The organism is Catenibacillus scindens (assembly GCF_014202115.1).
GTDB lineage: Bacteria > Bacillota > Clostridia > Lachnospirales > Lachnospiraceae > Catenibacillus > Catenibacillus scindens.
In genome coordinates, this window is sequence record NZ_JACHFW010000011.1 from 1 (window position 1) to 57,671 (window position 57,671).

Here is a 57,671-nt window from a genome sequence, read left to right on the forward strand (position 1 = left end):
ACATAGTAATGAATCCTCTCTTTCGTATTGATTTTAGTATATCAGATTCATTAAAAATTGTCCGAAAAAGTGTCTTAATTTATGAGACCATTATAATTATAAGCCCTGAATACAGTAGCCTGTGTGATTGATTTTGACTTCCGGTTCACAAACATCTCGCCGCCATGGATCTTATAGGTAAACCTCAATCCCTTTGCCGTGAGGAACACACAGCCAGCTAACCGGCTCATCAGCTCCCACAGCGCTTCTTCCAGCTCACCTTTTGTCACCTCCATCTGCCCTATTCTGCTGCAGAACTCCATACAGGCAGCCCGCCTCTCCCGGTATAAACGTATCCGCTCCGCGTTGGCTGACAGCTCGGCAAGGTTGTATGGGATCTTCGTATAAGGCAGGTAAGAGTGAACGGACGCCCGGCCAAGGCCGGTCTCTTTCATTATCTGCTCTATTTTATATCCAGCCGCCGCCAGCTCCGCTATCCGGCGGGAAACTGCCGTGGAGTACACGCCTGCCGTGATCAGCAGCTTCCTGGCTTTTAGAGCCGTGATTCCAAACTCGGCGGCCGCAGCGTTCAGGCCGCCAGCTGTATCATTATCTCTGTCATCATAGGAACCGAACGCATCTGCCACAGCGAGCATGAAATCCCGCATGACTTGGTTTGGATTATAATTTGGTTTCTTCTTCGGTCTGGGCATTATAGCAGCACACTCATTTTCATTTCCAATCTAAACTTTCGTTCACAAAAAATCAGCTTTGTTCCACAAACGTAGGAATTATATTTATTAATCTATGAAGTTACGTCTATTTATAAATCAGCTTATTTAACCGGTATCACAATATGTTTAATAATATTATCAAACACAATGTTTTCTTCTTGCACACATATAATTTCATAATATTCAACTTTTTTATGATTTTGATAAAGTAATTCTCTAAAATTGCTTTTGGTAAAATTGTCAAAGACATGGGTCTTTTGTTCAAACTGCTCTAAATTAGTAAATGCTTGTGTACCCTCTTTTTTTGCTCTTTTTATTTGTCTATTAATTGATAAATCAATCTCATTTCCTTCTGTTTTCAAATAAATAAAAATTATTCGATTACTTGATTCTGTATCCGATAAATTCATAAAAAGCTTAAATGAATTAAGATCTCGTGGAGATCCATCTAAAATAATAACATCTTTTTTGTACATGAACCGCGCAACTGCACGATATAATAATTCATCTATAAAGGCATCGACCAAAACTCCTCTTTCCATGCTTTTGTTTGCATTATTTGCATTTTTATGAATTAAGTTAACTTCATCTTCTGTAAGAACGCTGATACTTTCAACATCATAAGCTAAGAGCTTTGGCACACTCAAAATCACTGCCTGATTTCCATAATAGCTTTTTATTTTTTTGCTTTGTGTTGTTTTCCCAAATCCTGGATAGCCACATAATGATAATATTATTGCCATAATATTACCTATCAGTAAATTATTCCATTCTCAAAAACATAAAAGAGAAAATCATACAAATTTTTTCTTGCCATATTTTGATGTTCATCTGTTTTGTCATATCCCCAATCAGAAATAGACTTAATCGCAATCCATTTGATTCCTTTGTCATGGCATGCGCTATAAATACCTGCTGCCTCCATATCTCCATTTATTGCTTCTGGAAAATTTTTCTTTAGTTCAGACACTATACGTCTAGAATTTACCAAAAGATTGCCTGTAAGCAACAAGCCAAAAGATATATTTATCTTTTTATCATATAAATGACTTGCTATTCTAAATGCATCCAATAGTTCAGTTGATACAGCAGCCTTATCACCTCTTGGTATATATTGAATCTCATTTCCAATATCTTTAACTTTTGCCGTTTCATACATCTGTAATTGGTTAGCAACAACAATATCTCCAATCTTATTACCGTCTTTTGTTTCCGTATCTTTGGGTTTTAAACCATAGCATATTCCGGTAGATATAATATAATGGGGGGTTAATAAGCGCGATATATCTCTGATTTTATCACGCGCTGAACCCATACGTTCTGTTCCCATTTCTGTTTGTGCAAGAAACAGATCCAAGGAACCCATAATGCCAAGATGATATAAATATGATTCTTCTAATTTTAGAACATTAATAGGGAGACTATATTCTTTAGCTTTCCGTAAAACCACATCTGTTTCTTTATCCGTAGCTGTACATATTAACAATGTTTTTATCATTTTCTCTTCCTCCATTCTGTTTTTTAAATATTCGGAATCATTCTCTTTTAAACAGTTGTCCAACATAATAATTCGGGATAAAAGATGTTGCCAGCTTATGTTTCCCTGTTTTTCAGGCATTTTTATTGATGCACGCTTGATACGGTTACAAATTGCATTTCGGATATTTGACTGATATTTCACATCATCTGATAAACACTTATATAGAGTCCCGATTATTTTCCTGACTTCCTCTATAAATAGAACTTTAACACTTTTTAATTTTCTTTCTTCTTCTATTAGTAGACTAATGCTTTTCAAATTAAGAACCCTTCGATCACACATCTCTATAATACAGCAATTTATTCCATAATCGTGTAGTGGGAAATTTTTTGATAAACGGTCAAAAAACTGTAAACTGTTAATGCCTGTAATAATATCGCCATTTACATGTTGCATATAAGTATAAATATGAACCAAGGAAAGATTTCTTGCTAATTGCTTTCGATTATAAATTGATAAATTAATTCCATCAAACAAAGATAATGTAATCGCTTTATTATCTCTTCGTTCCAAGGTTTTTTTTATCTTTTTTCCGCTTTGATGTAAAAGAATTCTGTCCTCCTCTTGGACAAATAAATCTGACATCCCCGTATTTATCCAGCTTTTCAAATCCGTTTCAAGCCTTATGGTAGTACTCTCAGTTTTTATGATCTCAGGATTGTATCTTTCAAGTTGATGTGGTATTTTATCAAAGTACATTGTATAACGGAGTGTTTCTTCTCTATATATACGCTGATTAAACGCAAGCAGCTCATCGACTGTGTAAAACGCCGAAACAGGATGTAATAAATTTGCTCGCAAAAGCTTCAGCAGCATATTCCTTGTTTTCGGAAAATCGTAGTATAACTCCCAAACAAAAGCAATTGAAATATATAAGGGCTCATAATTAAACAAATAAGCTATTTTTAAAGCATTACATAAGGACAAATCTAAATTATACGACTTTAATTTTGTTTCTCTATATAATTCCCTATTCAAAAAATGTAAATAAATTACTTCTGTCTCCATTCTATTGTTATCTTTATATATTCTTCTTTTTATTGCAATAATAATTACATGCCATATCAATCACTGTCATATCTTTGATATCTCCCTGATGAATTTTTTTGACTACAATATCAAAACTATCCATCAGTTCGCATAAATTCGCTACAATTACATCAGATATTATATTCATAAAAGGATGCATCCATTTTTCAATAATATTTCCATACATATTTAAATTTTTTCTGCAATAATGGCTATTCTCCGGAATTACAGAAACTACGCATTTTTTATAGTATTTTGCAACTATCATTTCTTGTGCTGTCCCTACTCCAAGCTTAGATTCAGCATTTACAATAATAAGATCACAATTTCTAATTAAGTTACAATCATGTCCAACAATTTCCATAGAATCAGACTCATCTAAATCTGGATCATCGGGATCCATAAAAAATAATTTTTCTTTTATATTTCCGTCTAATTCCTTTTTATATAGCGCACGCCAATCTTCAATTTTTCCAATTTCATCACCTTTTGCAACTTTTCCTGCTAAATAAATTTTAATCATGATCTACCTCCAATCTGCTAATTAATATCAATAGTTTCCCATGGAAAAACAGCCCAGGCACATCTTTTATCCGAATAATAATCCACAATAAAATTGGCAACAGGCAATGTTGTATCTAAAAATGTATCATAAATCATACAGGCTGTTCTAATGTTAAGATTAGTATTCAATTCTTTCATGTAATCATATACTGTTTTTAGAGTATAGCCTGTATTAAATACATCATCTACAATCAGAATTTTTTTCTTATTTAATGAATGAATATTGTTTTTGGTAAATAACGATTCGATCTGTGGATGTTGTCTTAAACTTCGTATATCATCATTTATATTAGTTGAGGCTTTTATAGAATATAGCTCCTGTATTTTGAATAAATGTGCTAATATTAAACCAGTAAAAAACCCGCCTCTGGATATAGAAATAATAACCTCTGGTATATACTCATCCTCTTTCATTTTTTTGTAAATATCAACACAATAATCGGTTAGTTCTAACCACGAATAGTTTTTTACATCTATTGTATTGATCTCATCCTGTTCATTATTCATGCACTTATCCTTCTTCCGAATATTGATCTCTTAACAATCCTATTTTTTTTAAAACAAACAAAATCGGCATTGTAAATAATGAAATAATCCCTTTATATAATGCACTAGATCCTGCTGCTATGATTAAAAATTTCCAATCTTTTTCAAAAGCAAAAGCAATTATATAAAATATAATTCCATCAATCATTGCAGCAAACAAATTGGAGATTATACTCCAAACATATATTGATGTATTGGTTTCATATTTTAATTTATGAAAGATTACTGCATTTGTGTTTCCACTTATATATCCAGCTATAATACTAGCGATAGTGATTCTAAAATAGTTCCCATAGACAAATTCAATCGCTTTAGCCTCAAATGAATCAGTTGACCATTCGCCGGTTGGTAACATTATATACATTTTTAACCAAAAAGCTATGACTATATTAGCGATAACCATCATCTTGATTACAACTTTTGTCTTTTCAAGACCTATATAATTATTGATAAGATCCATCCATGTAAAGGAAACGGCATATAGAATTGATCCTATAGGAATCGCAAGCCAAAAAATTTCCACTGTTTTTGCAACTGTTAAATTTGATAAAATTTGTAAAAGACAATATCCGATAACTAAGAATATTTCTTTATTCCAATTTAAAGTAAAGGCATCTTTCATTTTCTTTTATTTAAAATTAATGTATATATCTCTTCTATTTGTTCATTTAATTTATCTATGCCGTCTAATCCAGTATATTGCTGAATTATTCGATATTGCACTTCATTATAATCCAATATTTTTTTCATTACCGAACTTAGTTTTATGGCCTCTTCACATGATTGATATCTTCCCTGATTGGTATAATTTCCATTTCCACAAATCAAATAATTTATGTTGTCAAATTCCGAATGGCAATCCAAAGCCATTTTATAAAAGCTGTCTTTTATTTTAATATTACTTTGATAAAGCAATGATAAAAGTAACGGCGAATCCATTATCGCCAACTCTACTTTTCCATCAAGTTTTGTCAGTCCTACATATTGCTTAGAAAACAAGTACACTTGATTTGATAATATTGTATCATTTCCTTCCCATACTTTTTGCTTTGCATATTCAGTAACCAATTCGCAATTGATTCCCCGCATTTTGAGCATGGAATAAAAATAAGCGGAATATGTAGATTTTCCAACTCCTGGACCACCAAAAAAATTTAAAACCAACACATTAATCTATCTCCTTTAAAACTTTCTCCATACCATCTTATTCACAACCCCAGTATAGCTCTGGATGATCTTTACCACCTTTGTGCTTACATTCTCCTCCACATAATCCGGCACCGGAATTCCGTAATCGCCTTCCTGATTCATGGTCACTGCGGTGTCCACCGCCTGCAGCAGACTTACTTCATCGATACCGGCAAGGATAAAGCAGGCCTTGTCCAGGGCTTCCGGGCGCTCGGTGCTTGTCCGGATACATACCGCTGGGAAAGGATGCCCCACAGAAGTAAAGAAGCTGCTCTCCTCCGGCAGGGTGCCGGAATCGGACACTACCGCAAAGGCATTCATCTGCAGATGGTTATAATCGTGAAAGCCTACTGCATTTTTACCGAGTTTATTCCTTTAAGCAGCGCTAATACTCTCTTGAAGTTTAATAATAGGAGTGGTGTACCATAAATAACAAATGTTAAACCAAAAGTTATAAGTGATGAAAATCCGTCAAGAAATCTTATCTGAATCTGGTGAGCAATGATGCCACAAATAATAATTTCTACTAGGATGGTCAACATTTGCTTTACATTGATTAGTTCCGTGACCTTCGTTTTTAATAACTGTCCGCTTCGGAAAAGCATTATAACTGAGAGCACGCACGTTATAAGCACTGTAGAAATGGCAGGGCCTACTATGCCAAAAATATTAAAAAACCAAATATTCAAAACCAAATTTGACAGCACCGCGCTGCCAGAATATATAATCAACTCTTTAGTTCTTCCTTTTGCTGCAAATACAATGGTAGTATTTGCAAAACGGAACATATCAACGATAATATACAAAACAAAGATCGTGGTCGCTGAAAGATACTTTGGATCATATAAAATAACCATCAAATCTCTGGCTCCCACAATTGCTCCTCCTGCGATGAGCCATGTAATGGTATAGCTAATCTGTATATACTTTGAAAACGTATCCGCTGCCTTATCATACTTTTTTTCAGCAATATACCGTGTTATGTATGGGACAAGAACCGTGATAAATGAGGATGTCAACATATCAAAAGGCAGTTCCTTGGCAGCAATTGAGTAAAGCGCTATATCCTCTGTGGTACCAAACCATCCAATGACTAGTTTATCCAGATTACGCGACAGTGAATTGGTTATAATATACATTGCCATAGGTATGCTATACGCAAGTATCTCTTTGGTCTGTAAAAATCTGGCCTTTCGGATATCTATAACAAAAAAATGCTTTCTGCTGTACCATACCATATATGCAAGCATAATAATGTCTAATAGCAAAGAATTAATTAGTACAACTTCTATCGTCTTGAAAAGGTAGCTGGCCAAAAAAACTGCAAATACCTTAAGTACTGAAAAAAGCAGATTTCTGACTGCGATTATCTTGGCTCGACGATATGATATAAACAAAACCTGTAGCATATTTGTGGCATTTGTCAGTAAGGGAATAAATGCGACGTATATCATAAGTCCCGCAACCTTTGGTTCTCCAAAGTATGCCGCAATTTGATTTTTAAACACTAAAACAACAATTGCTCCGATTACACCGATGATAATCTGCAAAGCAAATATTGTTTCTACATAAGATTTCCCGACTTCTCCACCCTTATCCTTGTTATAAAAAAAGTTTATTGCGTCTGTCATTCCCATGATAGTAATGGACGTTACAGTTGTAGACACAAGAATAGCCTGTGAATATAACCCATATTCATCAAGGCTGAAATTCACAGCAAGTAATTTATAAATCAAAATAGAAATACAGGCTGTAACAACTCTTACAAATGTCAGCACCAAGGAGTCTGTTGCTGCTCCATTACGCAATTTCAACTCAAAATCACCATCCTTGTTATTAATCGGTAAGTAGCTTCACTACTTTTGCTGGATTACCTGCCACAATACAATTCGACGGTACGTCTTTAGTTACTACACTGTGACTGGCAACGATAGCCCCCCCCTCCGATGCTAACACCTTTAAGTATAGCTGAATATTCACCTAACCAAACATTATCACCTATCTCCACCGCTTTGTGAGCAGCATATTTCCAAGTCCATAATTCTCCATAAAAATCACTATGACTCATTTGTCTTCTTAAGTCTGGTTCCGTAGGATGGTTATTATTGTCAAATATCCTAACATCAGATGAAATAATGACGTCATTTCCAATTACAATGGAATCCATCGCCCCTATGAAGGAACGATACCCCATGTAAAAATTGTCTCCAATTATTATCCTCCCCCCCTGAAACGAACGTAAAGTTCCTTTTATCTCACATCTATTCCCTATTTGTATATTTTCCCTATGATCAGAAATACATCTAGAGGTAAAATCAAGTCCTAATTTTTCTCCGTGAATGCTGTTTCTATTAAATTCTTTATAATTTTTTTTATTCTTATTTTTTTTAAAATCTCCTTCATAAGTGGTTCCTCATTCAAAACATCAACGATTATATATACACAATCAATCTATAGATCATATCCTATGCTGCCATCAGATAGTATCTTTTTCATCTCATTCTTTTCTTCCTGAGTTTTGCTGGAATAGTGTGTGTTCCAAACATTTTCATTATTCATACGACCTTTATTTTCTTCTATATAGCCTGTAACAGTTTTTATTACTTTTGCCGGATTTCCTACCACAAGGGAGTCATTCGGAATATCTTTTGTCACAACAGCTCCCGCACCAACGATGACATTATCTCCAATTTCTATACCTGGAAGAATAATTGCTCCTGCTCCAATAAAAACATTACTACCAATTTTTATTCTCCCAACCCGACTATATCCCAAGAATTTTTTCGTGCTCCCATCATGTGTTAATAGCCGTGCATCCGAAATAGTAACATTGTTACCCATACTGATTAAAAATCCATGGTGTACATCAATCTTACTTGTTAATATGTGACAGTTTTCTCCCATCTCTATACCATATGTTCTTAATTCTTCATTGGAATATCCACTCCCACGGATTTTCCGCTTAAGCTTCATCAGCAACTGTTTCAATTTCATATTATTCACCTCAAATTTTTAGTTAGGTAGGATGCTAGTATTTCATCTCAACAACCATTTTCGTTTTAAAGTCTTATTCGATACCAATATTTAGCACGTTGTTTTTGCCGATATCCGTATTCATAAATACCCACACCAACATCATAAGAAAACCGAAATCATTAGAAAACAACATTCCTAAAGTAGCCGACATAACCATTAATATAAGTAATAAAGAATAATTCACAAATTTTCTTTTTGCTATACATTTACCCATATTTAAGATGCACCCATACATGCTAATATATATAACACTACCAATAATACCCAAAAAGTATACTAACTCGATATAGGTATTATGCGGACCTACTCCATTATAATAAGCAGCACCAATTCCATCTCCTAAAATCAATGTTTTAACAGACGAGTTAAAATAATCTACATATTGACTCCATATGTTTGTTCGGTTATTTGTAATATCTGTTGCAGAAAATCGATACATAATATTACTGAGAATTCCTGCTTTATTTGCAAAATAAATTCCTGCTATAAGTATTACTAAAAACAACACTATGCTCCCTATAATTTTGCCTGTTGATTTCATCCGTAAAATCAACACAAAAAATAGAGCAGTTAATAATGTAAGATAAAAAATTCTGCTATAAGTCAAAACCCCAAAGTACACTAAAGCTATTGATAATATTATCGCTGTTGCGCTCTTTATTTCCTTTTTAAAAGTAAAAGTTAAGAGCGAAATTAAGCAGATAATTACTAATATTGAGAAATAGTTTGGATCCATATACAAACCAGTAAAGCGATACGTCTCCACGCCATTGATATATTCCGATTTCAAATTTGTAAAAAAAGAGGCCAATGCTGGCCAAGATGCTTTCCTTAACCCTATAAGTGAAGAAGTAACAGTTCCTAAGCATACATATAACACAATATCAGAAAAATTTTTTCTATTTATTAGTGAAGTAAATAAACCCGCAATAACAGACATGCTAAGAAGTTTAATTAGATCTGTAAAATTATTTCCTACCCCTATGACCAGATATACTGAAAGGATGGCAAAACACAGCACAAAATTTCTGCTTATTCGAAAATTTTTTTTAAACAAAAAAACTATCATAAATACCAACGTCAAATATGTAAACAATGATGTTGAAGCGATACTATATTTATAAATCATTGTATACGGAAACAGGAAAAACAATTCACAATATAACTCTGTTGTATTTAAAACAAAGATACTTAAAATATTAAGCGAAAAAACCAGCAGAGAAACCGAGTGATTGTACACAGATAAATATAGCCCACCCATTGATGCTATGCAGAATAGAAGAACTCGTATGCGAACCTCTTCGCCCACTCCATAAGTTGAGCGATCTTCCTCAATATTGATCGCATTTTTCTCCATAAACACTTCCTATCACCTACTCTCTTACCCTAATTAGAATCTTATTGTATTCCAGATATCATTTTTTCATACTCTTTTGCAATTAATTTAATATCAAAACCTGCTTTTCTTATGGGATAATTATCAATCTCGCGCTTTTTATTATATAGATTCAAGGCTTTTTCCGCCCATTTATCTGGAGGCAGGTTCAAAGAAGCAAATCTTATATTTTCTTTCAATTGTACTTCTTTTGAAATTGTATCCGACAACAAGGCTGGCAAGCCCGTTGCTTGTACTTCGACTACTGACACTGGCAAACCTTCATATAACGATGGCATAATATAGATATCCATTGCCATCAAAAGCTCCGCTATATCACTACGCACTCCAAGAAACCGGATTTTATCATCAACCCCCATCTTTCTTGCTCTCTCCATAATTTGTTTTTTAAGCTCTCCATCTCCAACAAGAATACCTCGTATATTACTGTTCATCTTTATCATCGCACTTATAATATCCAACAAAAATGTATGATTTTTTACAGGGATAAATTTTCCAATATGGCCTACGACAATTTCACTTTCTGTAAATCCAAGATCCTGCCTAACTCTCTTTCTTATTGAAGCATCAAATGAAAGTAGCTCACAATTCACACCATTCTTAAGCAATTTGACTTTAAGGTTTTTAACCGACATTCCACCATATAGCCATTGAGCTGCCTCAGTTGAACACGCTAACAAATTCGTTGCCAAAACAGGTAATTTAGCTTGGTGATATTTATGTAACAAATTATTAATCCATTGCAATCTGCCTTTGTTTGCCCAGGTACTATGACTATGTACAATCCGAATTGGGATACCAGCTTTTTGAGCCTCTTCCAATGCCACTACGTTCGCCAAGGAATTAGTGTGAAAATGAAATACTTCATACTCACCTGCATGTTCACAGAAAAACTTTTCCCAAGAAGCTCTATAAGCTCTCGGATTCTTACGAAATTGCGGAAAATTATATATTTTCCCCCCTTTATCACGAATTTCATCGTCAAAGTCTCCTTTTTGATCTGTATGTACTGCAAAATCAAATTGAAACTGTTCACGATTAATATTTCTATACAGGTTCATGATAAGAGTTTCCATTCCGCCTCTATTCATAATACCCACGTAATGCAGAACTGTCTTCAATACTTTTCCTCCAAAAATCACTCTACTTAATTACGTAAATCCTTTTGTTATACTAAAACTACGTTTCTTACAAAAACAACTCCTTTTCTACGACACCCATGGCGTATAACTGCCTCTTTCCAAAATATCGGCAATTCTTTCGCAGGCATGTCCATCTCCATAAGGATTGCAAGCATGAGACATCTTCTTATACTCTTCTTTATTCTCGAGTAGAAACTTAAAAGTCTTGTATATAGTCTCTTCATCAGTTCCAACCAATTTAAGCGTCCCAGCGTTCACACCTTCCGGGCGTTCTGTAGTATCTCTCATAACAAGAACTGGCACACCGTAGCTTGGACACTCCTCTTGTATTCCACCTGAATCTGTCAAGCACAGGAAACTCCTGGCTTCAAAGTTATGGCAATCAAAAACTTCTATCGGTTCGATAATATGAATCTGATCACATCCCCCCAATTCTTCTTCTGCTGCCTGGCGGACCACAGGATTCATATGGATAGGATATACTGCTTTGCACTCAGGATGCTCATCTAATACACGCCGAATTGCCCGAAACATATGGTGCATAGGTTCTCCAAGGTTTTCTCGTCGATGTGCTGTGATAAAAATCAACTTTCCCTCTCCCACCCAATCCAATTCTGGATGTGTATAATCCTCTCTCACTGTATGCCGCATCGCATCTATAACAGTGTTTCCTGTGATATAAATGGATTTCGAATCCTTGCCTTCTTTAATTAGATGATCCGCTGCCAACTGTGTAGGAGCGAAGTTGTATTTACTGATGATACCCACAGCCTGCCGGTTAAATTCTTCCGGATATGGCGAGTATATATTATAGGTACGAAGTCCAGCTTCCACGTGTCCAACCGGTATCTGTAAGTAGAAGCACGACAGAGCAGTCACAAAAGTGGTGCTCGTATCACCATGAACTAGAACCACATCTGGCTTAACTTCTTCTAGCACTGACTTTATCCCGTTCAGAATATTTGTCGTTATATCAAAAAGTGTCTGCCGGTTTTTCATAATGTCAAGGTCGTAATCCGGAACAACATTAAACGTCTCTAAGACCTGATCCAACATTTGACGGTGTTGCGCCGTGACACAAACTATCGTCTCTAAGCCGGAACGCCTTTTTAGTTCATTTACAAGCGGGCACATTTTTATAGCTTCTGGTCTTGTGCCAAAGACCAACATTACTTTTTTCATAAGGCTTCCTCACGCATTATTTGTCACTTCATAATCTTGATAAAAATCATGTCTTTATATATGATATACTCCCGGAAGGTTAATGATATTATGGCAATCCAGAACGACTTTACCTTTGAGTTTCTTCATATTATCTTTAATCTCATTATGCTTAACCATAATAACAACCATATCAACATCAGCCAAAAATTTGTCTAAGTCATGATATTGATTATCGACTACATCTTTTTCCACAAACGGATCATATACTTTCAGGCCAGTCGCTAAGTGCCTCTCCTGAGACTCAAGCAACTGCAATGTAGGTGATTCACGCATATCATCCACATTCTCTTTATATGTAAGGCCATACAGACCGACACGCTCTACGTCCGTCATTTTATTCTCTTTCATAATTTCATAGATACGATTTAGTACAAAATCCGGCTGCGAATCGTTTGTCTTCATCGATTCATCGATTACCTTTGCAAGACTCGGATAATCTCCTACAAGGAACCATGGATCTACAGATATACAATGTCCACCAACACCAGGCCCTGGCTGAAGGATATTCACGCGAGGATGCATATTGCAAATTTTGATGATTTCGTAAACATCCATATTGTCGTGTCTACAAATTCTAGCTAACTCATTAGCAAAAGCAATATTCACAGCACGGAATGTGTTTTCTACTACCTTCGTCATCTCCGCTGTCTTAATATCTGTGACGACAATCTCTCCTTGACAGAACGAGGAATACAATCCCTTAATTTTCTCCCCTATCGCTCTATCATCCGCTCCAATCGTACGATTATTATAGAGTAACTCATACACCATGTTGCCAGGAATAATACGTTCTGGTGCATGGACTAAATGAATATCTTTACCGATTACAAATCCATTTTCCTCTACTGCCGGGCGGACAAATTTCTCCATAGTTCCGGGTGAAACAGTTGATTCGACAACAATAGTCGCACCTTTGGGTGCCACTTTAAGAACGCTCTTTACAGCAGCAACAACATAGCAAGCATCAACTTTCTTGCTGAACTTATCATAAGGCGTAGGAACGGAAACGATATATATGTCAGTAACCTGGTACTCAGTGCTAAACTTAATGCCCGCACTGAGAGCTTCTTGAAATAATTCCTCCAGTCCATCTTCTTTGAATGTTGTATGTCCAGCATTCAGTGTCGCTACCAATTCCTTGTTGTAATCCGTTCCTACTACTTCCACCCCATGCGATGCCATCATCAAAGCAGTAGGAAGACCAATATAACCAAGTCCTATTACGTTAACCATGTTATTCTCTCCTCTTCATTAAGTAGTTCTATATAACTGAATATAATTCTTGAATCACAGTTTCCATTTTTTTCCATGAATAGTTGTTGCAATACAATCTTTTTGCTTTTTTTGCTACCTCATTTTGTTGAAACTTTTTATGGAGTAGGCGGTCTATAGCGTTGTTCAGAGACTCCTCGTTATATTCAATCACTTCACCAAGACCTTCTTTTTCTACAACAGAAGCCATCCCTGTATTTCGAGCCATAATTAATGGTTTTCCAAGTGCTAATGCTTCATAAAATTTATTGGGTGCAGCATAGTAATGGTTAGGTACAGAAGGGTCGTAAATTGCACACATAACATCGCACGCTCTTTCTAAAGCTATTGTTTTGTCATAAGGCATTCTTCCATAAAAATAAATATTTTCATATTCTTTATCTATATTTTCAAAATATGACTCCAACCCTCCTCCGAATCCCCCTATATGAAATTCGCAGTCCTTACGCCTTGCAACGACCTCTGCTATTTTGTCAATAAATCGAGTTCTTCCCAAAATCCCCACATATACTAACTTAAGCTTCTCATTATCAAGATTTAAATCTTTTTGATCTTCAATATCTATATCAGGCGTATTATGTACGACATATAAATTATGTGGATGTGTTCCTTGTATCTGTTTTTTACGCTCCTCTGTACAGATGACTGTTGCATCCGCTCTATTAATTACAGAATTTTCCATGTGCTTAATCAGCCAGCCTATGCAAGAGCCTCTTAATCCGTGTGAATCTATATAATAGTCTGGTATGTCGTATACTATTTTCTTTTTGTGTTTTTTGGCAAATTTGAGAGCTGTATATCCTGTATCGAAATCATAGGCGTGAATTACATCAAATTCTGATTTGTGCTGCTTTAACCAAGAGTAAATAAATCTTTGGAACTTAATTAGACCTCTTAGATTTTTCTTCATTCCTCCTGAAAATTGTCCCTTAATTCCAATGCGAATAATTGGAACCGTACCACTTTTTAGTTTTAACTGTTCATTTCTCGGTTCATAGTCCATATCTCTATCCCACGCTAAAACAGTTACATTATGACCATTTTTCACAAGACAGTTTGCCATTTTCTCTAACCGCGGGTATGGTCTGACTGGATTGGATCTTATTAAAACCACATTATACACTTCTTTTACCTCTCTTCATTTTACAAATGTAATACCAGATTCGAAATTTTATATCTATTTAGGAATATAAAAATTAAATACATTCCGATAAATCCTACCCTTTATCTTTATCTCTATCTCTTTCACTTTCGCTATGTCGAAATCCGCAATCCTCTCTAACATCATCTTGCAAAGTTCTACATCTGGTACTAATTTTTCTATAATAATTCCTACATCCTCCACCGGAACAAGCTATCTATCCTTTCCGTTCAACGAAAGATCGGCATTCCTCTCTGAATTCTGCTGACTATGCACAGTAAGCCACTTGCCATGGCCTCCATAATTGACCTACTACTCACCCCCTTGGAAGAAGGCCTCACAAATATACTGCTTGCACTCATCAATTCCTTTACCTCCATCCAGCAGCTCACTGCAATCTCCATTTCCTATGCCAACGCTTTTAACTTAGCTCCCTTATCTCCAATAACGCCCCCAGAGGAATCTCAATTTCTGTTCGCTTCTTAGCCCAATTCGACCAAAATTCGCTAAGATTTATCCCCACCATAAATTACGGATGTATAAACAACTTCTATTTTTTTTGAAATCTCTCCAACGCTGTATCGCTGAATTGCTTCTAAATTATTCAAACTCATCTGTTTTCTTATTGTGGGCTCCTTTACCAGCTTTTCAATCGCTTTTTTGTAGTCATCAATACTATTACACAGTATTCCGCCATTGCTATCATTTAGCAAATCTGTATTCCCGCGAATCCTGCTGGCAATACACGGCAGACCACTCGCCATTGCCTCCATCAATGATCTGGACAGACCTTCCTGTAATGTGGTAAACAAGAAGATATCTGCTGCCTGTAGTAATTCCTTAATATCTGTTCTATATCCAAGAAAATGGATCTGATTCTTGACACCCAGCTTTTCAGCAAGAGAAACCAATTCCTCCTCATCCGGCCCCTGACCGCAGATATAATAGTGAAGTTTTGAATTACCCACCTCTGCGATTGCCTTAATCGCCACAGGATAATTCTTACGCTCGATCAAATCTCCCATTGAAATTAAGGCAATATCATTCTTTCCTAATCCAAGTTCTTTACGCTTTTCCATTCTATTCTGTCTATCAGAAGGATACTGGGAAATATCTATTCCCACGCCTGGTACATAATAAACTTTACCTCTGTTTCTCAGCCTAAATTTCTTTGCCCTCTCGTAGTCCTCATTATTTATCGTAATGATCGCATCTGTATAATGAGCAAGCCATCTTTCGACGGGGTAATAGAGAAGCCAGTTTTTAAAAGGCGCTCCTTTATAAAAATGGAATCCATGTGCCTGATAAATGACTTTTTTCACTTTACATTTTTTTCCGGCCAGCCTCCCAATAAGGCCACCTACCGGTGTATTGCAATGTATATAGTCTATGTTCTCTTCCTTAATTACATTAATTAGTTGCTTCAAGCCCTTAATATTAGCCAGCGAGTAGGGTGATCTCGCCAATGGAATATTATGAATCCTGACATTGTATTTTTTCTCATCTGCCTGGATTTGCTCATCTCCAGCCTGATTCCAATTGGCTGCCATGTGGAACTGCATTCCACATTCTTTTGCAGCTTCTAGACTGGCTATAGAAAAAGATCCAACTTTTTTTGCAATATTAGAAATAAACAATATCTTCTCCATTCCCACTCCTTCTTCCTATACAGCTCTCATCTAAAATCATCTCCGTTATGTATCCAAACAACATGACCTTTGCAAGCTAATTCAGATTGATTCTGCTTTATCTTACTTTTCCTCCTGCACCTTATCGTTTTTTTGACCACATAGGATGGTACCTTCCTTTGTATTCGTATACACATTCTCCCGCTTCAATACAGTCTGTATTGTCCTAAAAAAAATCTTGATATCAAGAAGAAACGAAACATTATGCGCATACCATGCATCATACAGCCTTTTCTCCCTCACACCGAGATTATTCCTATAATATGCCTGTGTGTATCCGGTAATCCCTGGACGGATAAGTAGTTTTTCCTTTTCATCCTTTTTATATGTATCTTTGGATTCCACATCTCCGGCTCTTGGCCCGATTATGCTCATATCTCCCTTTAAGACATTAAATACCTGAGGAATCTCATCAATGCTGGTTTCCCTCAGAATGTGTCCAACTCTTGTCACCCTCTGGTCATGGTCTGAATTAAAAGTGCTTCCATCTGCATTTCGGATATCCGGCGCATTGACCTTCATGGATCGAAACTTCATCATTCCGAATTCCCTAAACCCAACACCCAAACGTTTTGAGTAATAAAATACTGGTCCATGATCCTCCAGCTTAATCGCAATCCCAACCGGAATAACAATCAGAAGCACAAAAGGAAGCGCAATTGTACACAAAACAATATCGATCGCCCGTTTTATTACAATCTGGTAGAAGCTTTTATATCTCTTTTTATGTTTTGTTTTTTGATATTTCTGCTCAATCTCACTTATACCGGACATATTCTGGCCCCCTTCAGAAAATACATTTCTCGATCTTCTTTAATGTGTTTGCGGCTACACTTTCAGCAATCTCAACATTTTTCGCCTTTGAAATGATATAGCCGCAACCGTCCAGATTTGTATGGTAGGCATTGACGGTATCTCCAACTGCCAGATGATGATAGATTTCAATCTCAGCATCTTTCTCATCAGCAGCAAATCTGTCGAATTCTGGAATACACTTAACCAAGCCACCTTTGAATGCTAGAAGTTTCGTTGCCACGGCCTCTTTTTCGTGAATTGTCCAGTCCAACTGCTCCCCAACTGCCGCCTTCAGTATATTCCCCATATAGTTGATCCCGGTTCCATACGGAATGATATGGGAGCCTATCAAATTGCCCCCCATCCTTGCACCAATGTCAATGATGTGTATATTACCTGTCTCTGTAATCAGCAGATCCATGTTGACTGATCCGTGGTTAATTCCGAGAGCAAAAATGGCTTTTCTTACAATCTCCTTGGCTCTCTCTTCTATTTCATCTGGTAGGCCACAGGGAATCGCATGGCCTAATTCCGCATAATATGGCGGCGCTGTCATCCATTTCTTCATAATCGCAAGGACATGGGTCTCTCCATTTACAACCAAAGATTCAGCGCCATACTCTATTCCATTAATAAAGGACTCAATTTCTGCCTTGTGGGTAATAGAGCCATCCATGGCGTGTTTACAGGCATTTGGAAGTTCATCCGGATGATCTACACGACTAGCCCCCCGGCTTCCCGATCCATCGCATGGTTTAACCATTACCGGATAAGTTAGCAAATGAGCAAGTTCAGTAATATCAGTATCCGCCGTTACTTGATATGACTGCTCGGTATCATCTACATGATTTTCAAACAGTTTCTTCCTTACGAGATATTTATTTTTTATCAACTTTGCGGATTCATAATTAAGCCCGGGAAGTCCCATATGTTCCGCTATATAAGCTGCTGTTAATACTCCATAATCCGTGGCCGCTGTCAGGACACCATCTATCTGCTCTTCTTGGGCAAATTGCAAACAGGCTTTCTCATCAACAATGTTAATGACTGCTGATTTATCGGCATGTGATAAGCCAATTGCTGATGGATCAGCATCTACAGCCAATGTATAGTATTCCATCTGTCTTGCTTTTTTGATTACAAAATCCTGCAGGAATCCTGCGCCTATTATTAGTATCTTTTTCATACTCCTACTGCCTTTTCCATTACCAGATCCGTGTATTTTAAAGTGCCAGTCTCACCCACCTGTGAATATCCTTTATGTTTGTAAAAATCAATAGCGTGTTCGCTCTGATCGTAAACTTCCATTCGCACTTTTTTTAAGCCAAGCTTTATTGCTCTTTTTTCTATCAACTTCATACAATAAGAGCCGTAACCTTTGCCTGACACATTTGGAGCTACTGCAAGCTTCTCAAAAAAAAGCACATCATCCAATACTTTGATCTGGAATGTTGCTACTGAAGTCCCTGCATCAAGCACTAAATAAATCTGGTTCTTCAACAAACAGAGAAACACAATCACACAGCTTTTTATCATTGGATTATCCCAATGATGCAACCCATATTTATTTGACATATCCTTGCCACAGCAATTCAGTATTTTCGCCACAGTAAAGGCTTTCTTCATCTGATACAGATGTACTCTTATAATGTTTAACTCTCTGTCCATTAACTACTCTCCAGACTATTCATAATCTTCTGTAATATCCTTCTGAGAATTACTCCAAATACTGTACCAACTGTATTATTTAACACATCATCAATTTCACAGAATCCCAGTACACCAATAAATTGCGTAACCTCAATACCCAAGGAAATTAAAAAGCCAGCAATGACTCCTCTCATATTCCCTGATAGGAATCCCAGTGGTACAAAAAGAAGCATATTCAGAAGGACATTATTCCACATGTTATTCTGATACTCCCAGAACAGACCTTTAAAAATTCTTTCACTGCCTGGCGTCCTGGAACACACTGTGATGTATAGAATTACGATCACATAAACAACTGTGAGTATCTTCTGCGACTTCTTTGTTCTTATGACTTTAACTGCGCTCTCTATTGCGTTAGCAGCCTCGGCCTTGATTTCCTCAAACATACTCCTCAACAATTTCACAGTACTTCTCAATTACATACTCCACTTCCTCATCTGTCAGCTTCGTATGCAACGGCAATGTGATCTCATTCTTGAATTGTTTATAAGCATTCGGATAATCCTTAATATCAAAGCCCAGCTTCTTATACGCTGTCATCATTGGAAGTGGCTTATAATGGACATTTGTGGCGATACCAGCTTCAGCCATCTTTACGATAATCTCCTGGCGCTGCTCTGATCCAATACCTGGAATTCTGGTAATATATAGATGACCGGAGGACTGATACTTATCCGTATAATGCATCAGCACACCTATACCGAGTTTTCTAAACGCCGCATCATATCTCCCTATAATTTCCTTACGCCTTTCCAGAATTCCTTCATACCGGGACAACTGCGCCAAACCGATTGCTGCCATAATATCTGTCATATTGCACTTATACCAAGGGCCTATAATGTCATATTCCCATGCTCCAAGCTGTGTCTTTGCAAGAGCATCCTTGGACTGTCCGTGGAGGCTGTAAAGCTGCGCCTGATGGTACAGTTCTCCATCATCAATCCTCGGAATATTCCAGGTTAAGGCTCCTCCCTCGGCGGTCGTCAGGTTTTTTACAGCATGAAAGGAGAAGCTTGAAAAATCCGCTATACTTCCTACCATTTTTCCATGCCAGCTTGCCCCGAACGCATGAGCCGCATCAGCGCAAATTGCAACTCTGCCGACTGCTTCCTGTACAGCACTCGTTGCTTTAAACAGATGCTTTTTATTCTTCACAATGGCAAAAATCCGATCATAATCACATGGTATTCCGCCAAGGTCAACCGGAATGATAGCCTTTGTGTGTTCGTTAATCGCATTCTCCAAAGCCTCATAATCCATTTCCAGTGAATCTGACTGAGAGTCAATCAGCACCAACTTTGCTCCGACATGACATACAACAGATGCCGATGCGGTATATGTATAGGCCGGTACAATTACCTCGTCAAATGAACTTCCACCATTCTCCGCACCAATACCCAGAAGCCGGAGTGCCATTTCTGCGCAGGCCGTCTGTGAATTTAAACATACTGCTTTATTTACATGGCAATATTCTGCGATCTGTCGCTCAAACTCTTTCGTTTTCGGTCCCGTGGTAATCCATCCAGATCGGATTGCCTCAGCTGCTCCCTGTGCTTCCAATTCCGTCATATCTGGCGGTGAAAATGGTATTTTCATTACGGTTACCTTCCCTTCCTTTGTGGTCTATAAAATATGATCTAAAAAATATTTACTAAAACACTGCTATAAAGAGCAGCCACTTTTTCCTTTTACGTTGTTTTCTCGTCTTATGCACTACCCCATCTTTAAGACATTTATCGTCTCTCCCAACGTACCAACCCATCTCCGAAACATTCCATATCTCATCCAATGCGCTATTACATCTTTGATACAGTTACATTCTCATCCAATGTACAATGTCTCTTTGAGACGGTTATGTATGACTCATTCCAATAAAACCTTTAACAAGATGTTCAGGCGGTCATGTACCTAACATTTCCGCCTGTGGATAACCATGCCATCTATGTTTTGTACATATCTCTTTTATGCATGATTTCATTGGTGTTTTTATACAAAAACAGCACTTCAAATTATCTTTTTAAGCCATCATTTTTGTTCATTCCTCACAATCAGATTTCTTTCTTACCGTCTCAAAGACGTTGTTTCCATAAAAAGAAACCCAATTTTATGTTACAAAGGTCCTTTCTCCTGACTTTTATATGTGGCATCTTCATTAATATTTTCGCCCACTGTGGACATCCAGTTGATTTCATAGGTCTTGGTCATATAATCCAGTTCTCCCCTATGTATAGTCGGTGAGGTCAGCCAGATTATGGACTTAAAAGACTTTATCCCCTTGCTTTCTAAAAACATTTTCTATAACATTCCTTTTTCTTGGAAACATACACAATTTTAAATAATATGAATGACATATCTGCTTGATTGACAGCTGATGGCAGCCATCGAATCTCACACCGTCTTCCTCACAATCTCCAATCCCACTTCCACTTTCTGCAATCGTCCAAACATAGGCAGTTCCACCCAGGCTTTTCGCTTATGGCGGTCAATCTTTTTAATATACCCTTCCAGTCCCTGCAAAGGCCCGGAAGAGATAATGATCTGACTGCCTTCAATAATCCCTTCCGACATACCGACGATCTGCTCTAGCCCGCCGAACCGCTCCATAAAAGCTACTTCCTTTTGAGTCAAAGCAATCATTGTTTCCCCAATCTTTAAGATCCTGGTTAATCCCATCACCTGCTTTAAGATTTCATGAAGTCTTAAAGCGTCCTGGGTGATAACAAAGATGTATCCTGGAAAAAGGATCTTTTTCTGTAAGTTCCATCGCCCCTGAAATCTTTTTTTCTCCTCATAATAAGGGATAAAACAGGTTTTCATAATGCGTTTGTCTTTAATGAACTTTTCACACTGGATACGAATATTTTCTTCCGTACCTGTGCGAACTTGGATGACGTACCACGAAGCCTGCCCCTCAATCTGTCTTTGCGGCAGATCATATTTTTCATTCTCTGCTTCTGAAAATTCTTCCAAAGCTGTAGAAATACTTTTCATACACATCCTCCCTTTAGGCATGGCTTCGCCATTCTGTCTTCATTCAGGCAGACTGATGGTTTAGCAACCGCTCAGGCGGCAAAATGGGTCGGCCAAACTGTTGCTATTTCGACGATATATCCTCTTTCCCTTTTAAACGCGGCAATGCGACGATTTAATCAAAAAAGATTCCTGTGAAAGTGTGCCTGCAATCAGGCGTCTTTGGGATGATACTCCGGCACGATGCTTTGCACCAGACCTTTCATGTTTGTACACTCATCCCATGCCTCTTTATCCAGCATGGCAAGCTGAGACCTAAACTTCTCCCCGTCCACCGGGAGGGGATTTCCGATAAAGATCCGCTGGTTAGCGGTTTTCTTTAAACCTTCCTCGGCCATTAAAAGCTCCTCATAGAGCTTTTCTCCCGGACGAAGGCCGGTATACTCGATTTTTATATCCACATCCGGTGTGAGGCCGGACAGTCGGATAAGATTTCTTGCAAGGTCGGCGATTTTTACCGGCTGTCCCATATCAAGGACGAAAATCTCACCGCCTTTAGCGTAGGCTCCGGCCTGGAGGACCAGGCTTACAGCTTCAGGGATAGTCATGAAATACCGGATAATATCCGGGTGGGTGACGGTCACTGGGCCGCCGTGGGCGATCTGCTTTTTAAACAAAGGGATCACGCTGCCGTTGCTTCCAAGGACATTTCCGAAGCGAACCGCCGTAAAAATCGTCTCGCTTTTCTGGGCAAACATCTGGATAACCATTTCACACAGCCGCTTGCTGGCTCCCATAATGTTTGTGGGGTTCACCGCCTTATCTGTGGAAATAAGAACAAAACGCCTGGTGTGATATTTATCTGCCCGCATAGCTGTTTTATATGTACCGATGACATTGTTTTTGATAGCCTCGTTAGGGCTGTCCTCCATAAGGGGCACATGTTTGTGGGCCGCCGCGTGGTAGACAATGTCCGGATGGTATGTTTTAAAAATATCTTCCAGCCGGTTGCTGTTGCGCACCGAGCCGATAAGAACGGTCAGGTTTAAATCCGGATATTTATATTTCAGTTCCTGCTGAATATCATAGGCATTGTTCTCATACATTTCCAAAATGATCAGCTGCTTCACCTGGTGGGCCGCAAGCTGCCGACAGAGTTCACTTCCAATAGAACCTCCTCCACCGGTAACAAGAACAACCTGGCCTTTCACATAGCCTAAAACGTCCTCGATGTTCATCTTAATAGGTTCCCGGCCGAGAAGGTCTTCTACGTCCACGTCCCGAAGCTGTGAGACACTCACCTCGCCGTTGATGAGCTGATAGATGCCGGGAACGGTCTGAACCTGGCAGCCGGTATATTTGCATATATCAAGGATTTCCTTCTTTTCCAAAGGTTTAAGCCCTGGTATAGCAAGAATGATCTTCTGGATGTCATACTTTGCCGCCATAGCCTGGATCTTATCCCGGCCGCCCACAATGGGAACGCCCTCTAAGTACCGGCCCCATTTATCGCTGTTGTCATCAATAAAGCACCTTACCGCTTCCGTCACATACTGGCTTGTGGTGTACTCCCGAAGGAGAGTCCTCCCTGCGGCCCCGGCGCCAATGATCATGACATTTTTCGGATGCTTCTGCTCTTTTCCGGCCTGATGCTGATGGGTCATTCTGCGGAACAGCCGGTAACTGATACGGATAAAGGCCGTCAGAAGAAACAAAAAAACCCAGCCCATGAGGTAAAATCCCATAGGCATCCGTATAAGCAGTACAGCGGATACAATACCGGACAGAGCCGCCGTGATCAGCGAGGCAAAAAAGGTACGAATCAATTCCGAAAGCCCGGCATAGATCCATATACTTTTATACAATCGGAAGATTGTATAAACGATCAGCAAAACTGCCACAGACAGAGGAATATATAATCCATATCCTCTCAGATACTGTCCAGGTATCGCTGTCATGTGAAGATCAAAGCGGAGCCACAGGGCGGCGCCGTAGGAAAGAACCACCGCCAAAATATCCGCGATAATGATCACCATTTTTTTCTTCATAAATGACTCCCTCTCTGGTAAAATAACTGTATTAAATACATTTTCATTTCTTGTTTCTGTGATACTTAATTCTTAATATAATCCCACCGCATAAGGCGCTGACAAAAATCCAGACCAGACAGCCTACAGCAAACTGGCCAAAAAAGAAATTTTCAAAGTACTCGTTTAAATATCCCATGTATTCCGGAGAATAACTGACGCCGGTCTGGCCGTGAAAAGCGAATCGCCAGAGGGCAAGAGCGCCGCATAAAATGGCGCAGCTTAAAGTACCGCGGATAGTGTAGGAAAGCATTTTCCGCCGCATACCTGTCAGTTTATACATAAAGACCATAGATACCGCCGCTGCCGCCAGGCAAATAAAGACCGCGGCCACCGCCGGCGAGATGAGAGTTGACCGCAAACTGTGGTAATTTGCAATAAATCCATTGTTGACTGTCTGAGTATAGAGGCTGGCGGCCTGGGAAAGGTAGCTGTTTAAGGCTTCCATATCCAGGGTAGCCATATCCATGTTATTTTCATCCATATAATAGTAGAGGTTCGCCCGCAGCCGCTCCTGGACCGGCGCAGTCTCCAGAGTATCCTCAAATCCCCGGATACTGTTGGCGGTGTATTCCTTTGTAAATGCCAGTATCTCATCAGAATCAAAAACCTGATCTACAATAGATTCCGGGAGCCCGCACTGACGGGTCAGATCCTTGACCCGGCTCTCCAGGGCCGCGCTCTGATCACTGTAATAAGGCGTACTGTTCACCGCCTTTAACGGGATGACTTCCACGCCAAACTGGATAATCACAACGACCGCCAGGGTCAGACAAAACAGACTGATGGCCAGGATGGCGGACACAATGGTCAGGATCCCTCTCCGGTAAATTCTGCTTTCACTCATGATGTTCTAATCCTTCAGGAAATAATTAATCAGTTCAATTTCCGGTCCGGAAATCTTTTCCAGATAGACAAAAAACCTTTCCGTCCGGCGGCCGCTGATGCGGTAAAAGGGATAACAGGTATAAATAACCACCTGTTCCGTGTCCGAATCCAGATGACACGCTTCTATGTCCGTCTCGGCAACAATCTTAATGTCCGACACCCGGTACTCATAAGTGCCATAATCTGTAATCAACGTAAATTCATCGCCAACCTGGGCGTCGCCAAGGGTAGCCAGATGCATGTTGTTATGACCGGACAAGAGAGTGGTGTGGCCGCAGCCAGGAATCCAGGACACCGGGTAAGTGCCGATCCCCTGAAGTAAAACATCGGAATTATCTCCGAAATAAACAGGGGAATTAATGTTAAGCCGCTCACACACAAGCTGGCCGTACTGATCCCCAATATTTGGTTCTTCAATCACCTGCTTTTGTGTCTCCTCCGGTTCGGTCTCTGTCTGGACATCCTCAGTCTCATCCTGAGCCTCCACGATCACCGGATCTGTATTTCCAAGAAAATACTGGCCGCCAGAGTTCATCATCAGGTTTTGTGCCTGTATCAGCTCTATCCTTATGGGACTTAAGCCAAAGTACAATATGACTGCGCAAACTGCCGAAAGGATAAGTGGCATACAAATGTATGCCACCCACCATGGCATTTTGCTTTTAAAATGCCTGTCCATTGCCCGCCCTTAAACAAAAAGCTGTTTTTTCCGGGCAAAGGCCACACAGCCGCCAAAGACCAGGACAATACCGGCAGCCATCAGCATAAAAGGCGCATAGTCCAGACCGGTCTGTTTAATGGGGCTTGATACATTCCCCTGGCTGCTTCCATCAGTACCTGTCCCTGGCCCGTAGGTTCCGGTGCCATTGTTAAAGGACACGCTGCCGATGCCGTTGCCTTCATAGACAACAGTGATGCCCACCGCCTCGCAGGCTGCGATGACATGGGCCGCCAGCTCATCCTTTAATGACGGATCCTTCTGAAATGCCTCAACGCCTTTGGAAGCGATGGCGTCTTTGATGGTCTGGATCTCTGCCAGGGCAGCTTCATACTGCTCGTCAGTGATCGTACCTTCATAGTTGGCCACAGAGGCATATGCGTTCTGGAAAGTTACACTGTTTTGAACGCCCAGCTCTGTAGCGGCCGCCATCATTTCAGACAAGATGGACTCCTTTTTGTTGGTTGCCGCAAATGCGCTGAAAGAAAAGCTCATTGCCAGCACCAATACCAATAAAGTTGCAAGAAATTTTTTCATACGCGATCTCTCCTTTGACTTGTATGAAATCATTTATTTGTCTCGGCGTCGTTATCGCCGCTTCGACCATAATATTTACCATAGTAACCTTGATAGTATCCGCCCCTGCCAACCTCTACCTGGTTAATAACTGCTCCAAGCATATGACATCCGCTCATCTCCAGCTGATTTTTCGCTTTGGCAATCAGCTTATAGCTTACATCGTCATATCCGATGACAAGAATGCCGCCATCCACATGTCTGCCGATAATAGAAGCGTCTGTAACCGACCCCACCGGCGGCGAATCAATGATGACATAATCAAAAACTTTTTTTAGCGCTGCCAGCATAGGAACAAAGCGTGCCCCCGCCAGAAGTTCTGACGGATTAGGCGCTGAAAATCCAGCAAAAACCATATATAAATCCGGAATATTAGTCTGGCAGATAATATCATCCAAAGAGTCCTTTCCAGCCAGATAGTGGCTAAGGCCGTGAACTTTTTTATCCGGAACAAAACGCGTAGCCATCATAGACTTGCGGATGTCCCCATCCAGAAGAAGGACTCTTTTTTTACTCTCTGCAATAGAGTGTGCCAGAAAATAAGAAACCTCAGATTTTCCTTCATTCGGAACAGTACTTGTGACCATTAATGTCTTTATATTATCGCCACAGAACATCACATTGGTTCGCAGCTGCTTATAGGCTTCATTCGTCTCCCTGTCAATTTCCGGGAGCCGGGTCAGATTCACTTTAATCATTGTCATTCCTCCGGCCATTTTTCTTTTTCTTATTGGATCGTTTAGGTATCACACCCAACGTAGTCATCTGCAAATACTTGCTTACATCATCTTCGGTGTGAATCTTATCATTCAGCAAATACAGTACCGAAAAAAAGCCGGCGGACAGAACAAGCCCTGCCAATCCACCCAGCATACTATTTTTTTTCAGGCTGGGACTCACCGGACTGGTTGGAAGCTGAGCTTCCTCTGCAAGTGTAGGCCGCTCCGTTTTCATAACCAATTCAATTTTGTCCGTAGTGACTGACGCCACTTCATTAGCAATCTTTTGGGCGGTCTCGGGAACCGGATCTGTCACGGTAATGTTTAAAAAATGAGAATCTGTGGGATTAGATACACTGATTCTCCCAGCCAATTGACTATAACTCATATTTAAATCCAAATTATCAATCACTGTATCAATCACCGGATGTGTTTTGACCAGAACACTATAATCTGGTGTAAGCTGCGTTCCGATCTGAAGATCTGAAACTGAAAGGGTTGTCGCAGAATTCACCAGATAAAGTATAGCCGTGGAGCTGTAAAGAGGCGTTACAAACAAAATAGTGTATCCAGCGGCAATAATAATTCCAGCGGCAATAGCTGCCACAATGATCCAAATCCGACGTTTCAGCGACCTTAAAAGATCAATAAGATCGATTTCATCAGAATTTATAGTCTTGTTCCTTGGTTCCATAAATACTCCTTAAAATTATAAATTACTCAGCCATGCGGCCTGTTTCACAAAAATGAGTTGTAAATTTACTCGCAAGATTTTTTAATCAGTCAAATAACCACTAAAACTGTAACAGTTGACCATTCAAAATACTGACTGGATTATCCACCGCCATACGTCGTAATGTTTCTTCTCCGCAATCGCGGGCAATCCAGTCTGCAGCTGCTTTGTATTCCGGTGGACGCCAATGACTTCCATGAGCGTCTGTGCCGAGAAGATCAATATAGCCTTCACTGACCAGCCGGCGGCACTGGCGTACTTCCAGATTCATACTGCCTCCAATCAGGCTGGATGTATTCATCTGAAAAGGTATGTACATAGATCTCAGCTCATCCATGCGCTCCCACTGTTTCCACAGGGCGGATATCCGCTCCACATGGGCCAGTATGGGAATATAACCCCTTTGGAGCAGCTCGCGCAAAGCACTGAAAATGATGGAATACCGTTCGTCGGGGGAAAACTCAAGTAATACATATCTGCTGCCGTTAATCGTCAATGCTTTTTTGCTGTCCAAAGCATCCATGATCCCCCGGCTGTAGTAAATCTCCTGCCCCAGGTAAAGACGCATCTGCGGATATTTCTCCTCAAGAACACTGTTCACCTTTTTATAGGCTTCTATAACTTTCTCCCGGCTCAAAGGCTCTTTCATCCGAAAGTGGGGTGTGGCGCACATAAATCGGACGCCCTGCTCCCATTCCATGGCAATCATCCTGCAGCTCTCTTCTATAGAGTCTGCCCCGTCATCAACTTCCGGAAGAATATGCAAATGCATATCAAAAAAAGGAAAGTCCGATTGTTTCAGGTTCTTTTTGTTTTTCATTACTTTCGCTTTGATCAACTCCTGCCTGTCTCGTATAGAATTGGGCAATTAAACTTATAATGATATAAAAGACGATGCGTAAAGTGAATTACTTTACGAAAATATTATAATCATATTGTCACATTATGTCAATCAATAAATCATGGCAAATCACATAAATAATCATGACATTTTCTGAAAAACTGTCATAGACAATTCAGATTTTGACGCTAAAAGACTAAATTTCACCCCCAATTTTGTGTTGTTTTGCTTGTTTGATAGAACCCTTGCATAGCTTTTATATACAAAAATACAATTTTAGAGGCATAGCTTTTCTAATTGGGACCTTTTTTGCTCCAGTGAGGAATGGACGTAACGGTTCAATGTGATTGTCACACTGGAGTGACCAAGGATTTCACTCAAACTTTTTACATCAATTTCCTTTTCAATACACCGGGTGGCAAAGGTATGCCCTTACGGTATAATAAAGACAAACGGAAAAAACCAGTGTTTTCAAGGGTTTCAGCGTTTGTCGTTGCCTATTCAATTCCTTTTCCAACCTTGATAGTCAACGAAAAATCTGTCGAATGATGGGAGGTGTTACCTAAAAGACAAAATTGAATATTACAGCAGCGGTGCGGTGTTTTACCGGACCGCTGTTTGTCAGGGCGTTTCATCTAATCTGATGGGCGCCCTTTTTTTGCGCCCATTTTCAGAAGGAGGAAATTCACATGGAACTTAACGAAGAAGAAAAAAGGCAGTTGTTTCAGGTTGACGGCGACTGCCAGGCCAAAGTGCTGGATGAACTGTATATGACAGCCCGTTTTACCCGTAACCCGGAGCAACGTGATATGGTGCGGGGCCTCATGGCAAAGCTGCGGGTTCTGTCGGATGAACAGTGCATGGATCTGGTGAAGGACATCCAGAAGAATTATCACCTGCCTTACCCTCGCACTATGGGCGAGCGGATTGCATTGGCCCGGCAGCAATCCGGGGCTGAAAAACTGAAAGGCCATGACATTATGGCCCTGGAGCGGTTTGACCCGCAGGTACGCCACATGGTTGTCTTTGATGTGCTTTCTTTTGAATCCCCTGTCGGCTATAAAGGCGATAAGATGCGCCTGTTTCTCACGGATGAAGGGTATCAGAAAGCGTTGGAGAATCAGGAACGCGGCTTTATCAAGCTAAAGAACCATGCCAAGGTACACAATGGCTATTTGAATTACGACCATAAAGACAGAGATTTGTAGTTGCTGCTCAGTATAAAGACTTGCCAGGAAGGAGGATGTCAAATGGCAGTGTTCAGAGTTGAAAAGACAAAAGATTTTACGGTCATGTCCAATCACCATCTTCGGAATGTGTCGCTGTCTTTGAAGGCAAAGGGGCTGCTGTCGTTGATGTTGTCCTTGCCTGATAATTGGGACTATACGACTAAGGGGCTGGCCCATATCTGTAAAGATGGGGTGGATTCTATCAGCAGTGCGATCAAGGAGCTGGAAAAGCAAGGGTATCTTACCCGGCAGCGGCTCCGTGACGCGCATGGCAGACTGGGCGATATTGAGTATGTCATCCATGAGAAACCTGTGCTTCCTGATGAGCAGGACGCTATTCTGCCACCTAAACGGGAAAATCCAAGACAGGTAAATCCAAGACAGGTAAATCCTGTTTTGGGAAAACCTGAACAGGAAAAACCCGCCCAATTAAATATACAAGAATCAATTACTGAAAAATCAATTACGGATATATCAAATACCCATCAATCAATCTATCCGGATTCTGGAAGGGCACCCGCCAGTAGTACGGAGATGGATAGGATTGATAGGATAGATGCCTACCGGGAAATTATCAAAGAAAATATTGAATTTGAGGCTCTTGTTCAGAGGTACGGATATGAGCGTGTGGACGAACTGGTTGAGCTGATGCTGCAAACCGTCCTCTCCCAACGGCCATATATCCGCATTGCCGGGGATGACTACCCCCGTGAGGTAGTAAAAAGCCGCTTCCTGAAAGTGAACTTCTCCCATGTGGAGTATGTGTTCGACTGCCTGGATAACAACACGACCAAGGTGCGGAATATCAAGTCTTACCTGCTGGCGGCTTTGTATAATGCCCCGACTACCATGGACAGCTATTACCGGGCCGAAGTCAATCACGATCTTTACGGATAGAGGGAGCGGCTTTGATGACAGAAAATATCGCAGAAAGGAGGCTGCGCGCCATGAAAAACCATGAAACGCCGAAGCAATGCCGAGCTTGACCCAGGAACAGATCACCCAGGCAAGAGAAACGGATCTGTTAGATTATCTGCTTTCCCACGAAAGCGGCGTGCTGAAACAGGAAGGCGCCAATTATCGTCATAATGAGCATGACAGCCTGGTTTATGTGGCGAGTAAAAATTACTGGTACTGGAACAGCCGTGGACGAAAGATCAATGCCGTGGATTACCTCATGGAAATCCGCGGGTACAGCTTTGTGGAGGCTGTGGAACGGCTGATAGGCAGCGGAACCCCTGCTGTTTCTCATTATACAGCTTCCGGCAGCCGGGAACAGCGGAAACCGGTGGAGAAAAAGCCCTTCCGCCTCCCCAAGGGGAAACGCTGTGCCACCTTTGCTGTTTCTTATCTCCAACGCCGGGGAGTCCATTCGGACATCATCAGACGGTGTATGCAGTTGGGCCTTTTTTATGAGTCCCGCTATAACAACGAGGCGGTTTGCGTTTTTGTTGGCCGGGATGATACCGGTACGGGCCGGTTTGCCTGCGTCCGCGGAATTGCAGGTGACTTGAAAAAGGACATCAGCGGCAGTGATAAGCGGTTTAGCTTCTGCTACCCGCCGGATCAGCCGGGCAGCCGCCATCTGGCGGTTTTCGAGGCCCCGATTGACGCCCTCTCCCATGCTACGCTCCAAAAGCTGGAGGGCTGGCAATGGAATGGCTACCGGCTTTCCCTGGGTGGGACCTCCCCTGTGGCCCTGGTCGCTTTCCTGGAACGCCACCCGGAGATTACCCGTGTTGCCCTCTACTTGGACAATGACCTTGCGGGCCGGGTCAACGCCCGGAAAATCAAGGCACTGTTGAAATCAGACCAGAGGTTTTCAAAAATCCGGGTGTCTGTCAATCCTCCCCGCAGTGGGAAAGACTACAATGAGAAATTACAGCGCACGCTTCAAGCGATCCGCGAAGAAAAACACGCCAGCCGCCAGAAACAGGCGGCTGTTTCAATTTAGGAGGAAAACCCAATGAATAACGACAAATCCGCGATTCAGGTAATCGCCGGGGCTGCCCGCTGCCCAGAGTACAGCCCGTCCATGGTTAAGGCTTTGATGAAAAAGCTGGAAACCAATGAAAAAGCCTTCGCTCTGCTGATGAATGTCACCCCTTCCACGGTGCGTCTCTGGACAACGGGTGCGGCTCGTCCCTGCAGCATGGCCCGGAGGCTGATGCAGATTTATGAATCCGGGCCGGAAATCGTAAGTAAGATTGCCGGGGAAAGCTGCCCGGAGAAAGGAGGACGCCAGACGAGTGAAGCGAAGGAACAAACAGCTTCTTGTGGAAAATGAGTATGTGAAGGAATTGCTGGCCGTCCTGAAAGAGAACCCTTCCCCCAGCGGCAAGGATTTTGCTGAAATGATTGCCCATGTTGGCGAACTGGAAAACCGGTTGGCCGAGGCCGTAGAAGAATTGAAAACTATGCGCCAGGAGCTTCAACAGGTGCAGAACCGCTCTCTGAAAGCTGTGCTTCAAAAGAGCTGTAAATCGCTGGAGAATAATATCTCCAATATGCGCCAAAAGCTGGCGGAGTTGAAAGATCACATTATCGAAGGCTGCCAGAAAGCTCTTTCGGCTTTCAAAGAGCGCGGCACTTCTGCCCTGGATGGCCTTTCCCGGTTTTTCCATGTCAAACCCATGCTGGAAGGGATCAGGAAAGCGATTGATAACAGTATTCGTATTGACGATAACGCTGTTTCCAAGATCCAGACCCTTTCCGCTGAATACCATCAGGCGGGCAGGCATTTGAAAAACATGGGCCGCGCCCTGGTGGGCAAAGAACCGGTGGCCGAGGTCAAAAGCCCCGGCAGGCTTTCTAAGGTGATTGCGGCTCCCTATAAAGCGGATCGTGCCTGCATGACCGCCGCCCAAAAGAGCATCGAAAAAGCCATTGACAGTGTAACCCGTTTGCAGGAATCCGCTGAACGCAGGCCCTCCGTTTTAAGGGCTATGCAGGAAAATGGCGAGAAAGTGCAGCCGCCAGCAAAAAAAGCTGTGCCTGCTGTAAGCAAAGCGGAACGGTAGGTGTCATGGCAATAGGATTGCTTGACACCCTTGCTGACCGGCTGGATGTGTTCATTTCGGATCTGCGGCTTTGGTGTACGCTCCCCGCTTTCGGGATCATGCTTGAAATGGATAACCATTTATATCCCATATCTGAATGGAACCGGGCGCTGGCCTATCTGTCTGGAAGGCCATGCGCTTTTTCTAATGTGCCGGAAGCAAAAAAATATATACTCTCGCTGATAAAGGAGGTGGAGTTAGATGGCGAAAGAAATCGTACATGAAGATTTCGGTGAAAAGATCGGCGGCGCCAAAAAGGACCTTTGGGCAGCCCGCGGCCTGTATGTGGATGATCTGTTGGGGATGAACGAGCGCGAGGCCGATAAGTATGTAAAAAAAGATAATGTCTGGAAAAAGCCGGATTATAACGCCCTAATTCAATCCGGCGTCCCGGTGGACATTCTGTATTTTCGGAAAGTGGTGCGTGACAGCCTGAACGCCTCCCCGCGGTATCTGCGTTCAGATGATACGCCGGAGAAGCGCCTGGCACGGCAGAAAGAATATATCGCGACCGTCCGGCAGGTACAGGAAGTCGTTGAAAAGGTTCAGACAGTGCAGGATGCCATGGATGTATTCGACGCCCTTATTATTGACGGCGGTTACTGCGAGCGTATTTCCCATGGGATCGGCGGCGGTTATATCCGGGCCACCCAAAAGGGCCGGGATAATCCGGTCATTACCGATAAGCTGGTAAATGCCCTGTATTTCCGCGGGGAACGGGACTTTGAGAGAAAAATCGTCCAAGGGGCTGTAAAAAAACAGTTTGGCGTTCCCGCTGAACAAAAGATCCCCCGCGGCTATGACATCCGGTTCAATGACGGCAAAAGAACCTACTCGAAAAACGATGTCTGGCTTCCCAATACCTACTATGTCACAAAAGGCTATACGATACTGAAAACAAATTTTGCCACCCGTGAGGAAGCTCTGAAATGGGTACAGGCCCTTGCCAGACAGCGCGGAGCCAGCGGAAAACAGCGGTTTGTCCCGCAGCAGCTTTCCCGCGTCCGGCGTTCTGGCCCGGATTACCGCGGGGACCGTGATGTGGTCGGGCAGGATTACCTTGACGCGTTCGCTTTCCGCGGCGGCGAATTTGGGAACTGGATGACGCAGAATGACCGGCGCGCTTCCCTGAACATGGGGTTTGACGCTCTCAAAGACCTGGCGGCTGTCCTTAAGATCAGCGAAAAAGATATTTCCTACCAGGGAACACTCTCGATTGCCTTTGGCGCCCGCGGCAGCGGCAACGCCGCCGCCCACTACGAACCGCTTCGGAAGGTTATCAACCTTACCAAGATGCACGGGGCTGGTTCCCTGGCGCATGAGTGGTGGCATGGCCTGGATGATTACCTGGGTGTGAAAATGGGGGCAAAAGCCTTCCTTTCCGAACATTCCCACCTGTATGAGCCATTCAAGAAGCTGATTGAAACCATGAAATATAAGCCAGAAACACCGGAGCAGGCCGCGGCCCGGACAGAGGCGCAGACAGAGCGTATCCGAAAAAATGCGGCGAGCTGGCTGGATTCGGCGGTCCTTGCCCCGCTCAAACGGGCAGCGAATGACGAGATGCACATGGAGGCTTACGCAGTCCTTCGGGAAGAATTTCTTTCAGGCGTTCCCGGTTCTGTGGAACAGCTAAGCGCTTTTAAAAAGTCTGTGACCGGACGCGTTATACCCAAAAGCGAACGTGACAGGCTGGAAATTTTTGAGCGTATGCTGTCCGGGATGCAGGATCAGGAACCCCCGCAGGTTGGCCGTGTGGAAACGGATTTTTATAAAAACTCGGTCCGTATGGGCAAAGAGTGTGAAAAAGACGGCGGCTATTGGGAAAGCAATACAGAGATGACAGCCAGGGCTTTCGCCTGCTATATCAAAGATAAGCTGTCTCCTGAAATTTCGGATTACCTGGCAGGCCACGCAGACAGCGCCGCTGCTTTTGTTACCGGCAAAGATGGGAAAATGGAAATCTTGAAAGCCTTCCCGGAGGGTGAGGAACGAAAAGCTATCAATGCGGTTTTTGATGAAGTTTTCTCGGATCTGAAGCGGCAGCATTTTCTCACCCATTCCGATCACCCGCAGACATTAGAGGAAATCCGGCCGGCGGCGCCTGCGCCTTCCCGCATGGCTTCCATGCCGGTTATCACGGATGCAGAACAGCTTTCCCTCTTTGGCGGGGAGAAGCCTTCCCTCCTGGGGCAGCTTGCCGCTGCTAAGGGACAGGGCAAAACGCCGGCAGAGCCAAAGCAGATGAAACCCCATGAGCCGGAACTTTGATGGAGGTGAGAATTTGGAAGAAAACAAGGATTACCGTGTTTATCGTTATGGGGATGACTTAAAGCCTGGATATGAATTAAAAGTGGAACATAGTGTTTCCTGCGAAAATATTGATATTTCTGCTTTGATCGCCATGGGCACGGAAAGTTTGGAAGCCATGCGCCAGGGAAGCATTGACGGGGAACAGAAAGCCTATGAGATCGTTTTAGCCGCGGCTAAGCAATGGGAGCAGCAGGCGGCGGCGACACAGGCCATCAACCGGGCGTTGGAATATCTTCGGACCCCGGAGGTTTCTCATACTTCTAATCAGTGGCAATCGAAAAATAACTGGCGGAATGATGAGGAAATCAGCAACCGCGTTTACAAGATGACCTGCAGTGTTTGGGAAGATACGAAATATGACCGGGAAACGAAACAGAGCATACCGGTTGCCTGGTATGTCACCTGGGATGTCTCTGTAAATTCCCCTAAGAAGGGGTATGGAGAAAAAATTGCCGGGCAGAGTCAGAAACGCTATACCGATAAAAATGCTGCCATGAAGTATCTGGAAGGCCGGAAGAAAGCCTATTCTCATTTGTTCACGGAAATTTCCCCTCCGGTTCCAGAGCAATACAAAGACCATTTTACCGTACATGGCGCCCTTTTGCCCGGATATACCGAGGAAGGACAGGAACCGGAAAAGACTGTAACTGCGCCGGGGCGTGATTCGGGCAAGGCAGGACGGGCTTCGGTGCTGGAAAAGCTCTCAGACGCAAAGAGACAGGAAAAAGCAGCGCCTTTAAAAGCGCCGGATAAGAAAAAGGAGGATATTCATAGATGAAAGTTTTAATGGTGCAGCCTGGGGAAATCCCCCATGAAACAGATATTGAGTCGGGGCTTGAATCTTTGCAGGCTGCGGTGGACGGCCCTATCCAGGCGGTTTATCCGTATGAGGACCCTGTGGCCCTGATCTGCAATGAGGAAGGAAAACTTATAGGGCTGCCTTTGAACCGTGCGCTTCGGGATGACATCGGAGAGATTTACGACATCATTGCCGGTAATTTTCTTATCACCGGGCTTGGAGAAGAAAGTTTTTCAGATCTTTCCCCTGACCTGATGGAAAAATATAAGGAACAATTTCTGGCGCCGGAATCGTTCGTGCGGATCGGCGGTAAGATCCTTGCCGTCAAGCAGCCGGTCCCCTCGCCGGAAGATAAAGAGAGGACACAAAAGCCGCCCCATAAATCCGGGCCGGAGCTTTAGGAAGGAGGCCAAAGATGCTGACAGCGACACGCGGCCCGTATGTGCTGGTGATCCAGCCGGACGATGACCCGCTCAATCCCCGTGAGGATGATAATTTCGGGAAAATGGTCTGTTTCCACCGGCGTTATCACCTGGGCGACCATCACAATTACATAGATAAAGATGACTTTCTCCGGGACCTTTACCTGAAAACAGTGGGTGACGATGAACGGGGCGCCCATCGTTATGAGCGGGCGCTGGACCTGATGAATTACAAGATCAAAGCCCCTTTTGGTTCTCCGGCCTATGAGCGGCAGGTGGATGAACGGCTGATGAAGGTGATCTCACAGAAATTCCTTATGCTGCCGCTGTATCTTTACGACCACAGCGGCATTACCATGAATACCACTGGCTTTTCCTGCCCCTGGGACAGCGGGCAGGTCGGATGGATCTACGCCTCCAAGGAAGATGCCCTCCGGGAGTTTGGCGGCAAGACCTTCACTGCCGCTATCCGGAAGAAAGCGGAGGACCGTATGCGCGGCGAGGTGGAATATTACGATTCCTACCTTCGCGGCGAGGCGTATGGTTTTGAACTGTATAAAGACGGCGAGCTGGAGGATAGCTGCTGGGGCTTTATCGGCAGTAACGAGGAAGCCTTAAAAGGCATTGAGGATTACCTGCCTGACGCGTGCAGCGGCATGACCGGTGAGCTGGTGGAAAGGGATTCCCCCCGATCCATGCTGAAAATGTTTCTCGACCATGCCCGTGTGCAGGTAGCGCAGGCGGCCAAAGACTTTGAAAAGGCGCCCCGGCAGCAAACCCTCCAAACGGAGGTCCGGTGATTTCTACTTATTATATATATCATGCGAAAGGAGGATGTGATTGCAGGAAGAACTTGAACGGAAATCCATATCCGTAACGGTCCAGGCCGCAAAACTGACGGGCCGTGTGATGCGGGCCGCTGTTGCCGCCGCCCTGCGGAAGATTGAAAAAGAGCGCACTACCCCAAAAGTCGGCCGGAACAGTATGCGCCGGCTTACGGCGCAGACGCCGGACGCCCATAAGATCGAGGTTGAGGACCGGATTCGCTCTTTTGAGCGATACGCAAAGAAATATAAAGTCCGCTACCATGTGGAGAAAGACATCAGCGTTTCCCCGCCTAAGTGGACCGTGTATTTTAAGGCAAGCCAGGCTGACGCGATTGAAGCCGCCTTCAAGAAATATACGCAAAAGACGGTAAAACGCGAAAACAGGCCGTCCCTTCTCTCCCAGCTATCGAAATTCAAAGAGATGGCGAGAAAGATGGCCCGCGACCCTGTAAAAAACAAGGAGCATGGAGGGCCGGAACGATGAAGATGACGGATATTCTGAAAAAGTATGTGCTGCCCAACCTTCCTTATCTTATATTCCTTTGGTTCTTTGCCAAGGTTGGCGAAGCGGTACGGCTGGCCCCCGGTGTTGACGCTTCTACAAAGCTGCTGGGGCTGGCGGATGGCTTTACCCTGGCCTTTCAGACTTCTATGCCCGGCGCGGCGGTTGACTGGCTGGTTGGGCTGATCGGCGTCGCGCTGGTCCGTCTGGTGGTCTATGTGAAAGGGAAAAATGCCAAAAAATACCGGAAGGATGTGGAATACGGGAGCGCCCGCTGGGGCACAAAGGCGGATATTGCCCCCTTTATGGACCCCAAGCCGGAAAACAACATCATCCTAACCCAGACGGAGGGGTTGATGATGTCCGGCAGGCCCAAAAATCCGGCTTTTTCCCGGAATAAAAATGTGCTGGTGGTTGGCGGTTCCGGTTCCGGCAAGACCCGTTTTTTCATAAAACCGAACCTGATGCAGCTCCATTCTTCCTATGTAGTGACAGATCCGAAGGGCACTGTCCTGGTGGAGTGCGGAAAGCTGCTCTCCCGCGGTTCTCCCAGGCTGGGCAAGGACGGAAAGCCCCTACGCAATAAGAAAGGCAAGATCATTTATGAGCCTTATCAGATCAAGGTATTCAATACCATTAACTTTAAGAAAAGTATGCACTATAATCCCTTCGCGTATCTACATTCGGAGAAGGATATATTAAAGCTGGTAACAGTGTTGATCGCCAATACCAAAGGGGAAGGAAAATCCGGGGACGATTTTTGGGTGAAGGCCGAAACATTGCTTTATACGGCGCTGATCGGCTACATTTATTATGAGGCTCCCAAGAACGAGCAGAACTTCTCCACTTTGGTAGAAATGATAAATGCCATGGAGGTCCGGGAGGATGATGAATCGTTCAAAAACGCGGTTGACCTTCTCTTTGACGCTTTGGAGCAGAAAGACCCGGACCACTTCGCCCTCCGGCAATATAAAAAATATAAGCTGGCGGCTGGCAAGACAGCGAAGTCGATTTTGATTAGCTGCGGAGCCAGGCTTGCGCCTTTTGATATTGCGGAAGTCCGGGAGATCACCATGTATGACGAGCTGGAGCTGGATTTGGTCGGGGACCGGAAAACAGCCCTGTTCTTTATCATTTCCGATACGGACGCCACATTCAACTTCCTGGTGAGCATGGCCTATACGCAGCTTTTCAACCTGCTTTGCGAAAGAGCGGATGATAAGTATGGAGGCCGGCTGCCGGTGCATGTGCGCTGCCTGATCGACGAGGCGGCTAACATTGGGCAGATTCCGAACCTCGAAAAACTCATGGCAACGATCAGGTCCAGAGAGATTTCGGCCTGCCTGGTGCTGCAGGCGCAGAGCCAGTTGAAAGCACTGTATAAGGATAACATGGACACCATCATCGGCAACTGTGATTCCAGCTTATTCCTGGGAGGAAAGGAAGAAACCACCCTAAAAAGCTGGAGCGCCCTGCTGGGGAAAGAAACCATTGATATGTATAACACCAGCGTCACGAAGGGCACGCAGGAATCCCACGGCCAGAACTTTCAAAAACTGGGCAAAGATCTGATGTCCATGGACGAGCTGGCTGTGATGGACGGCGGGAAGTGTCTGCTGCAGGTACGCGGCGTCCGGCCCTTCCTGTCCAGAAAGTACGATATTACAAAACACCCCCATTATAAGTACCTTTCGGATTTTAACCCGAAAAATACGTTTGATATAGAAAAATACCTGTCTACCCGCTTGCGGGTGAAGCCGGACGATTTGTTCCTCAATTATGAGATCAGCCCGTCCGAACTGACAGAAGGAAATGAAGAAATAGACAAATAAGTTTTTTCTTTTTGTTTTATCCTCTTGACATTTGCACTATCCCGTTCTATACTGTAATCATAGAATAATACAGTTAATACAGTATAGAACGGTTAGGGGTGAGAATTTGGAGATTGTCGTAAGCAACAAGGCAAGCCAGCCGCTATATGAGCAAATTGCATCACAGGTGAAGGCTGCCATTATGAGCGGCGAGTTGAGTGCCGGTGAAGCACTCCCATCAGTACGAGCTATGGCAAAATCCTTGCATATAAGTATTTTGACAGTTCAAAAGGCATACGGTTGCCTGCAAGACGATGGATTTATTGAAATAACTGCCGGAAAAGGATGCTATGTATCGGCGCAAAATCAAGACTTCTATCTGGAAGAACAGCAAAAGAGGATAGAAGAAAAATTTGCGGAGGCAATCGAGATTGCCCGTACAAGCGGAATATCTCTGGATAAGCTGACAGAATTACTTACACTTATGTATCAGGAGGATGAATGATGACCGATAATGTTTTAGAAATCCGAGAATTATCGAAAGACTATGGCGACTTTGTCCTTGATAAAGTGAGTTTTGCTTTGCCCCGCGGCGTAATTATGGGGTTGATAGGCGAAAATGGAGCTGGCAAGTCTACGACTATCAACTGCATTTTGAATGAGACGCAGAAAAGCGGCGGTCAAGTCCTCATCTTTGGTAAAGACCATATCGCTGACGAACTTGGGATTAAGGATAAGCTGGGCGTTGTATTTGATGAGAACCACTTTCCCGATATTTTCACGCCAGAGGAGATTGGAAAATTCATGTCTGGTATCTACTCCGGCTGGGATTGGAAAACCTACCGTCAACACCTTGAAAAGTTTGAATTGCCAAAAGATAAGAAGATCAAAGACTTCTCCAAAGGCATGAAAGTGAAACTGGCCTTCGCTGTGGCATTATCTCATAACGCTGAACTTCTGATTTTGGACGAGGCCACCAGCGGTCTGGACCCTATCATCCGCGATGATGTGCTGGATATGCTTATTGATTTTGTGCAGGATGAAAACCACTCTGTTTTGGTATCTTCGCATATCACCAGCGACTTGGAGAAGGTTGCAGACTATATCACTTTCATCCATAAAGGGAAACTGATCTTTTCCCATGAGAAAGATGAACTGATCGACAATTATGGGATCTTAAATTGTGGTGCAGCTATATTTGATGTACTTGATAAATCTGAAATCGTTGCCTATCGCAAGGAGGATTATCAATTTAAGGTTCTGGTCAAAGATCGCAACAAGGCTGCAAAACAATATCCCAATGCAATCGTCGGGCCAGCCACGATTGAAGAAATTATGCTGTTCTATGTAAAGGGGGAAATGAAATGAAAGGGTTACTGACAAAAGACTTTTTGACAGTCAAGAAAAAATACGGGATTGCCCGCCTTATCATGGATCTTGCCATTATCGCAGCGCTGATGATTATTCTGGAAGGAGCTGGCTCTATTTACATCAGCTTTCTTCTTGTTCCGTTGGAAATTGCTTCTATGATTATTACTCTTGCAAACTCCGATGAACAGTGGAAATGGGGTAAATATGCCGTTGCTCTGCCACTTTCCAAAAAGCAAATCGTTACCAGCCGGTATGCCTTTGCAGGGATCGGTGCTACCATTGGATTGTGCGTTGCACTTGTAGTAAACACCATTTCCTATTTCTGCTTTCCGGCATATCAATATGGGTTTTATCTTTTCTTGTCGGTAGCCTCTTTCTGTGTTGTGCTGCTGTTCCTTGCCTTTATTTTGCCATCTAACTATTGGTTGGGTGTCAATGCAGGATTTGCGGTGATGTTCATTCTGATTATCCTGCTGGTCGTGCTCGGAATTTGGTCCAGAGTGACAAACAACGCAATCATGGGATTTATTGTAGAAAACTTTGATTTGAGCATGGCAATCGGCTTTATCAGTGTAATCGTTCTTTTCGTACTGTCTTATGTACTGTCCGTTACACTGTTCAAAAGAAAGTATGAATAAACAATCCATCGAAAACTGCTATTGATGGAAAGTGGCAGTATATACACATTATAGAAGCATAATCTAAGTCGCTTCAGGCGGCGCTATTCAGCAGGAAATCTTTTTGATTTCCTGCTTTTTTCGTCTAAATAATCTTTTCTATCACAGGATTGGTTCGCTTTGATGGAGTGGATTTATAAAGAATGGAGGTGCCTATTGGTAAGGAGCCGTGATTCTCCTGAATTTACTCACAGTCCGCAGGATATACGCCTGCGCTCGCCGCCCGCTGTTTGTTTTTTCTTCAAGCAGCGGGCGGTTTTTTTGCGTTTCAGGCCAAAAACGGCCACAACACTATCATTTTTCATTTGATAAGGAGGTAATTACCCTAATATGAGTTTTTTCACTTCTGCTATTGATACCCTGCAGATCTTGGTTGTTGCGCTGGGCGCCGGTTTGGGCGCATGGGGCGTGATTAACCTTTTGGAAGGATATGGAAATGACAATCCCGGAGCTAATGCTCATGTACGGTAAGGAAGCAAGCAACCGAAAACAAGAGATAGACCGCCAGCACTACACTATTCCGAACCAAAGACCAAAAGATAAGCATTGTGGGAAAATCTAAACTTTTGGATTTTCCTACAATGCCAACTACGGCGGAATCCCTCCCACTCCTTATATCTTTCTGTATACATTGAATTTGTATTTAGTAAAATGCAGACAACACCACGGATCGGCTTTTGGTTGGACAATTCCAACCAAACACCACAGCAGACAGCAGAAAACATTCTGAACGCTAGGAAGCCGGTATGATTGTTACATATAAGGGGAAGAAAAATTTCTTTTAGGTACTTGCTTTCCTAAAACTGATGTGATACAATGATTTAATCCAGAAAAGGAGTAAAAAATATGCGGCAAGGTATTCTTAAATAAAACTATAATCAAATAGTGGGAACAAAGGATTATGATAGCTCCTTTTGTAGGGGCTTAGTTTTTTGTACCCAATTTAAGAATACTTTTGCCTTATCAATTTTGACATATCCCCAAAAACAGCAATCACAAACAGGTGTATGCTGTATATGTGTATGTCCGCAACTTATAATCCCCAGTGGTAAAAGTATTTTACTGCTGGGGATTTTTATGCCCTTTGGGGCTGTAAAGGGAGGACAATCACATGAAAATAATCAATATTGGAATTCTTGCCCATGTAGACGCTGGAAAGACGACCTTGACGGAGAGCCTGCTATATGCCAGCGGAGCCATTTCAGAACCGGGGAGCGTCGAAAAAGGGACAACGAGGACGGACACCATGTTTTTGGAGCGGCAGCGTGGGATTACCATTCAAGCGGCAGTCACTTCCTTCCAGTGGCACAGATGTAAAGTTAACATTGTGGATACGCCCGGCCACATGGATTTTTTGGCGGAGGTGTACCGCTCTTTGGCTGTTTTAGATGGGGCCATCTTGGTGATCTCCGCTAAAGATGGCGTGCAGGCCCAGACCCGTATTCTGTTCCATGCCCTGCGGAAAATGAACATTCCCACCGTTATCTTTATCAACAAGATCGACCAGGCTGGCGTTGATTTGCAGAGCGTGGTTCAGTCTGTTCGGGATAAGCTCTCCGCCGATATTATCATCAAGCAGACGGTGTCGCTGTCCCCGGAAATAGTCCTGGAGGAAAATACCGACATAGAAGCATGGGATGCGGTCATCGAAAATAACGATGAATTATTGGAAAAGTATATCGCAGGAGAACCAATCAGCCGGGAAAAACTTGCGCGGGAGGAACAGCAGCGGGTTCAAGACGCCTCCCTGTTCCCAGTCTATCATGGCAGCGCCAAAAATGGCCTTGGCATTCAACCGTTGATGGATGCGGTGACAGGGCTGTTCCAACCGATTGGGGAACAGGGGGGCGCCGCCCTATGCGGCAGCGTTTTCAAGGTTGAGTACACCGATTGCGGCCAGCGGCGTGTCTATCTACGGTTATACAGCGGAACGCTGCGCCTGCGGGATACGGTGGCCCTGGCCGGGAGAGAAAAGCTGAAAATCACAGAGATGCGTATTCCATCCAAAGGGGAAATTGTTCGGACAGACACCGCTTATCAGGGTGAAATTGTTATCCTTCCCAGCGACAGCGTGAGGTTAAACGATGTATTAGGGGACCAAACCCGGCTCCCTCGTAAAAGGTGGCGCGAGGACCCCCTCCCCATGCTGCGGACGACGATTGCGCCGAAAACGGCAGCGCAAAGAGAACGGCTGCTGGACGCTCTTACGCAACTTGCGGATACTGACCCGCTTTTGCGTTGCGAAGTGGATTCCATCACCCATGAGATCATTCTTTCTTTTTTGGGCCGGGTGCAGTTGGAGGTTGTTTCCGCTTTGCTGTCGGAAAAATACAAGCTTGAAACAGTGGTAAAGGAACCCTCCGTCATTTATATGGAGCGGCCGCTCAAAGCAGCCAGCCACACCATCCATATCGAGGTGCCGCCCAACCCGTTTTGGGCATCCATAGGACTGTCTGTTACACCACTCTCGCTTGGCTCCGGTGTACAATACGAGAGCCGGGTTTCGCTGGGATACTTGAACCAGAGTTTTCAAAACGCTGTCAGGGATGGTATCCGTTACGGGCTGGAGCAGGGCTTGTTCGGCTGGAACGTAACGGACTGTAAGATTTGCTTTGAATACGGGCTTTATTACAGTCCGGTCAGCACGCCGGCGGACTTCCGCTCATTGGCCCCGATTGTATTGGAACAGGCATTGAAGGAATCGGGGACGCAGCTGCTGGAACCTTATCTCTCCTTCATCCTCTATGCGCCCCAGGAATACCTTTCCAGGGCTTATCATGATGCACCGAAATACTGTGCCACCATCGAAACGGCCCAGGTAAAAAAGGATGAAGTTGTCTTTACTGGCGAGATTCCCGCCCGCTGTATACAGGCATACCGTACTGATCTGGCCTTTTACACCAACGGGCGGAGCGTATGCCTTACAGAGCTGAAAGGATATCAGGCCGCTGTCGGTCAGCCGGTCATCCAGCCCCGCCGTCCAAACAGCCGCCTGGACAAGGTGCGCCATATGTTTCAGAAGGTAATGTAAAGATACATAATCGTCAAGACGGCAACAATCAGAAGTTATGGAGGGTAACAATGGAATATAGTAAGGAAGATTTAATGGAAGCAAAAAAGCAAATTTGGGGAGTGGGAGAGAACATGGGAACAGAGGAAAGTAAAAAAATCTGGGAGGAGAACGCACAATTTTGGGATAATGCAATGGGTGACGAATCTAATGAATTTCACAGAGAGGTAGTGCGTCCCAAAGTAACGGAACTTCTATCTCCTAATCCTGCGGATTACATTTTGGATATTGCGTGTGGCAATGGAAATTATTCTTCGTATCTTGCACAAAGAGGCGCTTCGGTTGTCGCTTTTGATTACAGCAAAAAAATGATAGAATTGGCTAAAAGACGGCAATCACAATATGCAAAACAAATTGAATTTTGTGTGGCGGATGCGACCGATAGAAAAAGTATATTAGAATTAAAAAGAAATCGAGCCTTTACGAAAGCAGTTTCTAATATGGCAATTATGGATATTACGGATATTGAACCACTTCTTATGGCTGTTTATGAACTGTTGCAGGAAAGCGGAATTTTTGTCTTTGCAACGCAACACCCTTGTTTTGTCACGTTGACTGAAAAATATATGACACCGCACAGTTACTATGATATAGCGATTGAAGGGCAACCGAAAGAGCAGATTTATTATCATCGTTCCATACAAGATATTTTTAACCTTTGTTTTAGAGCTGGATTTGTCATTGATGGATTTTATGAAGAATGTTTTAAAACCAACAAAGAAATTCCTATGGTAATGATAGTAAGGCTTAAGAAGGTAAAACGTGATAGCTTAAAATAAATTCAAGTTTGTCGGGTAAATAGCAAACCCAGCCGAGCCAGTCAACGGTCAAGATGAACGGCGCATATGCGCAGCCGTTGACAGCCCCGCCCGCCTTTGCTGGTAGGCAATCAAGGGGCGACAGCAAGAAGTGCCACCGCCCCGCACTATTATTCAGAAAGGGGAATTTCCATGACCGACCAGATAGCCTATCAAGAATATATCCAGCGCAGGTACAACGCCTTTTGCAAGACTGTTATCCGCTGTGCCGCCTTGGACAAGATTTTGAAGCTTAAACGGCAATGGGAACGGCAAGTTTCCCTTGACTATCTGATGAACGAGAAGTTTGTCCAGTTTGCCGCGTCGGAGCCGGACGAGGAATACCCATTTACCGTCTGCGGTCAGACCGTCCTGCTCTGCAACGCCGCCCTTGCCGACGCGATCTCTGTTTTGCCGGAGCAGACGCGGGAAGAAATCCTGCGCTATTACTTTCTGCGCCAGCCGCAGCGCGTGATCGGCGCGTGTATTGGCCGGTCACGCAGCACAGCGGGGCGGCATATCCAGCTTGCCTTGCAGCGGCTACGCGAAGAAATGGGGGTGAGCCGGTATGAGTAGACTTCTCCCCTATGAAACAATCCTCAAAGCCCGTGAGGGCGACCCAGAAGCCGTGAACGCTGTCCTGCTCCACTACGCCGGATATATCCGCTATTTCTCAAAAGTGAACGGGCAGGTCAACGCCGAGGTGGAGGACTATGTAAAGCAGCGGTTAATTGACTGTCAATTCAAGTTCCGGCTTGACGAACCACCGGACAAGTCATAAAAACTGAATACCAGCCGCCACCGACGCGGCCAGCGAAAGCAGTAAGTCTTGAAAAAGATTTACTGCTTTTTTTGTTGTCCGGCTCCGCTCCCGGCCATTTTGCCCCCTGCCGGTTGTAGTAGTAAGCGAGGAGGGAATTTTTCTGCCCTGGTGTTTGGCATTTGGAGCATTTACCCGTAGTAGAGGGCAAAGAGAAAGGATTTCTCCAACACCGGGTAGAAACCACTGCGTCCGGTGTCATTTTAGCGAAAGCGGGCAGGAATGCCCTTTACAGGATTAGTAGTAGCAGAAAAAGAGAAACAAACTTTTGTGGTTGCAGTTTTCCAAAAAAGTGGCGGACGGAAGTGAGAGAAAGTTTGCAGTCACGGAGAGCAAGTTTCTACCACGGTGCCAAAATCCGCAATTCTGCAGTTTTGCCCCTCGCGGGAAACTTGTTGGGGAGTGCCTTCCCCAAACCCTGCTCATGCGCCCTTACGGGCGAGAAAGGAGGTCACACCATGCGAAAGAAATACAACACGCCCCACCGCAGCCGCGTTGTGAAAACCCGGCTGTCCGAAGATGAGTATGCCGACTTCACAGCGCGGCTTGCGCCCTATGGTATCAGCCAGTCCGAATTTCTCCGGCAGGCGATACGGCGGGCGACCATACGCCCGGTTGTCCATGTGTCGTCGGTCAATGACGAGTTGCTTTCCGCTGTCGGGAAGCTGACAGCCGAGTACGGCAGGATCGGCGGCAACCTCAATCAGATTGCCCGGTATCTGAACGAATACGGCGTACCCTACAACACCCTTTCCGGCGAGGTACGCGCCGCCATATCCGACCTTGCCGTCCTCAAGTATGAAGTCCTCAAGAAAGTAGGTGACGCGGTTGGCAACACTCAAGCATATCAACTCTAAAAACGCCGACTACGGAGCCGCCGAGCAATATCTTCTCTTTGAGCATGACGAGTTTACCATGAAGCCCGTCCTTGATGAAACCGGCAGGCTTATCCCCCGCGAGGACTACCGGCTGTCCACGCTGAACTGCGACGGGGAGGATTTTGCCGTTGCGTGTATGCGGGCCAATCTCCGCTATCAGAAAAACCAGCGGCGGGAAGATGTGAAAAGCCACCACTACATCATCAGCTTTGACCCGCGGGACGGGCCGGACAACGGCCTGACCGTAGACCGGGCGCAGGCGTTGGGGGAACAATTCTGTAAAGAGCATTTTCCCGGCCACCAGGCCCTTGTCTGCACCCACCCGGACGGGCATAACCACAGCGGCAACATTCATGTGCATATCGTCATAAACAGCCTGCGGATTGAGGAAGTGCCGTTCCTGCCCTACATGGACAGGCCGGCCGATACGAAAGTCGGCTGCAAGCACCGATGTACCGACGCTGCCCTGCGCTACTTCAAATCCGAAGTCATGGAGATGTGCCACCGGGAGGGGCTTTATCAAATCGACCTCTTGAACGGCAGCAAGAACCGCGTCACCGACCGGGAGTATTGGGCGCAGAAAAAGGGACAGGCCGCGCTGGACAAGCAGAACGCCCCCATGATTGCCGATAGTATCACGCCCCGGCAGACCAAGTTTGAAACGAACAAGGAGAAGCTGCGGCAGACCCTACGGAAAGCCCTTGCCACCGCCGCCAGCTTTGACGAGTTTTCCTCTCTGTTGCTGCAGGAGGGTGTGACCGTCAAGGAGAGCCGGGGGCGGCTTTCCTACCTCACGCCGGACAGGACAAAGCCAATTACCGCCCGGAAGCTGGGCGACGATTTTGACCGCGCCGCTGTCTTTGCCGTTTTAGAGCAAAACGCCGCCAGAGCAGCCGAAGCGCCAGCCAGATCCCCCGATCCCCCACGCACCATAAAAGACCGCTTGCAGGTTGCCAGAGCCGAGATAGCCGCCCCGAAACAGGACGGAGTGCAGCGGCTTGTGGACATTGAGCAGAAAATGGCCGAGGGCAAAGGCCGGGGCTATGAACGCTGGGCGAAGATACACAATCTGAAGCAGGCCGCCAAAACGCTGTCCGTCTACCAGCAATACGGCTTTACTTCCCCGGAGCAGTTAGAAGCCGCCGTTGACACCGCCTATCAGAAAATGCGCCAGACCAGCGGCGAACTGAAAGCACTGGAAACGAAGCTGCAAGGGAAAAAGAAGTTGCAGCGGCAGGTGTTGGCCTACGCCCAGACCAAGGCCGCCCGCGACGGGCTGCGGGCACAGAAATCCGAGAAAGCCCGCGCCGCATACCGGCAGGCCCATGAGAGCGATTTTATCATAGCCGACGCAGCAGCCCGGTATTTCAAGGCGCATGGCATTACCAAGCTGCCCGCCCGGAAAGCGTTGCAGGCCGAGATCGAGCAGCTTATCTCCGAGAAAGACGGCCTGTATAACACCTATCACGAACAGAAACAGCGGTTCAAGGAGTTGCAGACCGTCAAGCGGAACATCGACCAGATTTTGCGCCGGGACGAGCCGCACCGCAGAAAGGAGCAGAGCCATGAGCGATAACCTGCCCCACATGGACTACCGCCAGCACCGGCGGGCGCGGCGGCTGGTACATGAGTGCTGTAACTACGATGAGGGGAACTGCCTGCTATTGGACGACGGGGAGCCTTGCGTGTGCGTCCAGAGCATTTCCTTTTCCCTCATGTGCCACTGGTTCCGTGTGGCTGTCCTGCCCCTTGACGGGGAGCTGGCCGCAGCCCTCTTGTGCCGGGGAAGCCGGAAACGGTGTGCCGTCTGCGGGGCGGCCTTTGTCCCCAAATCCAACCGGGGAAAATACTGCCCCGACTGCGCCGGGCGCATGAAGAAAATCAAAGCCGCCGAGAGAAAGCGGAAACAAAGGCAGAGATGTCACGCTTTAGAGCCTTTCAAACCCGCATAAATCAAGGCTTTTTTCGTGGGTGTCAAAGGGTACGCGATACATTTATCCTTTTCCCCCGGAAACGGCGTTTTAATGCGTGACAATACGCCAAAATCAACCCGAACACAGGGAGGTGATCCTATCGCTGATTATATCAGGGCAGACACGCGGCTGCCCGCCTATCTGCCGTATCCCCGTTTCCTGCTGAAAATGGAGATTTCACAGACCGCCAAGCTGCTGTATTCGCTGCTGTTAGACCGTTCCACCCTCTCCCAGAAAAACAAGTGGCTGGACGACGAGGGCAGGATTTATATTATCTATCCCATCGCGGAGATAGCAGAAATACTGGATAAAGGCAGCACCACCATCAAGGGGGCGCTTAATGAACTGGACACGGCGGGGCTGTTGGAACGGGAACGGGGCGGCTTCTCCGCACCGAACCGGCTTTATGTCAAAGTACCGCCAGTGCCACAGGTACAGTTTTCAGACCAACTGATGGCCGGAAGTCCGCCCCTCATAGAGCCGGAAAACCGTCCTACTGATGGTCAGAAAACCGACCTTATGATGGTCGGAAAACCGTCCCCTAACCAAACTACTATAAACAACCTTACAGAGAGCCAAACAAAGGGAGTGAGTGGGGGGCCGTCCGCGCCCTATGGCCGATATGGAAATATTTTTCTGTCACAGACCGAATACGACGAGTTGCAGGCAGAGTACCCTGACAGGCTGGAACGGTTCATCGAGGAAATGAGCCGCTACCTTGCCGCCAACGGGAAAAGCTACCAGAACTATGCCGCCGCCCTGCGGATATGGGCGGGGAACGACAAAAAGGAAGCCCCTAAAAAGGGCATACCAGACTACTCATGCAAGGAGGGCGAGAGTTTATGAAGAATGAAATCAACGCGGTTTTGGAGAATATGACGACCACCATCCCGGAGCCGGAGGACTACACCGGCGAGGACGGTTTACTGTACTGCGGCAAGTGCCGCAAGCCGAAAGAAGCCTATTTTGCGCCGGATAAGGCCGCTATCTTCGGGCGCGACCGCCACCCGGCAGAGTGCGACTGCCAGAGAACCGCCCGCGAGGAACGGGAAGCCGCCGAAAAGCGGCGCAGACACCTTGACACCGTGGAAGAACTGAAACGCCGGGGCTTTACCGACCCCACCATGCGGGACTGGACTTTCGAGAACGACAACGGCAGGAACCCGCAGACCGGGCTTGCCCGCCGGTATGTGGAGCATTGGGAAGATATGCGGACAGACAATATCGGCTGCCTGTTCTGGGGCGGCGTAGGCACCGGCAAAAGCTACCTTGCAGGCTGTATCGCAAACGCCCTCATGGAGAAAGAAATCCCCGTCCGCATGACGAACTTTGCTCTTATCCTCAATGACCTTGCCGCCAGCTTTGAGGGGCGCAACGAGTACATTTCCCGCCTTTGTCGTTATCCGCTGCTGATCCTTGACGACTTCGGCATGGAACGCGGGACGGAATACGGGCTGGAACAGGTGTTCAATGTGATTGACAGCCGTTACCGCAGCGGCAAGCCGCTGATCGTCACGACCAACCTTACGCTGGACGACCTGCACAACCCGGAGGACACCGCCCATTCCCGGATTTATGACCGCCTGCTTTCCATGTGCGTCCCGGTACGCTTTACCGGCGACAACTTCCGGCAGGAAACCGCCAAGCGGAAAATGGAGAGCATGAAGAAACTGATTACCGACTGAAAGGAGTATTGCCTATGGCAGATAACAAGCAGCACGACACCCGCACCACCCGCCGCCCTGACTGTGTGACGGAAATCCGCATGGGCAATTCCGTCCTTGTCGTGTCCGGCTATTTCAAGAAAGACACCACAACCACAGCCGCCGACAAAATGGCGCGGGTACTGGAAGCGGAAGCCGCTGCTACACAGGAGCCGACTTATCCGGCGTGAACCGGGGCATGGAAAAGCGGCCATGCCAGGGAGCATGACCGCTGGAACGAAAATCGGAAGTGCTTTAGCAATTCTTAATCTCATTCTCTATAAAATAATTTGCAATTTCAAAGGCTTTTATTCTTCTCTTTGCCAATGTGATTTGTGATTTATAACGCTCGGAATTATCCTTTGATTCAAATGTTTTTACTGTTTCTCTTAGCTTGTGCAGAGTTGAATCAATTTGCCTTTTGGCCGCGGTTAATTCATCTATTGTATACTTCATGTTTTCTCCTTTAACTTCTGATTTTTTTGTTAAATCAGAGTATACCACGGAGTTATGAACTTTTCTACTGCAAATATGGGACGACAACCCATACCATAAAAATCGGAAAATTGAAAAGCTGTAAAGAAGCAAATTTAACGCTTTTGCCGCTGTACAGCCCCCGCCGTTCCGTGGTACAATGAAACCACGGAATAGTGGGGCTGGCTGTCGGAAACGGAGGATTTTATGTTAAGACAAGCCACCCAAAACCTCATTACCGCCCTTTATCCGAGATTGTCCCACGAGGATGAATTGCAAGGCGAGAGTAATTCCATATCGAACCAAAAAAGGATACTCGAAACCTACGCAAAACAGAACGGCTTTACCAATCTGCGCTGGTACACCGACGACGGTTTTTCCGGCGCGAACTTCCAGCGGCCCGGATTTCAAGCCATGCTTGCGGACATTGAAGCCGGGAAAGTGGGTACGGTCATCGTCAAGGACATGAGCCGGTTAGGGCGAAACTACTTGCAGGTAGGGTTTTACACGGAAATGCTGTTCCCTCAAAAGGGTGTGCGTTTTATCGCTGTCAACGATAATGTGGACAGTGCCAGCGAGGGCATGGACAACGATTTTACCCCGCTGCGAAATCTGTTCAATGAATGGCTGGTGAGAGATACGAGCAAGAAAATCAAGGCAGTGAAAAAGTCAAAAGGCATGAGCGGCAAGCCTGTTACCAGCAAGCCGGTTTACGGCTATGTGATGGACGAGGACGAGAATTTTATTATAGACGAGGAAGCCGCCCCGGTGGTGCAGCAGATTTACCAGCTTTGCCTTGCCGGGAACGGCCCGACCAAGATTGCCCGTATGCTGACGGAGCAGCAAATCCCCACGCCGGGGACGCTGGAATATCAGCGGACAGGCAGCACCCGCCGTTATCACCCAGGCTATGAGTGCAAATGGGCGACCAACACCGTCGTTCATATCCTCGAAAACCGAGAGTACACCGGATGTCTGGTGAACTTCAAAACGGAAAAGCCTTCTTATAAGGTCAAGCACAGCATAGAGAACCCCGTCGAGAAGCAGGCCATTTTCGAGAACCACCATGAGCCGATCATCGACAAGGAAACATGGGAACGGGTGCAGGAGTTACGCAAACAGCGCAAACGCCCGAACCGCTACGATGAAGTGGGGCTGTTCTCCGGGATTTTGTTCTGCGCCGACTGCGGCCATGTGCTGTATCAGCAGCGGTATCAGAACAAAGACCGCAAACAGGACTGCTACATCTGCGGCAGCTACAAGAAGCGCACCCGCAACTGTACGGCGCACTTTATCCGCACCGATCTGTTGACCGCTGGTGTCCTGGCAAATCTCCGGCAAGTGACCGAATACGCAGCCAAGCATGAGAGCCGGTTTGTGAAACTACTTGTCCAGCAGAACGAGATCGGCGGCAAGCGAAAGACCGCCGCAGCCATCAAGCAGCTTGAACAGGCGCAGGAACGCATTTCTGAAATCAGCCGCATTATCAAGCGGCTGTATGAGGACAATGTAAACGGCAAAATCAGCGATGAGCGTTTCATGGAACTGTCGGCTGACTACGAAGCCGAGCAAGCGGAGCTGAAAAAGAGAGCCGCCGCCCTGCAAGCCGAACTGGACAAGTCACAGGCAGCTACCGTCAACGCCGAGAAATTTATGGGCATTGTCCGCAAGCACCTTGCCTTTGAAGAACTGACCCCCACTCTCTTGCGGGAAATGATCGAGAAAATTGTGGTGCATGAGTGCAGCTATGATGAGAACGGCACCCGCAGGCAGGACATTGAGATTTATTACAGCTTTGTCGGCAAGATTGACTTGCCCGAATAACCGCCCGACCTATCCGACACAATGGCCAAGTGTCGGATAGGAACGGCAAAATTTTTTGCACTTCTATTGCTTCTTTATCACACATAAGCAAAAAGCCAGGGTATGAAACAGCTCATGGCTGGCGGCGGTATCGCAGTGGTAGGGATGACACTGATTCCGCTTCTGTCGGGCTTGTTCTAATCGTCCATGGACTGGTTATTTGGCTGGATAACAGACTGGATAAAACAGGGCTTAATCGACGCCATCACAGGACAATTTACAGGAATCTTTGAATCGGTCAACAACCAAGTAACCGATGTGGCCGCGCAGGTAGGCCAGACGCCCCAGGGCTGGAATGGCGGTGTTTTCAGTATGATCCAGACGCTATCGGAAACGGTAGTGCTGCCCATTGCCGGTATGATCTTAACTTTCGTGCTGGTGTATGAGCTGATCCAGATGATTCTTGAGAAAAACAATATGCACGAATTTGACACCTTCAACATCTTTAAGTGGGTGTTCAAGACCTTCGTTGCCACCTATCTGCTCACCAACTGTTTTACGATTGTGATGGCCGTATTCGATGTGGCGCAGACGGTTGTGGCGAACAGCGCGGGGATCATCAACGGAAATCTGGATGTGGCCGCGTCCATGGCCGACCTGGAAACACAGCTTCAAGCCATGGGTATCTGGGAGCTGATCGGCCTGTGGCTGGAAACCAATATCATCAACCTGTGCATGTGGATTTTGTCTATCGTGATTTTTGTGATCGTTTACGGAAGAATGATAGAAATTTATTTGACCGTGAGCATTGCGCCGATTCCTTTTTCCACACTTGCCAACCGCGAATGGGGCGCGATGGGGACCAATTACCTGCGCTCCCTGTTCGCCCTTGGCTTTCAGGGATTCCTTATCCTGATCTGCGTTGCGATTTACGCGGTGCTGGTCCAATCCATCCCATCTTCCAGCAGCGTACACGCCGCAATCTGGGGCACAGCAGGCTATACGGTGCTGCTGGCCTTTGCCCTGTTTAAGACAGGTTCGCTATCCAAATCTATTTTCAATGCACACTGACGTATGTTTTAAAAAGTAAAGGAGACATTTTATGAGTAATAACAATACTGCTGCAAATCCCACTGTCCCGGAAACAAACGGGGACCTGCCTTTCAAGCTGGATGTGCGTGTCCGGCCTATCGCTCCTATGGGAAACCTGCTGGCCTACGCCAACGTCACCATCGGGGGCTGTTTTAAGATCGACGGCTTTCGGATCTGTTCCGGCGAAAAGGGGCTGTATGTCAATATGCCCTCCACCCAGGACAACAAAGGGAACTGGAGGGATGTCTGCTGGCCGGTGACGGCAGATTTTCGCCGCCAGCTCAATGAGGCGCTGATTGAAGGATACGGCGCGGCTATTGAAAACCTGCAGGCGACTTTGGAGGCTACGAAAGGCGCCGCGGAAAAGCCTTCGCTGACCGGGGCGCTGAAAGAGAACGCCGGTAAAGTGAAAAGCCAGCCGGTAAAGGCAGCCGCCGCCAAAGACGGTCCCTCCCGCTGATGCCGGAGACTAAAAAATACGGGATCATCTATGCGGACCCTCCCTGGCGTTACGATATGAAGCGGGGCCACGGGGTTGCGGAAAACCACTATCCCACAATGAGTATTGAAGAAATCTGCGCGCTTCCGGTTGCGGACCTTGCGGCCAAGGACAGCGCGCTTTTTCTTTGGGGTACATTTCCCCAGCTTAAAGAAGCGTTCCGTGTCATAGACGCCTGGGGATTCCAGTATAAAACACTGGCTTTCCTGTGGCTGAAACAAAACCGCAAAGCTGACACCTGGTTTTACGGTATGGGGTTCTGGACACGCTCTAACGCGGAAGTGTGCCTTCTGGCTACCCGCGGCCATCCGAAACGGCAGAGCGCCGGAATCCATCAGTTTGTCATTTCCCATATCGAGCAGCACAGCAAAAAACCGGATATTGTGCGGGATAAGATCGTCAAGCTGATGGGCGACCAGCCCAGGGTAGAGCTTTTTGCCCGCCAGAAAACGCCGGGCTGGGATGTCTGGGGCAACGAAGTCGATTGCACCATCACCCTCCCGGCGGGAAAGGAGGAAATTTGAGTTTGGAACAGGAAGCGAAACGGTTGCTGATGGAGCGCTTGGATGACTGCCTGAAAGTCCATGCGGATTTGCTGGACTCACAGGACATTGGCAGTATTTATGAGCTGCAGGATCTCGCCCAGCTCCACTACTATTTGAAAGTGGAACATCCTTTTACCCCGGCAGAGGTGGAAGCTCTGCTGTCGTTTCAGGACCCGTTGGAAGTTGCCCGCTGGTGCAAAGAGGAAAACACCCATACCCATAGCTTTCCTATCTGCGAACTGTTGGAGAAAATCGGCGCATACCATAAATTTGACCGGTTTCCTCCGGCCCAGGCAGATCCAAAAGCAGAACTGATAAAACGCCTGGGCCAGAACTATTTTGCCTACATGGAAAAGCTGGATTCTCTCAGTACGGGCGCGCTGGTCGCAAACGCAAGGGAAATTGCGACTGTCCAGGAAGTTTATACCTATCTGACCGAACACTATACCTTTCAGCCGGGAGAAGCCGAACTGCTGCTCCGGCTGGATGACCCTTTGGGCTATATATCCGGCAGATGGCCCCAAAATGTCTACGATACCTTTCCTGTGGAAGATAAAGTTGCGGAAGATATTTGGGAACTATCACAGGAGGCGGAACCTTTGCAGCTCCAGGAGAGCGGTTCCGTGAAAGACCGGCTGCAAAAGGCTATTGAACAGAGTTCACGCATGGGTGATCCTGATAAAAAGCCGCACCACGAGAAAGAGCGGTAAAGCGAAAAACAAGGATTGTTCCTGCCCTGTTTTTACGGCGGCAGGCGTTTGAAGGAAAGAAGGTGATTTTTTGCCCTATGTACCGGTTCCAAAAGATCTGACGAAGGTTAAGACCAAAGTTGCCTTTAATCTGACGAAAAGGCAGCTTATTTTTTTCAGCATTGCCGGGGCGGTTGGCCTGCCGGTGTATTTTCTCACCCGCACGGCGATTGGGAATACCGCTTCGGTTCTTTTGATGATCGGGCTGATGATGCCCTTTTTCTTTATGGCAATGTATGAGCGTGACGGCCAGCCCGCGGAGAAGATTCTGAAAAATATGATCCGCCACCGCCTGTGGCCGGAGACGCGCCCATATAAAACCCGGAACTTTTATAAAATCATGTCAAAGAAGGAGGAAATAAGTATTGCCAAAAACCAAACAGCAGGAAGAGCAGGAAAAGCGCCTGCAGGCAAACATCCAGCAGGCGCGAAAAAACCGGTCCGCAGTAAAAAAGGCCGGTAAAAAATCTGGGCCTCATGCAAAGCCGCCTGGCAAGGGCGGCTTTTTCAGTGGAGTAAAGCGGGACGCGCCGCAGACAGCCCAGCAGACGATCCCCTACCGGGAGATCTATAAGGACGGGATCTGCCGCGTCAATGATAAGCTGTACACCAAGACCATTCAGTTTTTCGATATTAACTACCAGCTTGCCCAGGCGGACGATAAGGCGCAGATTTTCGAGAATTACTGTGATTTTCTCAATTACTTTGATTCTACCATCAGCGTCCAGCTCACCTTTATCAACCAGCGGGCCAATATGCAGGACTTTTCCAAAAGCATTGCGATCCCGCCCCAGGGGGACGAGTATGACGACATCCGGCGTGAGTACGCAGAGATGCTTAAAAACCAGCTCGAAAAAGGCAACAACGGCCTTGCCAAACGCAAGTATATCACTTTTGGCATTGAGGCGGACGACCTGCGTACCGCCAAAATGCGGCTGGAGCGCGTGGAAACGGATGTGCTGAACAACTTTAAGACCCTGGGCGTCCAGGCGGTCCCGTTAAGCGGGCTGGAACGGCTGGAGCTTCTGCACAGCCAGCTCCATCCAAGCGGCCAGGAGAAATTTAAGTTTGCCTGGAGCGACCTTGCCAAAACCGGCCTTTCCACAAAGGATTTTATTGCGCCCACCAGTTTTACCTTCTCGAAGGATGGCAAGACCTTCCGCATTGGGGAGTATTCTGGCGCCATGTCCTTTTTGCAGATCTTAGCGCCGGAGCTGACGGACCGGATGCTGGCCGAATTTCTGGACCTGGACGACGCGGTGACGGTCAACCTGCATATCCAGACTATCGACCAGGCCCAGGCGATCCGCAATATCAAGCGGAAAATGAGTGATTTGCAGAAAATGAAGATCGAGGAACAGAAAAAGGCGGTACGGGCCGGATATGATATGGACATCATTCCCACGGACCTTGCCACCTACGGGGAGGAAGCCCAAAACCTGCTTCAAGATCTGCAATCCCGAAATGAGCGTATGTTTTTGGTAACGGTGCTGGTACAGAACATCGCCCCGAAAAGGCAAAAACTGTTCAGCGACATTATGGCTGCCTCCGGCATTGCCCAAAAGTATAACTGCGCGCTGAAACGCCTGGACTACCAGCAGGAACAGGGCCTTATGTCCTCCCTGGCGCTGGGCCAGAACCAGATCGAGATCCAGCGGGGCCTCACCACCAGCAGCACCGCTATTTTCGTGCCCTTTACCACTTGTGAGTTATTCCAGGATGGGCAGGCATTGTATTACGGA

The 57,671-nt window shown here is 45.1% G+C and carries 64 protein-coding genes and 3 pseudogenes (1 of these 67 running past the window's edge); 34 read left to right on the forward strand and 33 right to left on the reverse strand.

Annotation, left to right across the window (positions count from 1 at the left end):
* Window positions 1–74: 74 nt before the first annotated feature.
* The 32 genes and pseudogenes from HNP82_RS12405 to HNP82_RS18670 all read right to left on the reverse strand — a co-directional run.
* Window positions 75–692 (reverse strand): hypothetical protein, encoded by a 618-nt coding sequence (locus HNP82_RS12405; RefSeq protein WP_183775271.1) that lies wholly within the window; start codon window positions 690–692, stop codon window positions 75–77.
* 122 nt (window positions 693–814) lie between these two features.
* A complete protein-coding gene (locus tag HNP82_RS12410) occupies window positions 815–1,456 on the reverse strand; it encodes an AAA family ATPase (RefSeq protein WP_183775273.1) in 642 nt (213 codons plus the stop codon).
* 11 nt (window positions 1,457–1,467) lie between these two features.
* On the reverse strand, window positions 1,468–3,261 hold the full coding sequence (locus tag HNP82_RS12415) for a 5'-methylthioadenosine/S-adenosylhomocysteine nucleosidase family protein (RefSeq protein ID WP_183775275.1): 1,794 nt from the start codon (window positions 3,259–3,261) through the stop codon (window positions 1,468–1,470).
* A gap of 13 nt (window positions 3,262–3,274) precedes the next feature.
* Window positions 3,275–3,805, reverse strand: coding sequence for a hypothetical protein (locus HNP82_RS12420; protein WP_183775277.1), 531 nt, complete (start codon window positions 3,803–3,805; stop codon window positions 3,275–3,277).
* A 17-nt stretch (window positions 3,806–3,822) separates the two neighbouring features.
* On the reverse strand, window positions 3,823–4,353 hold the full coding sequence (locus HNP82_RS12425; protein WP_183775279.1) for a phosphoribosyltransferase: 531 nt from the start codon (window positions 4,351–4,353) through the stop codon (window positions 3,823–3,825).
* A 4-nt stretch (window positions 4,354–4,357) separates the two neighbouring features.
* Window positions 4,358–5,014, reverse strand: coding sequence for a queuosine precursor transporter (locus HNP82_RS12430; protein ID WP_183775281.1), 657 nt, complete (start codon window positions 5,012–5,014; stop codon window positions 4,358–4,360).
* Window positions 5,011–5,559: a hypothetical protein gene (locus tag HNP82_RS12435; protein WP_183775283.1), complete on the reverse strand. Its 549-nt coding sequence runs from the start codon at window positions 5,557–5,559 to the stop codon at window positions 5,011–5,013. Before HNP82_RS12435 ends, HNP82_RS12430 begins: the two co-directional genes overlap by 4 nt.
* Window positions 5,560–5,574: 15 nt before the next feature.
* Window positions 5,575–5,931 (reverse strand): annotated as a pseudogene (locus HNP82_RS12440) (UDP-N-acetylglucosamine 2-epimerase); the annotation flags it as partial.
* Entirely contained in the window at window positions 5,928–7,358 is a 1,431-nt protein-coding gene (locus tag HNP82_RS12445) for a lipopolysaccharide biosynthesis protein (protein WP_334298286.1), read from the reverse strand. The pseudogene HNP82_RS12440 and the gene HNP82_RS12445, both read right to left, overlap by 4 nt.
* 125 nt (window positions 7,359–7,483) lie before the next feature.
* Window positions 7,484–7,774, reverse strand: a complete 291-nt coding sequence (locus HNP82_RS12450; protein WP_183775287.1) for an LbetaH domain-containing protein — start codon at window positions 7,772–7,774, stop codon at window positions 7,484–7,486.
* Window positions 7,775–8,031: 257 nt separating this feature from the next.
* Window positions 8,032–8,574, reverse strand: a complete 543-nt coding sequence (locus HNP82_RS18255; RefSeq protein WP_183775289.1) for an acyltransferase — start codon at window positions 8,572–8,574, stop codon at window positions 8,032–8,034.
* Between the two features lie 73 nt (window positions 8,575–8,647).
* Window positions 8,648–9,973, reverse strand: a complete 1,326-nt coding sequence (locus HNP82_RS12460; RefSeq protein ID WP_183775291.1) for an O-antigen ligase family protein — start codon at window positions 9,971–9,973, stop codon at window positions 8,648–8,650.
* 41 nt (window positions 9,974–10,014) lie between these two features.
* The gene (locus HNP82_RS12465) at window positions 10,015–11,133 is read right to left on the reverse strand and encodes a glycosyltransferase family 1 protein (protein WP_183775293.1); all 1,119 of its coding nucleotides are present in this window, start codon (window positions 11,131–11,133) and stop codon (window positions 10,015–10,017) included.
* A gap of 87 nt (window positions 11,134–11,220) precedes the next feature.
* Entirely contained in the window at window positions 11,221–12,336 is a 1,116-nt protein-coding gene (gene wecB, locus HNP82_RS12470; protein ID WP_183775295.1) for a non-hydrolyzing UDP-N-acetylglucosamine 2-epimerase, read from the reverse strand.
* A 54-nt stretch (window positions 12,337–12,390) separates the two neighbouring features.
* Window positions 12,391–13,611 carry a nucleotide sugar dehydrogenase gene (locus HNP82_RS12475; RefSeq protein ID WP_183775297.1) on the reverse strand — a complete coding sequence of 407 codons (1,221 nt, stop codon included), beginning with the start codon at window positions 13,609–13,611 and terminating at the stop codon, window positions 12,391–12,393.
* 28 nt (window positions 13,612–13,639) lie between these two features.
* The gene (locus HNP82_RS12480; protein WP_183775299.1) at window positions 13,640–14,773 is read right to left on the reverse strand and encodes a glycosyltransferase family 4 protein; all 1,134 of its coding nucleotides are present in this window, start codon (window positions 14,771–14,773) and stop codon (window positions 13,640–13,642) included.
* Window positions 14,774–15,021: 248 nt separating this feature from the next.
* A complete protein-coding gene (locus HNP82_RS18825) occupies window positions 15,022–15,195 on the reverse strand; it encodes a glycosyltransferase (protein WP_183775301.1) in 174 nt (57 codons plus the stop codon).
* 102 nt (window positions 15,196–15,297) lie between these two features.
* Window positions 15,298–16,440, reverse strand: coding sequence for a glycosyltransferase family 4 protein (locus tag HNP82_RS12490; protein ID WP_183775303.1), 1,143 nt, complete (start codon window positions 16,438–16,440; stop codon window positions 15,298–15,300).
* A gap of 102 nt (window positions 16,441–16,542) precedes the next feature.
* Complete coding sequence (locus tag HNP82_RS12495) at window positions 16,543–17,253, reverse strand: sugar transferase (RefSeq protein ID WP_183775305.1); 711 nt, start codon at window positions 17,251–17,253, stop codon at window positions 16,543–16,545.
* Window positions 17,254–17,266: 13 nt separating this feature from the next.
* Window positions 17,267–18,460, reverse strand: coding sequence for an ATP-grasp domain-containing protein (locus HNP82_RS12500; protein ID WP_183775307.1), 1,194 nt, complete (start codon window positions 18,458–18,460; stop codon window positions 17,267–17,269).
* Window positions 18,457–18,942 carry a GNAT family N-acetyltransferase gene (locus HNP82_RS12505; RefSeq protein ID WP_183775308.1) on the reverse strand — a complete coding sequence of 162 codons (486 nt, stop codon included), beginning with the start codon at window positions 18,940–18,942 and terminating at the stop codon, window positions 18,457–18,459. The genes HNP82_RS12500 and HNP82_RS12505 overlap by 4 nt, the downstream gene beginning before the upstream one ends.
* On the reverse strand, window positions 18,942–19,370 hold the full coding sequence (locus HNP82_RS12510) for a VanZ family protein (RefSeq protein WP_183775309.1): 429 nt from the start codon (window positions 19,368–19,370) through the stop codon (window positions 18,942–18,944). Before HNP82_RS12510 ends, HNP82_RS12505 begins: the two co-directional genes overlap by 1 nt.
* Window positions 19,363–20,580: a DegT/DnrJ/EryC1/StrS family aminotransferase gene (locus HNP82_RS12515; protein ID WP_183775310.1), complete on the reverse strand. Its 1,218-nt coding sequence runs from the start codon at window positions 20,578–20,580 to the stop codon at window positions 19,363–19,365. Before HNP82_RS12515 ends, HNP82_RS12510 begins: the two co-directional genes overlap by 8 nt.
* 792 nt (window positions 20,581–21,372) lie before the next feature.
* Complete coding sequence (loaP, locus tag HNP82_RS12520) at window positions 21,373–21,975, reverse strand: antiterminator LoaP (RefSeq protein WP_183775311.1); 603 nt, start codon at window positions 21,973–21,975, stop codon at window positions 21,373–21,375.
* Window positions 21,976–22,166: 191 nt separating this feature from the next.
* Entirely contained in the window at window positions 22,167–24,002 is a 1,836-nt protein-coding gene (locus tag HNP82_RS12525) for a polysaccharide biosynthesis protein (protein ID WP_183775312.1), read from the reverse strand.
* A gap of 43 nt (window positions 24,003–24,045) precedes the next feature.
* Entirely contained in the window at window positions 24,046–24,888 is an 843-nt protein-coding gene (locus tag HNP82_RS12530; protein WP_183775313.1) for a hypothetical protein, read from the reverse strand.
* Window positions 24,889–24,894: 6 nt separating this feature from the next.
* Window positions 24,895–25,467: a class D sortase gene (locus HNP82_RS12535; protein ID WP_183775315.1), complete on the reverse strand. Its 573-nt coding sequence runs from the start codon at window positions 25,465–25,467 to the stop codon at window positions 24,895–24,897.
* A gap of 150 nt (window positions 25,468–25,617) precedes the next feature.
* Window positions 25,618–26,184 (reverse strand): hypothetical protein, encoded by a 567-nt coding sequence (locus HNP82_RS12540; protein ID WP_183775317.1) that lies wholly within the window; start codon window positions 26,182–26,184, stop codon window positions 25,618–25,620.
* Between the two features lie 29 nt (window positions 26,185–26,213).
* Window positions 26,214–26,921: a CpsD/CapB family tyrosine-protein kinase gene (locus HNP82_RS12545; RefSeq protein ID WP_183775319.1), complete on the reverse strand. Its 708-nt coding sequence runs from the start codon at window positions 26,919–26,921 to the stop codon at window positions 26,214–26,216.
* On the reverse strand, window positions 26,914–27,636 hold the full coding sequence (locus HNP82_RS12550) for a YveK family protein (RefSeq protein ID WP_183775321.1): 723 nt from the start codon (window positions 27,634–27,636) through the stop codon (window positions 26,914–26,916). Before HNP82_RS12550 ends, HNP82_RS12545 begins: the two co-directional genes overlap by 8 nt.
* A 100-nt stretch (window positions 27,637–27,736) precedes the next feature.
* Window positions 27,737–28,495 (reverse strand): CpsB/CapC family capsule biosynthesis tyrosine phosphatase, encoded by a 759-nt coding sequence (locus tag HNP82_RS12555; protein WP_183775323.1) that lies wholly within the window; start codon window positions 28,493–28,495, stop codon window positions 27,737–27,739.
* A gap of 297 nt (window positions 28,496–28,792) precedes the next feature.
* Window positions 28,793–28,945, reverse strand: a pseudogene (locus HNP82_RS18670) (tyrosine-type recombinase/integrase); the annotation flags it as partial.
* Window positions 28,946–29,205: 260 nt separating this feature from the next.
* Here HNP82_RS18670 and HNP82_RS18675 point away from each other — a divergent pair.
* The 26 genes from HNP82_RS18675 to HNP82_RS12690 all read left to right on the forward strand — a co-directional run bounded on the left by HNP82_RS18675 (window position 29,206) and on the right by HNP82_RS12690 (window position 50,958).
* Complete coding sequence (locus HNP82_RS18675) at window positions 29,206–29,724, forward strand: DUF5720 family protein (protein WP_087182604.1); 519 nt, start codon at window positions 29,206–29,208, stop codon at window positions 29,722–29,724.
* A 42-nt stretch (window positions 29,725–29,766) separates the two neighbouring features.
* Entirely contained in the window at window positions 29,767–30,642 is an 876-nt protein-coding gene (locus HNP82_RS12570) for a DUF6017 domain-containing protein (protein WP_183775325.1), read from the forward strand.
* Between the two features lie 76 nt (window positions 30,643–30,718).
* Window positions 30,719–31,699, forward strand: coding sequence for a toprim domain-containing protein (locus tag HNP82_RS12575; RefSeq protein WP_183775327.1), 981 nt, complete (start codon window positions 30,719–30,721; stop codon window positions 31,697–31,699).
* 12 nt (window positions 31,700–31,711) lie between these two features.
* On the forward strand, window positions 31,712–32,032 hold the full coding sequence (locus HNP82_RS12580; RefSeq protein ID WP_087182600.1) for a helix-turn-helix domain-containing protein: 321 nt from the start codon (window positions 31,712–31,714) through the stop codon (window positions 32,030–32,032).
* Window positions 31,995–32,765, forward strand: coding sequence for a DUF6674 family protein (locus HNP82_RS12585; RefSeq protein WP_183775329.1), 771 nt, complete (start codon window positions 31,995–31,997; stop codon window positions 32,763–32,765). Before HNP82_RS12580 ends, HNP82_RS12585 begins: the two co-directional genes overlap by 38 nt.
* Before the next feature lie 5 nt (window positions 32,766–32,770).
* The gene (locus tag HNP82_RS12590) at window positions 32,771–33,028 is read left to right on the forward strand and encodes a hypothetical protein (protein WP_183775331.1); all 258 of its coding nucleotides are present in this window, start codon (window positions 32,771–32,773) and stop codon (window positions 33,026–33,028) included.
* Window positions 33,006–35,075 (forward strand): LPD1 domain-containing protein, encoded by a 2,070-nt coding sequence (locus tag HNP82_RS12595; protein WP_183775333.1) that lies wholly within the window; start codon window positions 33,006–33,008, stop codon window positions 35,073–35,075. The genes HNP82_RS12590 and HNP82_RS12595 overlap by 23 nt, the downstream gene beginning before the upstream one ends.
* Window positions 35,076–35,088: 13 nt before the next feature.
* Window positions 35,089–35,895, forward strand: a complete 807-nt coding sequence (locus HNP82_RS12600; protein ID WP_044930432.1) for a hypothetical protein — start codon at window positions 35,089–35,091, stop codon at window positions 35,893–35,895.
* Window positions 35,892–36,317 (forward strand): DUF3846 domain-containing protein, encoded by a 426-nt coding sequence (locus tag HNP82_RS12605; RefSeq protein ID WP_183775335.1) that lies wholly within the window; start codon window positions 35,892–35,894, stop codon window positions 36,315–36,317. Before HNP82_RS12600 ends, HNP82_RS12605 begins: the two co-directional genes overlap by 4 nt.
* Before the next feature lie 14 nt (window positions 36,318–36,331).
* The gene (locus HNP82_RS12610) at window positions 36,332–37,138 is read left to right on the forward strand and encodes a hypothetical protein (protein ID WP_183775338.1); all 807 of its coding nucleotides are present in this window, start codon (window positions 36,332–36,334) and stop codon (window positions 37,136–37,138) included.
* Between the two features lie 40 nt (window positions 37,139–37,178).
* Entirely contained in the window at window positions 37,179–37,649 is a 471-nt protein-coding gene (locus HNP82_RS12615; RefSeq protein ID WP_183775339.1) for a PcfB family protein, read from the forward strand.
* On the forward strand, window positions 37,646–39,499 hold the full coding sequence (locus HNP82_RS12620; RefSeq protein ID WP_183775341.1) for a VirD4-like conjugal transfer protein, CD1115 family: 1,854 nt from the start codon (window positions 37,646–37,648) through the stop codon (window positions 39,497–39,499). Before HNP82_RS12615 ends, HNP82_RS12620 begins: the two co-directional genes overlap by 4 nt.
* 106 nt (window positions 39,500–39,605) lie before the next feature.
* Window positions 39,606–39,983 (forward strand): GntR family transcriptional regulator, encoded by a 378-nt coding sequence (locus HNP82_RS12625; RefSeq protein WP_177696141.1) that lies wholly within the window; start codon window positions 39,606–39,608, stop codon window positions 39,981–39,983.
* Window positions 39,983–40,846, forward strand: a complete 864-nt coding sequence (locus tag HNP82_RS12630) for an ABC transporter ATP-binding protein (protein ID WP_183775410.1) — start codon at window positions 39,983–39,985, stop codon at window positions 40,844–40,846. Before HNP82_RS12625 ends, HNP82_RS12630 begins: the two co-directional genes overlap by 1 nt.
* Complete coding sequence (locus tag HNP82_RS12635) at window positions 40,843–41,487, forward strand: ABC-2 transporter permease (RefSeq protein WP_183775343.1); 645 nt, start codon at window positions 40,843–40,845, stop codon at window positions 41,485–41,487. Before HNP82_RS12630 ends, HNP82_RS12635 begins: the two co-directional genes overlap by 4 nt.
* A gap of 369 nt (window positions 41,488–41,856) precedes the next feature.
* Window positions 41,857–41,997, forward strand: coding sequence for a Maff2 family mobile element protein (locus HNP82_RS12640; RefSeq protein WP_008394645.1), 141 nt, complete (start codon window positions 41,857–41,859; stop codon window positions 41,995–41,997).
* 640 nt (window positions 41,998–42,637) lie between these two features.
* Window positions 42,638–44,557: a tetracycline resistance ribosomal protection protein Tet(W) gene (tet(W), locus tag HNP82_RS12645; RefSeq protein ID WP_002586627.1), complete on the forward strand. Its 1,920-nt coding sequence runs from the start codon at window positions 42,638–42,640 to the stop codon at window positions 44,555–44,557.
* Window positions 44,558–44,607: 50 nt separating this feature from the next.
* The gene (locus tag HNP82_RS12650; RefSeq protein WP_002586626.1) at window positions 44,608–45,375 is read left to right on the forward strand and encodes a class I SAM-dependent methyltransferase; all 768 of its coding nucleotides are present in this window, start codon (window positions 44,608–44,610) and stop codon (window positions 45,373–45,375) included.
* 171 nt (window positions 45,376–45,546) lie between these two features.
* Window positions 45,547–45,969: a sigma-70 RNA polymerase sigma factor region 4 domain-containing protein gene (locus tag HNP82_RS12655; RefSeq protein ID WP_002586616.1), complete on the forward strand. Its 423-nt coding sequence runs from the start codon at window positions 45,547–45,549 to the stop codon at window positions 45,967–45,969.
* Window positions 45,962–46,174: a helix-turn-helix domain-containing protein gene (locus HNP82_RS12660; RefSeq protein WP_002586615.1), complete on the forward strand. Its 213-nt coding sequence runs from the start codon at window positions 45,962–45,964 to the stop codon at window positions 46,172–46,174. The genes HNP82_RS12655 and HNP82_RS12660 overlap by 8 nt, the downstream gene beginning before the upstream one ends.
* Before the next feature lie 497 nt (window positions 46,175–46,671).
* Window positions 46,672–47,070 carry a plasmid mobilization protein gene (locus tag HNP82_RS12665; protein WP_002596229.1) on the forward strand — a complete coding sequence of 133 codons (399 nt, stop codon included), beginning with the start codon at window positions 46,672–46,674 and terminating at the stop codon, window positions 47,068–47,070.
* Entirely contained in the window at window positions 47,042–48,667 is a 1,626-nt protein-coding gene (locus HNP82_RS12670) for a relaxase/mobilization nuclease domain-containing protein (protein ID WP_002596230.1), read from the forward strand. The genes HNP82_RS12665 and HNP82_RS12670 overlap by 29 nt, the downstream gene beginning before the upstream one ends.
* A complete protein-coding gene (locus HNP82_RS12675; protein ID WP_002596231.1) occupies window positions 48,657–49,043 on the forward strand; it encodes a cysteine-rich VLP domain-containing protein in 387 nt (128 codons plus the stop codon). The genes HNP82_RS12670 and HNP82_RS12675 overlap by 11 nt, the downstream gene beginning before the upstream one ends.
* 132 nt (window positions 49,044–49,175) lie before the next feature.
* Window positions 49,176–49,910, forward strand: coding sequence for a replication initiator protein A (locus HNP82_RS12680; RefSeq protein WP_087325174.1), 735 nt, complete (start codon window positions 49,176–49,178; stop codon window positions 49,908–49,910).
* Entirely contained in the window at window positions 49,907–50,749 is an 843-nt protein-coding gene (locus HNP82_RS12685) for an ATP-binding protein (RefSeq protein WP_002596233.1), read from the forward strand. Before HNP82_RS12680 ends, HNP82_RS12685 begins: the two co-directional genes overlap by 4 nt.
* Before the next feature lie 14 nt (window positions 50,750–50,763).
* Complete coding sequence (locus HNP82_RS12690) at window positions 50,764–50,958, forward strand: transposon-encoded TnpW family protein (protein ID WP_002596234.1); 195 nt, start codon at window positions 50,764–50,766, stop codon at window positions 50,956–50,958.
* A gap of 64 nt (window positions 50,959–51,022) precedes the next feature.
* On the opposite strand, the gene HNP82_RS12695 is transcribed toward HNP82_RS12690, so the two are convergent.
* The gene (locus HNP82_RS12695; protein WP_002596235.1) at window positions 51,023–51,223 is read right to left on the reverse strand and encodes a hypothetical protein; all 201 of its coding nucleotides are present in this window, start codon (window positions 51,221–51,223) and stop codon (window positions 51,023–51,025) included.
* A gap of 225 nt (window positions 51,224–51,448) precedes the next feature.
* Between HNP82_RS12695 and HNP82_RS12700 the strand changes: the two genes are divergently transcribed.
* The 8 genes and pseudogenes from HNP82_RS12700 to HNP82_RS18680 all read left to right on the forward strand — a co-directional run.
* The gene (locus HNP82_RS12700; RefSeq protein ID WP_002596236.1) at window positions 51,449–53,065 is read left to right on the forward strand and encodes a recombinase family protein; all 1,617 of its coding nucleotides are present in this window, start codon (window positions 51,449–51,451) and stop codon (window positions 53,063–53,065) included.
* 87 nt (window positions 53,066–53,152) lie between these two features.
* Window positions 53,153–53,245 (forward strand): annotated as a pseudogene (locus tag HNP82_RS18105) (Maff2 family mobile element protein); the annotation flags it as partial.
* A gap of 6 nt (window positions 53,246–53,251) precedes the next feature.
* Entirely contained in the window at window positions 53,252–54,115 is an 864-nt protein-coding gene (locus HNP82_RS12710) for a VirB6/TrbL-like conjugal transfer protein, CD1112 family (protein ID WP_008394466.1), read from the forward strand.
* Window positions 54,116–54,146: 31 nt separating this feature from the next.
* Entirely contained in the window at window positions 54,147–54,596 is a 450-nt protein-coding gene (locus tag HNP82_RS12715; RefSeq protein WP_242970203.1) for a SpoVG family protein, read from the forward strand.
* A complete protein-coding gene (locus HNP82_RS12720) occupies window positions 54,596–55,159 on the forward strand; it encodes an MT-A70 family methyltransferase (RefSeq protein ID WP_117493306.1) in 564 nt (187 codons plus the stop codon). The genes HNP82_RS12715 and HNP82_RS12720 overlap by 1 nt, the downstream gene beginning before the upstream one ends.
* Window positions 55,156–55,890: a hypothetical protein gene (locus HNP82_RS12725; RefSeq protein WP_243164762.1), complete on the forward strand. Its 735-nt coding sequence runs from the start codon at window positions 55,156–55,158 to the stop codon at window positions 55,888–55,890. Before HNP82_RS12720 ends, HNP82_RS12725 begins: the two co-directional genes overlap by 4 nt.
* A gap of 70 nt (window positions 55,891–55,960) precedes the next feature.
* Window positions 55,961–56,392, forward strand: coding sequence for a PrgI family protein (locus HNP82_RS12730; RefSeq protein WP_183775345.1), 432 nt, complete (start codon window positions 55,961–55,963; stop codon window positions 56,390–56,392).
* 88 nt (window positions 56,393–56,480) lie between these two features.
* Window positions 56,481–57,671, forward strand: the beginning of a protein-coding gene (locus tag HNP82_RS18680; protein WP_408609661.1) for a VirB4-like conjugal transfer ATPase, CD1110 family. Its footprint extends 1,512 nt past the window's final position; 1,191 of the gene's 2,703 nt are visible here — the first part of the coding sequence; it begins with the start codon at window positions 56,481–56,483; its stop codon lies off the right edge, out of view.

Coding starts and splice junctions, on each gene's coding strand:
- loaP (WP_183775311.1), bottom strand. CDS start 21,975: ATGAAAAGTATTTCTACAGCTTTGGAAGAATTTTCAGAAGCAGAGAAT.
- HNP82_RS12650 (WP_002586626.1), top strand. CDS start 44,608: ATGGAATATAGTAAGGAAGATTTAATGGAAGCAAAAAAGCAAATTTGG.
- HNP82_RS12710 (WP_008394466.1), top strand. CDS start 53,252: ATGGACTGGTTATTTGGCTGGATAACAGACTGGATAAAACAGGGCTTA.
- HNP82_RS12695 (WP_002596235.1), bottom strand. CDS start 51,223: ATGAAGTATACAATAGATGAATTAACCGCGGCCAAAAGGCAAATTGAT.
- HNP82_RS12430 (WP_183775281.1), bottom strand. CDS start 5,014: ATGAAAGATGCCTTTACTTTAAATTGGAATAAAGAAATATTCTTAGTT.
- HNP82_RS12460 (WP_183775291.1), bottom strand. CDS start 9,973: ATGGAGAAAAATGCGATCAATATTGAGGAAGATCGCTCAACTTATGGA.
- HNP82_RS12555 (WP_183775323.1), bottom strand. CDS start 28,495: ATGAAAAACAAAAAGAACCTGAAACAATCGGACTTTCCTTTTTTTGAT.
- HNP82_RS12665 (WP_002596229.1), top strand. CDS start 46,672: ATGCGAAAGAAATACAACACGCCCCACCGCAGCCGCGTTGTGAAAACC.
- HNP82_RS12700 (WP_002596236.1), top strand. CDS start 51,449: ATGTTAAGACAAGCCACCCAAAACCTCATTACCGCCCTTTATCCGAGA.
- HNP82_RS12515 (WP_183775310.1), bottom strand. CDS start 20,580: ATGAAAATACCATTTTCACCGCCAGATATGACGGAATTGGAAGCACAG.
- HNP82_RS12620 (WP_183775341.1), top strand. CDS start 37,646: ATGAAGATGACGGATATTCTGAAAAAGTATGTGCTGCCCAACCTTCCT.
- HNP82_RS12405 (WP_183775271.1), bottom strand. CDS start 692: ATGCCCAGACCGAAGAAGAAACCAAATTATAATCCAAACCAAGTCATG.
- HNP82_RS12590 (WP_183775331.1), top strand. CDS start 32,771: ATGGCAATAGGATTGCTTGACACCCTTGCTGACCGGCTGGATGTGTTC.
- HNP82_RS12630 (WP_183775410.1), top strand. CDS start 39,983: ATGACCGATAATGTTTTAGAAATCCGAGAATTATCGAAAGACTATGGC.
- HNP82_RS12605 (WP_183775335.1), top strand. CDS start 35,892: ATGAAAGTTTTAATGGTGCAGCCTGGGGAAATCCCCCATGAAACAGAT.
- HNP82_RS12540 (WP_183775317.1), bottom strand. CDS start 26,184: ATGAAAAAATTTCTTGCAACTTTATTGGTATTGGTGCTGGCAATGAGC.
- HNP82_RS12580 (WP_087182600.1), top strand. CDS start 31,712: ATGAATAACGACAAATCCGCGATTCAGGTAATCGCCGGGGCTGCCCGC.
- HNP82_RS12655 (WP_002586616.1), top strand. CDS start 45,547: ATGACCGACCAGATAGCCTATCAAGAATATATCCAGCGCAGGTACAAC.
- HNP82_RS12475 (WP_183775297.1), bottom strand. CDS start 13,611: ATGGTTAACGTAATAGGACTTGGTTATATTGGTCTTCCTACTGCTTTG.
- HNP82_RS12690 (WP_002596234.1), top strand. CDS start 50,764: ATGGCAGATAACAAGCAGCACGACACCCGCACCACCCGCCGCCCTGAC.
- HNP82_RS12490 (WP_183775303.1), bottom strand. CDS start 16,440: ATGGAGAAGATATTGTTTATTTCTAATATTGCAAAAAAAGTTGGATCT.
- HNP82_RS12635 (WP_183775343.1), top strand. CDS start 40,843: ATGAAAGGGTTACTGACAAAAGACTTTTTGACAGTCAAGAAAAAATAC.
- HNP82_RS12525 (WP_183775312.1), bottom strand. CDS start 24,002: ATGAAGAAAAAAATGGTGATCATTATCGCGGATATTTTGGCGGTGGTT.
- HNP82_RS12720 (WP_117493306.1), top strand. CDS start 54,596: ATGCCGGAGACTAAAAAATACGGGATCATCTATGCGGACCCTCCCTGG.
- HNP82_RS12685 (WP_002596233.1), top strand. CDS start 49,907: ATGAAGAATGAAATCAACGCGGTTTTGGAGAATATGACGACCACCATC.
- HNP82_RS12595 (WP_183775333.1), top strand. CDS start 33,006: ATGGCGAAAGAAATCGTACATGAAGATTTCGGTGAAAAGATCGGCGGC.
- wecB (WP_183775295.1), bottom strand. CDS start 12,336: ATGAAAAAAGTAATGTTGGTCTTTGGCACAAGACCAGAAGCTATAAAA.
- HNP82_RS12415 (WP_183775275.1), bottom strand. CDS start 3,261: ATGGAGACAGAAGTAATTTATTTACATTTTTTGAATAGGGAATTATAT.
- HNP82_RS12450 (WP_183775287.1), bottom strand. CDS start 7,774: ATGGGGTATCGTTCCTTCATAGGGGCGATGGATTCCATTGTAATTGGA.
- HNP82_RS12500 (WP_183775307.1), bottom strand. CDS start 18,460: ATGAAAAAGATACTAATAATAGGCGCAGGATTCCTGCAGGATTTTGTA.
- HNP82_RS12530 (WP_183775313.1), bottom strand. CDS start 24,888: ATGAGTGAAAGCAGAATTTACCGGAGAGGGATCCTGACCATTGTGTCC.
- HNP82_RS12715 (WP_242970203.1), top strand. CDS start 54,147: ATGAGTAATAACAATACTGCTGCAAATCCCACTGTCCCGGAAACAAAC.
- HNP82_RS12570 (WP_183775325.1), top strand. CDS start 29,767: ATGGCAGTGTTCAGAGTTGAAAAGACAAAAGATTTTACGGTCATGTCC.
- HNP82_RS12410 (WP_183775273.1), bottom strand. CDS start 1,456: ATGGCAATAATATTATCATTATGTGGCTATCCAGGATTTGGGAAAACA.
- HNP82_RS18675 (WP_087182604.1), top strand. CDS start 29,206: ATGGAACTTAACGAAGAAGAAAAAAGGCAGTTGTTTCAGGTTGACGGC.
- HNP82_RS12425 (WP_183775279.1), bottom strand. CDS start 4,353: ATGAATAATGAACAGGATGAGATCAATACAATAGATGTAAAAAACTAT.
- HNP82_RS18255 (WP_183775289.1), bottom strand. CDS start 8,574: ATGAAATTGAAACAGTTGCTGATGAAGCTTAAGCGGAAAATCCGTGGG.
- HNP82_RS12660 (WP_002586615.1), top strand. CDS start 45,962: ATGAGTAGACTTCTCCCCTATGAAACAATCCTCAAAGCCCGTGAGGGC.
- HNP82_RS12575 (WP_183775327.1), top strand. CDS start 30,719: ATGCCGAGCTTGACCCAGGAACAGATCACCCAGGCAAGAGAAACGGAT.
- HNP82_RS12535 (WP_183775315.1), bottom strand. CDS start 25,467: ATGATGAACTCTGGCGGCCAGTATTTTCTTGGAAATACAGATCCGGTG.
- HNP82_RS12610 (WP_183775338.1), top strand. CDS start 36,332: ATGCTGACAGCGACACGCGGCCCGTATGTGCTGGTGATCCAGCCGGAC.
- HNP82_RS18825 (WP_183775301.1), bottom strand. CDS start 15,195: ATGGAGATTGCAGTGAGCTGCTGGATGGAGGTAAAGGAATTGATGAGT.
- HNP82_RS12495 (WP_183775305.1), bottom strand. CDS start 17,253: ATGTCCGGTATAAGTGAGATTGAGCAGAAATATCAAAAAACAAAACAT.
- HNP82_RS12640 (WP_008394645.1), top strand. CDS start 41,857: ATGAGTTTTTTCACTTCTGCTATTGATACCCTGCAGATCTTGGTTGTT.
- HNP82_RS12675 (WP_002596231.1), top strand. CDS start 48,657: ATGAGCGATAACCTGCCCCACATGGACTACCGCCAGCACCGGCGGGCG.
- HNP82_RS12550 (WP_183775321.1), bottom strand. CDS start 27,636: ATGGAACCAAGGAACAAGACTATAAATTCTGATGAAATCGATCTTATT.
- HNP82_RS12420 (WP_183775277.1), bottom strand. CDS start 3,805: ATGATTAAAATTTATTTAGCAGGAAAAGTTGCAAAAGGTGATGAAATT.
- HNP82_RS12510 (WP_183775309.1), bottom strand. CDS start 19,370: ATGTTTGAGGAAATCAAGGCCGAGGCTGCTAACGCAATAGAGAGCGCA.
- HNP82_RS12505 (WP_183775308.1), bottom strand. CDS start 18,942: ATGGACAGAGAGTTAAACATTATAAGAGTACATCTGTATCAGATGAAG.
- HNP82_RS12545 (WP_183775319.1), bottom strand. CDS start 26,921: ATGATTAAAGTGAATCTGACCCGGCTCCCGGAAATTGACAGGGAGACG.